56 protein-coding genes, 2 pseudogenes and 1 riboswitch (1 of these 59 running past the window's edge) are annotated in these 56,099 nt (G+C 56.2%); of the genes and pseudogenes, 36 read left to right on the plus strand and 22 right to left on the minus strand.

Annotated features, from left to right (window positions below; translation table 11 throughout):
- Positions 1-766 (minus strand): annotated as a pseudogene (locus tag AC3Y7R_RS01325) (chemotaxis protein CheA); the annotation flags it as partial.
- A 142-nt stretch (positions 767-908) separates the two neighbouring features.
- Here AC3Y7R_RS01325 and AC3Y7R_RS01330 point away from each other — a divergent pair.
- From AC3Y7R_RS01330 to AC3Y7R_RS01365, 8 genes are all read left to right on the plus strand, one after another.
- Positions 909-1,571: a thiamine diphosphokinase gene (locus AC3Y7R_RS01330; RefSeq protein ID WP_490040206.1), complete on the plus strand. Its 663-nt coding sequence runs from the start codon at positions 909-911 to the stop codon at positions 1,569-1,571.
- Positions 1,572-1,691: 120 nt separating this feature from the next.
- Positions 1,692-2,783 (plus strand): Hint domain-containing protein, encoded by a 1,092-nt coding sequence (locus AC3Y7R_RS01335; RefSeq protein WP_490040207.1) that lies wholly within the window; start codon positions 1,692-1,694, stop codon positions 2,781-2,783.
- 234 nt (positions 2,784-3,017) lie between these two features.
- Positions 3,018-3,806, plus strand: a complete 789-nt coding sequence (gene rpiA / locus AC3Y7R_RS01340; protein ID WP_490040208.1) for a ribose-5-phosphate isomerase RpiA — start codon at positions 3,018-3,020, stop codon at positions 3,804-3,806.
- 14 nt (positions 3,807-3,820) lie between these two features.
- Positions 3,821-5,182: a glutathione-disulfide reductase gene (gene gorA, locus AC3Y7R_RS01345; protein WP_490040209.1), complete on the plus strand. Its 1,362-nt coding sequence runs from the start codon at positions 3,821-3,823 to the stop codon at positions 5,180-5,182.
- A gap of 72 nt (positions 5,183-5,254) precedes the next feature.
- Positions 5,255-6,406: an FtsH protease activity modulator HflK gene (hflK, locus tag AC3Y7R_RS01350; protein ID WP_490040210.1), complete on the plus strand. Its 1,152-nt coding sequence runs from the start codon at positions 5,255-5,257 to the stop codon at positions 6,404-6,406.
- The gene (gene hflC / locus AC3Y7R_RS01355; protein ID WP_490040211.1) at positions 6,406-7,290 is read left to right on the plus strand and encodes a protease modulator HflC; all 885 of its coding nucleotides are present in this window, start codon (positions 6,406-6,408) and stop codon (positions 7,288-7,290) included. Before hflK ends, hflC begins: the two co-directional genes overlap by 1 nt.
- A complete protein-coding gene (locus AC3Y7R_RS01360; protein WP_490040960.1) occupies positions 7,290-7,487 on the plus strand; it encodes a DUF2065 family protein in 198 nt (65 codons plus the stop codon). The genes hflC and AC3Y7R_RS01360 overlap by 1 nt, the downstream gene beginning before the upstream one ends.
- 314 nt (positions 7,488-7,801) lie before the next feature.
- Positions 7,802-9,166 (plus strand): Do family serine endopeptidase, encoded by a 1,365-nt coding sequence (locus AC3Y7R_RS01365; RefSeq protein ID WP_490040961.1) that lies wholly within the window; start codon positions 7,802-7,804, stop codon positions 9,164-9,166.
- A 109-nt stretch (positions 9,167-9,275) separates the two neighbouring features.
- Here the strand turns inward: AC3Y7R_RS01365 and AC3Y7R_RS01370 are convergent, their stop codons facing one another.
- On the minus strand, positions 9,276-9,536 hold the full coding sequence (locus AC3Y7R_RS01370) for a hypothetical protein (RefSeq protein WP_490040212.1): 261 nt from the start codon (positions 9,534-9,536) through the stop codon (positions 9,276-9,278).
- A gap of 194 nt (positions 9,537-9,730) precedes the next feature.
- Here AC3Y7R_RS01370 and AC3Y7R_RS01375 point away from each other — a divergent pair, with 194 nt between their 5' ends.
- Positions 9,731-10,081 (plus strand): hypothetical protein, encoded by a 351-nt coding sequence (locus AC3Y7R_RS01375; RefSeq protein ID WP_490040213.1) that lies wholly within the window; start codon positions 9,731-9,733, stop codon positions 10,079-10,081.
- A 183-nt stretch (positions 10,082-10,264) separates the two neighbouring features.
- On the opposite strand, the gene AC3Y7R_RS01380 is transcribed toward AC3Y7R_RS01375, so the two are convergent.
- Both AC3Y7R_RS01380 and AC3Y7R_RS01385 read right to left on the minus strand, forming a co-directional pair.
- Positions 10,265-10,855 carry a hypothetical protein gene (locus AC3Y7R_RS01380; protein WP_490040214.1) on the minus strand — a complete coding sequence of 197 codons (591 nt, stop codon included), beginning with the start codon at positions 10,853-10,855 and terminating at the stop codon, positions 10,265-10,267.
- Between the two features lie 309 nt (positions 10,856-11,164).
- Entirely contained in the window at positions 11,165-11,722 is a 558-nt protein-coding gene (locus AC3Y7R_RS01385; protein ID WP_490040215.1) for a peptidoglycan-binding domain-containing protein, read from the minus strand.
- 207 nt (positions 11,723-11,929) lie between these two features.
- Here AC3Y7R_RS01385 and AC3Y7R_RS01390 point away from each other — a divergent pair, with 207 nt between their 5' ends.
- Positions 11,930-12,253, plus strand: a complete 324-nt coding sequence (locus tag AC3Y7R_RS01390) for a 2Fe-2S iron-sulfur cluster-binding protein (RefSeq protein WP_490040216.1) — start codon at positions 11,930-11,932, stop codon at positions 12,251-12,253.
- A 2-nt stretch (positions 12,254-12,255) separates the two neighbouring features.
- A complete protein-coding gene (locus AC3Y7R_RS01395; protein ID WP_490040217.1) occupies positions 12,256-12,999 on the plus strand; it encodes an FG-GAP repeat domain-containing protein in 744 nt (247 codons plus the stop codon).
- A gap of 35 nt (positions 13,000-13,034) precedes the next feature.
- On the opposite strand, the gene purD is transcribed toward AC3Y7R_RS01395, so the two are convergent.
- The gene (gene purD / locus AC3Y7R_RS01400) at positions 13,035-14,297 is read right to left on the minus strand and encodes a phosphoribosylamine--glycine ligase (RefSeq protein WP_490040218.1); all 1,263 of its coding nucleotides are present in this window, start codon (positions 14,295-14,297) and stop codon (positions 13,035-13,037) included.
- Positions 14,298-14,376: 79 nt separating this feature from the next.
- On the opposite strand from purD, the gene AC3Y7R_RS01405 reads away from it, so the two are divergent.
- Positions 14,377-15,036, plus strand: coding sequence for a glycine-rich domain-containing protein (locus tag AC3Y7R_RS01405; protein WP_490040219.1), 660 nt, complete (start codon positions 14,377-14,379; stop codon positions 15,034-15,036).
- 67 nt (positions 15,037-15,103) lie between these two features.
- On the plus strand, positions 15,104-16,666 hold the full coding sequence (xseA, locus tag AC3Y7R_RS01410) for an exodeoxyribonuclease VII large subunit (protein WP_490040220.1): 1,563 nt from the start codon (positions 15,104-15,106) through the stop codon (positions 16,664-16,666).
- A gap of 35 nt (positions 16,667-16,701) precedes the next feature.
- On the opposite strand, the gene AC3Y7R_RS01415 is transcribed toward xseA, so the two are convergent.
- Entirely contained in the window at positions 16,702-17,169 is a 468-nt protein-coding gene (locus AC3Y7R_RS01415) for a hypothetical protein (RefSeq protein WP_490040988.1), read from the minus strand.
- Positions 17,144-18,187, minus strand: a complete 1,044-nt coding sequence (locus AC3Y7R_RS01420; protein WP_490040221.1) for an alkane 1-monooxygenase — start codon at positions 18,185-18,187, stop codon at positions 17,144-17,146. The genes AC3Y7R_RS01415 and AC3Y7R_RS01420 overlap by 26 nt, the downstream gene beginning before the upstream one ends.
- A gap of 185 nt (positions 18,188-18,372) precedes the next feature.
- Here AC3Y7R_RS01420 and AC3Y7R_RS01425 point away from each other — a divergent pair, with 185 nt between their 5' ends.
- The gene (locus AC3Y7R_RS01425; RefSeq protein ID WP_490040222.1) at positions 18,373-20,058 is read left to right on the plus strand and encodes an NAD(P)H-dependent oxidoreductase subunit E; all 1,686 of its coding nucleotides are present in this window, start codon (positions 18,373-18,375) and stop codon (positions 20,056-20,058) included.
- 2 nt (positions 20,059-20,060) lie between these two features.
- Entirely contained in the window at positions 20,061-20,690 is a 630-nt protein-coding gene (locus AC3Y7R_RS01430; RefSeq protein ID WP_490040223.1) for a lysoplasmalogenase family protein, read from the plus strand.
- Here the strand turns inward: AC3Y7R_RS01430 and AC3Y7R_RS01435 are convergent.
- A complete protein-coding gene (locus tag AC3Y7R_RS01435) occupies positions 20,687-21,559 on the minus strand; it encodes a transglycosylase SLT domain-containing protein (protein ID WP_490040224.1) in 873 nt (290 codons plus the stop codon). The genes AC3Y7R_RS01430 and AC3Y7R_RS01435 overlap by 4 nt on opposite strands.
- A 105-nt stretch (positions 21,560-21,664) precedes the next feature.
- On the opposite strand from AC3Y7R_RS01435, the gene ftsY reads away from it, so the two are divergent.
- The 3 genes from ftsY to AC3Y7R_RS01450 all read left to right on the plus strand — a co-directional run bounded on the left by ftsY (position 21,665) and on the right by AC3Y7R_RS01450 (position 24,472).
- Complete coding sequence (ftsY, locus tag AC3Y7R_RS01440; RefSeq protein ID WP_490040225.1) at positions 21,665-22,861, plus strand: signal recognition particle-docking protein FtsY; 1,197 nt, start codon at positions 21,665-21,667, stop codon at positions 22,859-22,861.
- Positions 22,862-22,957: 96 nt separating this feature from the next.
- On the plus strand, positions 22,958-23,863 hold the full coding sequence (locus AC3Y7R_RS01445) for an EamA family transporter (RefSeq protein ID WP_490040226.1): 906 nt from the start codon (positions 22,958-22,960) through the stop codon (positions 23,861-23,863).
- A 3-nt stretch (positions 23,864-23,866) separates the two neighbouring features.
- Positions 23,867-24,472, plus strand: a complete 606-nt coding sequence (locus tag AC3Y7R_RS01450; RefSeq protein WP_490040227.1) for an inner membrane-spanning protein YciB — start codon at positions 23,867-23,869, stop codon at positions 24,470-24,472.
- A gap of 12 nt (positions 24,473-24,484) precedes the next feature.
- Here the strand turns inward: AC3Y7R_RS01450 and AC3Y7R_RS01455 are convergent, their stop codons facing one another.
- The 4 genes from AC3Y7R_RS01455 to metZ all read right to left on the minus strand — a co-directional run bounded on the left by AC3Y7R_RS01455 (position 24,485) and on the right by metZ (position 28,055).
- Positions 24,485-25,174, minus strand: a complete 690-nt coding sequence (locus tag AC3Y7R_RS01455; protein ID WP_490040228.1) for an HTTM domain-containing protein — start codon at positions 25,172-25,174, stop codon at positions 24,485-24,487.
- A complete protein-coding gene (locus AC3Y7R_RS01460; RefSeq protein ID WP_490040229.1) occupies positions 25,171-25,611 on the minus strand; it encodes a hypothetical protein in 441 nt (146 codons plus the stop codon). The genes AC3Y7R_RS01455 and AC3Y7R_RS01460 overlap by 4 nt, the downstream gene beginning before the upstream one ends.
- Positions 25,612-25,693: 82 nt before the next feature.
- Entirely contained in the window at positions 25,694-26,791 is a 1,098-nt protein-coding gene (folE2, locus tag AC3Y7R_RS01465) for a GTP cyclohydrolase FolE2 (protein ID WP_490040230.1), read from the minus strand.
- 82 nt (positions 26,792-26,873) lie between these two features.
- Positions 26,874-28,055, minus strand: coding sequence for an O-succinylhomoserine sulfhydrylase (gene metZ / locus AC3Y7R_RS01470; protein WP_490040231.1), 1,182 nt, complete (start codon positions 28,053-28,055; stop codon positions 26,874-26,876).
- A gap of 56 nt (positions 28,056-28,111) precedes the next feature.
- A riboswitch (SAM riboswitch) is annotated at positions 28,112-28,189 on the minus strand.
- A gap of 410 nt (positions 28,190-28,599) precedes the next feature.
- On the opposite strand from metZ, the gene AC3Y7R_RS01475 reads away from it, so the two are divergent.
- The 3 genes from AC3Y7R_RS01475 (at position 28,600) to AC3Y7R_RS01485 (ending at position 30,982) form a co-directional block, all read left to right on the plus strand.
- Positions 28,600-29,268 carry a cupin domain-containing protein gene (locus AC3Y7R_RS01475; RefSeq protein ID WP_490040232.1) on the plus strand — a complete coding sequence of 223 codons (669 nt, stop codon included), beginning with the start codon at positions 28,600-28,602 and terminating at the stop codon, positions 29,266-29,268.
- An 82-nt stretch (positions 29,269-29,350) separates the two neighbouring features.
- The gene (locus AC3Y7R_RS01480; protein ID WP_490040233.1) at positions 29,351-30,409 is read left to right on the plus strand and encodes a flavin monoamine oxidase family protein; all 1,059 of its coding nucleotides are present in this window, start codon (positions 29,351-29,353) and stop codon (positions 30,407-30,409) included.
- Between the two features lie 3 nt (positions 30,410-30,412).
- Entirely contained in the window at positions 30,413-30,982 is a 570-nt protein-coding gene (locus tag AC3Y7R_RS01485; RefSeq protein ID WP_490040234.1) for a TetR/AcrR family transcriptional regulator, read from the plus strand.
- 35 nt (positions 30,983-31,017) lie between these two features.
- On the opposite strand, the gene AC3Y7R_RS01490 is transcribed toward AC3Y7R_RS01485, so the two are convergent.
- From AC3Y7R_RS01490 to AC3Y7R_RS01515, 6 genes are read right to left on the minus strand one after another with little or no spacing between them, the layout of a single operon-like run.
- Complete coding sequence (locus AC3Y7R_RS01490; protein WP_490040235.1) at positions 31,018-31,449, minus strand: NIPSNAP family protein; 432 nt, start codon at positions 31,447-31,449, stop codon at positions 31,018-31,020.
- Positions 31,401-31,802, minus strand: coding sequence for a GFA family protein (locus AC3Y7R_RS01495; RefSeq protein WP_490040236.1), 402 nt, complete (start codon positions 31,800-31,802; stop codon positions 31,401-31,403). The genes AC3Y7R_RS01490 and AC3Y7R_RS01495 overlap by 49 nt, the downstream gene beginning before the upstream one ends.
- 5 nt (positions 31,803-31,807) lie before the next feature.
- The gene (locus AC3Y7R_RS01500) at positions 31,808-32,785 is read right to left on the minus strand and encodes an NAD(P)H-dependent flavin oxidoreductase (RefSeq protein ID WP_490040237.1); all 978 of its coding nucleotides are present in this window, start codon (positions 32,783-32,785) and stop codon (positions 31,808-31,810) included.
- A gap of 5 nt (positions 32,786-32,790) precedes the next feature.
- Positions 32,791-32,997 carry a tautomerase family protein gene (locus tag AC3Y7R_RS01505; RefSeq protein WP_490040238.1) on the minus strand — a complete coding sequence of 69 codons (207 nt, stop codon included), beginning with the start codon at positions 32,995-32,997 and terminating at the stop codon, positions 32,791-32,793.
- A gap of 11 nt (positions 32,998-33,008) precedes the next feature.
- Positions 33,009-33,383 carry a nuclear transport factor 2 family protein gene (locus tag AC3Y7R_RS01510; RefSeq protein ID WP_490040239.1) on the minus strand — a complete coding sequence of 125 codons (375 nt, stop codon included), beginning with the start codon at positions 33,381-33,383 and terminating at the stop codon, positions 33,009-33,011.
- A complete protein-coding gene (locus tag AC3Y7R_RS01515) occupies positions 33,380-34,003 on the minus strand; it encodes a glutathione binding-like protein (protein WP_490040240.1) in 624 nt (207 codons plus the stop codon). Before AC3Y7R_RS01515 ends, AC3Y7R_RS01510 begins: the two co-directional genes overlap by 4 nt.
- Before the next feature lie 132 nt (positions 34,004-34,135).
- On the opposite strand from AC3Y7R_RS01515, the gene AC3Y7R_RS01520 reads away from it, so the two are divergent.
- Positions 34,136-35,047 (plus strand): LysR family transcriptional regulator, encoded by a 912-nt coding sequence (locus AC3Y7R_RS01520; RefSeq protein WP_490040241.1) that lies wholly within the window; start codon positions 34,136-34,138, stop codon positions 35,045-35,047.
- 158 nt (positions 35,048-35,205) lie between these two features.
- On the opposite strand, the gene AC3Y7R_RS01525 is transcribed toward AC3Y7R_RS01520, so the two are convergent.
- Positions 35,206-36,234: a zinc-binding alcohol dehydrogenase family protein gene (locus AC3Y7R_RS01525; RefSeq protein WP_490040242.1), complete on the minus strand. Its 1,029-nt coding sequence runs from the start codon at positions 36,232-36,234 to the stop codon at positions 35,206-35,208.
- Between the two features lie 229 nt (positions 36,235-36,463).
- On the opposite strand from AC3Y7R_RS01525, the gene AC3Y7R_RS01530 reads away from it, so the two are divergent.
- Positions 36,464-37,399 (plus strand): LysR substrate-binding domain-containing protein, encoded by a 936-nt coding sequence (locus AC3Y7R_RS01530; RefSeq protein WP_490040243.1) that lies wholly within the window; start codon positions 36,464-36,466, stop codon positions 37,397-37,399.
- Positions 37,400-37,879: 480 nt separating this feature from the next.
- Complete coding sequence (locus AC3Y7R_RS01535) at positions 37,880-38,359, plus strand: hypothetical protein (protein ID WP_490040244.1); 480 nt, start codon at positions 37,880-37,882, stop codon at positions 38,357-38,359.
- Here AC3Y7R_RS01535 and AC3Y7R_RS01540 read toward each other — a convergent pair.
- Positions 38,269-38,532: pseudogene (locus AC3Y7R_RS01540) on the minus strand (transposase); the annotation flags it as partial. The gene AC3Y7R_RS01535 and the pseudogene AC3Y7R_RS01540 overlap by 91 nt on opposite strands.
- Positions 38,533-38,668: 136 nt before the next feature.
- On the opposite strand from AC3Y7R_RS01540, the gene AC3Y7R_RS01545 reads away from it, so the two are divergent.
- From AC3Y7R_RS01545 to AC3Y7R_RS01560, 4 genes are all read left to right on the plus strand, one after another.
- The gene (locus AC3Y7R_RS01545; RefSeq protein WP_490040245.1) at positions 38,669-38,923 is read left to right on the plus strand and encodes a DUF7684 family protein; all 255 of its coding nucleotides are present in this window, start codon (positions 38,669-38,671) and stop codon (positions 38,921-38,923) included.
- A gap of 145 nt (positions 38,924-39,068) precedes the next feature.
- Complete coding sequence (locus tag AC3Y7R_RS01550) at positions 39,069-40,517, plus strand: TrkH family potassium uptake protein (protein ID WP_490040246.1); 1,449 nt, start codon at positions 39,069-39,071, stop codon at positions 40,515-40,517.
- A 1-nt stretch (position 40,518) separates the two neighbouring features.
- Positions 40,519-42,102, plus strand: a complete 1,584-nt coding sequence (locus AC3Y7R_RS01555; protein WP_490040247.1) for a thiamine pyrophosphate-binding protein — start codon at positions 40,519-40,521, stop codon at positions 42,100-42,102.
- Between the two features lie 188 nt (positions 42,103-42,290).
- Entirely contained in the window at positions 42,291-42,620 is a 330-nt protein-coding gene (locus tag AC3Y7R_RS01560) for an arsenate reductase family protein (protein WP_490040248.1), read from the plus strand.
- Positions 42,621-42,683: 63 nt separating this feature from the next.
- Here AC3Y7R_RS01560 and AC3Y7R_RS01565 read toward each other — a convergent pair whose 3' ends face one another.
- A complete protein-coding gene (locus tag AC3Y7R_RS01565) occupies positions 42,684-44,429 on the minus strand; it encodes a serine protease (RefSeq protein WP_490040249.1) in 1,746 nt (581 codons plus the stop codon).
- 201 nt (positions 44,430-44,630) lie between these two features.
- On the opposite strand from AC3Y7R_RS01565, the gene AC3Y7R_RS01570 reads away from it, so the two are divergent.
- The 8 genes from AC3Y7R_RS01570 (at position 44,631) to glmM (ending at position 55,251) form a co-directional block, all read left to right on the plus strand.
- A complete protein-coding gene (locus AC3Y7R_RS01570) occupies positions 44,631-45,578 on the plus strand; it encodes a glycine--tRNA ligase subunit alpha (protein WP_490040250.1) in 948 nt (315 codons plus the stop codon).
- Positions 45,575-46,096: a DUF6446 family protein gene (locus tag AC3Y7R_RS01575; protein WP_490040251.1), complete on the plus strand. Its 522-nt coding sequence runs from the start codon at positions 45,575-45,577 to the stop codon at positions 46,094-46,096. The genes AC3Y7R_RS01570 and AC3Y7R_RS01575 overlap by 4 nt, the downstream gene beginning before the upstream one ends.
- Before the next feature lie 4 nt (positions 46,097-46,100).
- Complete coding sequence (glyS, locus tag AC3Y7R_RS01580) at positions 46,101-48,317, plus strand: glycine--tRNA ligase subunit beta (RefSeq protein ID WP_490040252.1); 2,217 nt, start codon at positions 46,101-46,103, stop codon at positions 48,315-48,317.
- A gap of 60 nt (positions 48,318-48,377) precedes the next feature.
- Positions 48,378-50,969 (plus strand): putative PEP-binding protein, encoded by a 2,592-nt coding sequence (locus AC3Y7R_RS01585; protein ID WP_490040253.1) that lies wholly within the window; start codon positions 48,378-48,380, stop codon positions 50,967-50,969.
- A 159-nt stretch (positions 50,970-51,128) separates the two neighbouring features.
- Positions 51,129-51,794 (plus strand): cell wall hydrolase, encoded by a 666-nt coding sequence (locus tag AC3Y7R_RS01590; RefSeq protein ID WP_490040254.1) that lies wholly within the window; start codon positions 51,129-51,131, stop codon positions 51,792-51,794.
- Between the two features lie 104 nt (positions 51,795-51,898).
- Positions 51,899-52,828, plus strand: coding sequence for a dihydroneopterin aldolase (locus tag AC3Y7R_RS01595; protein ID WP_490040255.1), 930 nt, complete (start codon positions 51,899-51,901; stop codon positions 52,826-52,828).
- Positions 52,829-52,852: 24 nt separating this feature from the next.
- Positions 52,853-53,857: a dihydropteroate synthase gene (gene folP / locus AC3Y7R_RS01600; protein ID WP_490040256.1), complete on the plus strand. Its 1,005-nt coding sequence runs from the start codon at positions 52,853-52,855 to the stop codon at positions 53,855-53,857.
- A gap of 50 nt (positions 53,858-53,907) precedes the next feature.
- Entirely contained in the window at positions 53,908-55,251 is a 1,344-nt protein-coding gene (gene glmM, locus AC3Y7R_RS01605; protein ID WP_490040257.1) for a phosphoglucosamine mutase, read from the plus strand.
- On the opposite strand, the gene AC3Y7R_RS01610 is transcribed toward glmM, so the two are convergent.
- Positions 55,241-56,099: the 3' portion of a DMT family transporter gene (locus tag AC3Y7R_RS01610; RefSeq protein WP_490040258.1), read on the minus strand. Its footprint extends 62 nt past the window's final position; only the last 859 of its 921 coding nucleotides appear in the window; its start codon lies beyond the right edge, outside the window — the gene reads right to left on this strand; its stop codon occupies positions 55,241-55,243. The two genes, glmM and AC3Y7R_RS01610, sit on opposite strands and share 11 nt — an antisense overlap.

The raw sequence follows: 56,099 nt of genomic DNA on the forward strand, positions 1-56,099 counted from the left end.
TGTCTTCAACGATGCTCTCGACTTCGACCTCGGTGTCATCCACCTCTGGTGCGTTGTCTTCAACGATGGTTTCGTGGTCGTCAGACAGGCCTGCTAGGACCGCACCTAAAGTCTCACTATCGTCTTCCGCCTCGAAATTGGTTTCAATAGGGGCATCAAACAACGCGGTTGCTTCGCCTTCATCTTCGAAGTCGGTAGAGCCTAAATCGTAGGCATGCTGATCTTCTAGATAGGGATCTGAGCTGGAGCCGGATTCGCGTGCCACGACCGCGCGGATGCGCTGCAATTTCTCGGCAACTGTGTCGCCTCCAACGCGTTGTTCAGGCGCAGCAGTGCTAACGGCTGCTGCGGGTGCAACGGCACGTACCGGAGTTTTTTGCGGTGCCACGGGAACATCTGCGACAGATGACATGACTTCAGCTTCGGGTGCCGGGCTCTGCTGTTCCCGGACGTCGGCTTTAGGCATCTCGACTGCAAGTGCAGGTGCTTCAACGGCGGCTTTCTCAGACGCTTCCGTTTGACGCAAGATCACGCCATTGTCCGCAATGTCTGCGGAAACGCGGCGCTGAATTGTGCGCTCTGCAATCTTGTGTAGCATTTCAGTATCCGGCGTCGGAGGTTCCGCGCCGAAGTAGCGGTCATCTGCCGCCAGATCGCGGAAATATTCCGCAATCGCTTTCATCGTCGAGAACGGCTCGTCAAAGCCCTCCAACGTACATGAAAAAGTCCCGTAAGAGACCGTTAAAATTTTACTTTCACCAACCACGGCATACTCGCTTTCTCCCCAACCCACATATGGAAACTACCACTCAGTATTTCCAAATCCCAAACAAAAACCTGCGATTCAGGGTGATTTACACGCAGAAAACTTGCTGTTGGTTTCCAGTGTGGTCAATAATACACGCACTATGGCACAAATTGTTCACACCCCCTTATTTCTGACACTTTTGGGTGGGGGCCCGACACATTTTTGCCATGTGAAACAATCGCTTAGCGTAGCCCCGATTCTCGTGTGTGCTGATGGCGGCGCGGATTTGGCGGTGGCAAATGATTTGCGCCCTGTGGCGGTGATCGGGGATATGGACAGCCTGAGCGCCGCCGGGTGGGCCGCATTGGACCCGGCTTGTATTCACCCGATCGCCGAGCAAGACAGCACCGACTTCGAGAAATGCCTGCGCTCGGTGACGGCACCGGCTATTTTGGCGCATGGCTTCATGGGGGGGCGGCTGGATCATGAATTGGCGGCTTGCACGGCATTGGTGCGTCACCCTGAACAGCGCTGCATTTTGATCGGCGAGGAAGACCTGTGTTTCCTTGCGCCGGCCCAGTTTGAGATTGATCTGCCGCTTGGCACTCGGTTCTCGCTCTATCCAATGGGCGAGGTGACAGGCCGCAGCCTTGGGCTGAAATACCCTATTGATGGTTTGGTGATGTCGCCAGCAACGCGGGTCGGGACATCGAATGAGGTGACAGGTCCCGTGCGGCTGGATTTTGAGACGCGGGCGATGTTGGTGATTTTGCCCGTGGCGCATGTCGCGGCAGTTTTGAAGCGGCTGAGCACGATAGAGTAGGCCTCGATTGCTCGCCTGATCCAGTTAGTTTGGCAGAAATTTTATACACTTTTTTGTTGTGAAGAGGGTTACTTTAATTTGTTGCCTGCACATTCCACCCGAGGGTTTTTGGGTGTGGTGATGACAAGTTATAGCTTTCATGCGTATGCGACGGATGTGCTGAGTTACGACGCGGCAAGTGGGACGTTCACTTTGTCGTCTAGTTTTGACACTCAGACAGACCGGAACCTTGTCGAATATACCGATGACGACAGTAGTTTTACCGGGGATGTGGATAACAACGCGCTTGGTGACGATGCGACCCAAGTTGGCACCGTTTACGATGACACGGGCGCTGTAATAGGTTCAGGTACTATCTATGCTCCGACTTTTGCCCGGATCATCGCACCGGATGGGACCGAGATTGACCTTGATAGGATTGAGGTGGATGGGGTTCACGTAGGCTATATTTCCAGTGCGCCTTTGGTTCCGGGGACTGTGTACACCTATGCGTGGAGCGACACCGTTGATGGCGAATATATACTGGGGCACGACTATTACGCGACGCATAGTGTGCCCTGTTTCGATGCCAATACGTTGATCAGCACGCCAGATGGGCTGCGGGCCGCGTCTGAGATATTGCCGGGGCAAAAGGTTCTGACCTTGGATCACGGGGCGCAACCCGTGCAATGGCGCTGCGAGCGCCGTGTCGATTTGCGCGATGCGCCTGATAGCGATTTCCCGATTTTGATTGCGCAAGACGCATTGGGCGGTGGCAGGCCCGCGCAAGACTTGATTGTGTCGCCTCAGCATCGCATTTTACTGGGCCATGCTTCGCAGGCTGCCGACTATGCTCCCGCGCAGGTTTTGGTGCCAGCAAAGGCCCTAGTGGGGACTGTGCCGGGTGTCAGGATCATGCGCGGCAGGTTGGTTGCGCGCTGGGTTCATTTTGCCTGCAAGACGCATCAAATCGTATGCGCTAACGGGGCCTATGCGGAGAGTCTGTTATTTGGCTCGGTGTGCTACACTGGCCTTCTTCCCGCTCAAAGGAAATGTTTGGATGTCTTGGCGCAGGTGCGTCTTGTGGATTTAGACACGCCCGCTGCACGCCCCTGTCTGGGTGTGAAGGCGACACAAAAAATGATCTCGCGCCAGAGGCGCCGCCTTAAGGGCTATCAAAGTGGGGCGGTGAAGCGGTATCGAAGTCTACTCCAAGAGCTGCTGGAGAGGTGATTTGGCTGGCATGCATGGGTGTCTTCTCCGCTTCGCCCTTGGTTTTGATGCGAAAATAACGGGTATAGTTGTGGGTGGCTTGGCACTCATGGAGAACAAGGAGGCGCGCGAGTGTCGGGGCATCAGGCGTGCAGGGGCTGAAATTGGAAAGCTGTGCGTGTTTTTGCCCCTTTATGTCTCGCGCGATGCGAATAATGACCGTATAAGCCAGTTGACCCATTTCGCGAGGACACCATGTCAGGCACTCTTTCTCCAATCGACAAAGCCAAGTTTGTCGCCGCTAAACGTGCGGTGGATTATGTAGAGGACGGCATGAAGGTCGGCCTTGGTACTGGTTCTACCGCGGCATGGATGGTCAAGTGCTTGGGCGAGATGGTGCGCCAAGACGGGCTGAAAATCACTGGCGTTGCAACCTCGACGCGCACGGCAAAACTGGCAGAGCAAGTCGGCGTTCCGATCATGACGCTGGACGAGGCCAAGTGGCTGGATCTGACAATTGATGGTGCGGATGAATATGACCACAATCTGAACTTGGTAAAAGGTGGCGGCGGCGCGTTGCTGATGGAAAAGATCGTGGCTACGGCCTCGGACCAGATGATCGTGATTGCTGATCTATCCAAACAGGTCGAGACATTGGGCGCGTTCCCGATGCCCGTCGAGGTGATCCCCTTTGGTTGGCAGACGACCAAGGCCTTGATCGAGGAAACGCTGGTGAACCTCGATGTGTTGGGGCGCACGACCTCTATGCGGATGAATGGCGATACGCCTTTTGTGACCGACGAGGGCAATTTCATCCTTGATTTGCACCTGCGCCGCATCGGCAACCCGCGCCAATTGTCCCTTGTGTTGAACCAAATTCCCGGCGTGGTTGAAAATGGCCTGTTCATCGACATCTGTGATGTGGTGGTGATTGGCAATGGCGACGGCTCTGTGGAGGTCCGCGACATTAATAATGGCACCGTGGAGCATGAGCAGATCGACGTCCTAGAGACCGATAACCTGTTTGTGGATATTGCAGACTAAATAGGACCGCGCAGATGGACTTCGACTTTGATCTTTTCGTTATTGGTGGTGGCTCTGGCGGGGTGCGCGCGGCGCGCGTTGCGGCGGGGGGCGGCGCAACGGTCGGTTTGGCCGAGGAAAGCCGTTTGGGCGGCACCTGTGTGATCCGGGGCTGCGTTCCCAAGAAGCTGATGGTGTTTGCATCCGGCTACCGCGACGCGATGGGCGAGGCTGCTGATTACGGCTGGGAGGTCTCCATGGGGGATTTCGACTGGCCTAAGTTTGCGACCCGCCTGAATGGCGAGCTGGACCGTTTGGAAAATGTCTACCAAGGGTTGCTGAGCAATTCTGGCGTGGAAACCTTCGCCTCGCGCGCCACGATTGTGGATGCACATACAGTCGCGCTGGATGATGGCACGACAAAGACGGCCAAGCATATTTTGATCGCGACAGGCGGGCGTCCCGTGCGCCCAACAGAGAATTTCGACACCAATCTTGCAATGGTCTCGGATGATATTTTCAACATGGAGAAGTTGCCGAAGTCGATCTTGATCGTCGGTGGCGGCTTTATTGCCTGCGAGTTCGCCTGCATCTTGCACGGGTTGGGGGTCGAGGTGACGATGTTTTACCGCGGCGCGCAAATTCTGCGTGGCTTTGATGGCGAGGCGCGCGGGCTGATTGCCGATATGATGGAGGCGCGCGGTATCGCGATCCACACCGGCACCAATATCCTACATATGCAAAAGCATGATGACGACACGCTCTTGGTGAAGGGTACTAATGGCACCGAAGCCGAATTTGACCGGGTGCTTTATGCCACGGGTCGCGCGCCGAATACGGATGGCTTGGGGCTAGAGAATGTCGACGTCGAAGTCGGGCGTCGCGGCGAAATTGTCGTGGATAAGTATAGTCAGACCGGCCAGCCCTCGATTTATGCGATTGGCGATGTGACCAATCGGGTGAACCTGACGCCGGTGGCAATCCGCGAAGGTATGGCCTTTGTCGAGACCGTATTTAATGGCAACCCGACGCCTGTGGATCACGAATTGATCCCGTCGGCGGTGTTCACTCAGCCAGAGTTGGGCACTGTGGGCCTGTCCGAGGAAGACGCGCGCGAAGCGGGTCCGGTTGATATCTATGCGACCTCGTTCAAACCCATGCAGCAAAGCTTTATCGGGCGCGAGGACCGCGTGTTGATGAAACTGGTCGTGTGCAAGAACACCGATAAGGTGCTGGGCTGTCATATCGTGGCCCCTGCGGCGGGCGAGATGATCCAACTGGCAGGCATCGCGGTGAAGATGGGCGCGACGAAGGCGCAGTTCGATCAGGTTTGCGCGGTGCATCCAACAATGTCGGAAGAGTTGGTAACCATGAAAACACCTGTTAGAAGTGCTTGATTTTTAGGGCTGGATGCCCACCTAGAACACAACAATACTACGTAAGAAATAGTCATAAGAGGAAGATGCTGCATGGCCGGTAACAATGGCGGACCTTGGGGCGGCGGTGGAAACCGCGGCGGAGGAGACGATCAAGGCGGATCTAACGGTTCGAATAATGGCGGCGGCGGAGGCCGCAGGCCCGGTGGGGATATCCCCGAGATTGACGAGCTGATGAAGAAGGGCCAAGAGCAGCTTCGCGTGCTGATGGGCGGTCGCGGTGGCGGCTCCAACAATGGCGGTGGCGGCAATGGTCCCAGCTTTGGTGGCGGTTTCTCCAAGGGGACGTTTGTCCTTGCCGCGCTGGGTGCTGTGGCACTTTGGGCGTTCACATCGTTCTATACGGTGAAGCCGGAGGAGCAATCTGTTGAGCTGTTCCTGGGCAAATACTATGCCACTGGCGAATCTGGTTTGAACTTCGCGCCTTGGCCCGTTGTGAAGGCTGAGGTATTTGCTGTGACACGCGAGCAAACCGAGGATATCGGTGTTGGCGGTCGGGGCGAAAGCGGCTTGATGCTGACCACGGATGAAAACATCGTGGATGTGGACTTCCAAGTTGTTTGGAACATCAACGACCCGGCTAAGTTCCTGTTCAACTTGGCTAAACCGCGCGAAACGATCCGTGCTGTGGCCGAGTCTGCGATGCGTGAAGTTATTGCGCGCTCCGAGTTGGCGCCAATCTTGAACCGCGATCGCCAAGCCATTGCCGATACCACGCTTGAGTTGATCCAAACGACGATGGACCAATACGATTCCGGTGTGAACATCGTGCGTCTCAACCTCGATAAGGCTGACCCGCCGCGTGAAGTGATCGACAGCTTCCGCGAAGTGCAAGCCGCCGAGCAGAAACGTGACACATTGCAACGCCAAGCCGATACCTATGCCAACCGCGTGTTGGCTGGTGCGCGTGGTGAGGCCGCTCAACTTCTAGAGCAGTCCGAGGCCTACCGCGCCCAACAGGTGAACCAAGCCGAGGGTGAGGCCGCGCGCTTTACCGCCGTTTTGGAAGAATACACAAAGGCACCTGAAGTGACGCGTAAACGCTTATGGTTAGAGACGGTCGAGCGCGTGTATGGCGGGGCTGACAAAATCATCCTCGACAGCTCCACCGGGGGCGGGCAGGGCGTTGTTCCCTATCTGCCGCTCAATGAGTTGCGCCGCACTACGACCGGAGGGTCCAACTGATGACCAAAGCAAATCTTATTCTGATCGCCGTCGTGGGCGTGTTGTTCGCGATCATGTCTTCGGTGTTCATCGTGGACGAGCGTCAAAAGGCGTTGGTGCTGCAATTTGGCCAGATCAAATCGGTTAAAGAAGACCCGGGTCTCTACTTTAAAATTCCGGGCCTGCAAGAAGTTGTTTTCTATGATGACCGCATTCTGGCGCTGGACACCCAAGCCATCGAAGTTACGCCATCTGATGATCGTCGCCTCGTGGTGGATGCGTTCGCGCGCTATCGCATCGCGGATGTGGAGCAATTCCGCCAAGCCGTTGGGACAGGGGGCGAGCGTGCCGGTGAGGCGCTTCTCGAGAAAATCCTTAACCCGGTCATTCGGAGCGTTCTTGGCTCTGATGGTGTGACGTCGAATACCATCCTGTCGGCTGATCGTGCATCCTTGATGACACGCATCACTGTGCAAGCCCGTGCCAAGGCACGCTCGCTTGGTCTGGAAGTTGTTGATGTGCGCTTAAAGCAGACCAACCTGCCAGAGCAAAACTTGGACGCGACATTCAACCGGATGCGTGCCGAGCGCGAACGTGAAGCCGCCGACGAGATTGCGCGCGGTGAAGAGGCCGCGTTGCGGGTTCGTGCGCAAGCAGATCGTACTGTGGTGGAGCTGGTCTCTGAGGCGCAGAAAACCGCGGATATTGTGCGTGGTGAAGCTGATGCCCGTCGGAACGCGATCTTTGCGCAAGCTTACGGTGCGGATCCGGAGTTCTTTGAGTTCCGCCGCTCGCTGGATGCCTATGAGAGCTCGATCAAAGGCAGCAACTCGACACTGGTGATCAACCCCGACAACGAGTTCTTTGACTACCTGAAATCGGCAAACGGTCCGGCTGCAAAGTGATAAGCCATATCGCACTGGCCATTGGTCTGGTGTTGGTTGTTGAGGGGCTGGTGCTTGCACTGGCCCCTTCGCGCATGGAGGATATCGTCAAGGCCCTGGCCGACATTCCGCCCGAAACACGGCGTATGCTGGGCTTAGTGGCGCTTGGCTTAGGTGTGTTTTGCGTGTGGTTGGCCAAAGGGGCTTTTGGGGCGTGAATATTACAGCCTTGGCGTGAAACCGCCCATCAGAACGGTGCAAATGTGTTATGGTGCCTTGTGCAAGACTGACACAACTCTCACAGTGAGTTGAATAAATGCGACAGAGGCAGTGCTTGATTACCTCTGTATGTGTGCACAGATTATGTGCATGGGCGCCAGTTTTGGCGCGACACCGGAAGAATTCGCAAAGGAGCGGAGACGTGAAAGCAGATACCCTTACACAAACATATAGCCAATCAGACAGGCAGGCAGGCCCCGTTCGGGCGTTTGCCGCATTGGTCTTTGGGCTGGCTTTGGTGCTGGCGCAAACTATGACTGCCAATGCACAAATGCCCGCAAGTTTCGCGGATTTGGCCGAAAAAGTCAGCCCCGCCGTGGTGAATATCACCACCTCTACAACTGTGGCTGGCGTGGACCAAGGCCCGCGCCCGATTGTGCCGGAAGGCTCGCCGCTGGAAGATTTTTTCAAGGATTTCCTTGATCGCCAACAAGATGGGAAAAAGCCGCGTCGCTCCTCCGCGCTTGGGTCGGGGTTTGTGATTTCCGAGGATGGCTACATCGTCACCAACAACCACGTGATCGACAAGGCTGACGAGATTGAGATCGAATTTTTCTCTGGTGAAAAGTTGGACGCCACGCTGATTGGCACAGACCCAAAAACCGACATTGCCTTACTGAAAGTCGAGAGCGACAAGCCATTGCCGTTTGTTACATTCGGGGACAGCGATGCGTCGCGTGTGGGCGATTGGGTCGTGGCCGTGGGCAATCCGTTGGGGCAGGGGTTCTCGGTGTCTGCCGGCATCGTGTCGCAGCGTGGCCGGGCGTTGTCCGGCACCTATGACGATTTCATCCAAACCGACGCCGCGATCAACAAGGGCAACTCTGGTGGTCCGCTGTTTAATGTTGAGGGTGATGTGATCGGGGTAAATACCGCGATCTTGTCGCCGTCAGGTGGCTCTATCGGCATCGGGTTCTCGATGGCGTCTAATGTGGTTTCAAAAGTGGTCGATCAGCTCAAAGAGTTCGGCGAGACCCGCCGTGGCTGGTTGGGCGTGCGCATTCAAGATGTGACCAAAGATGTGGCCGAAGCGCTGGAACTGGCCGACGCCAAGGGCGCGTTGGTCACGGATGTGCCTGATGGCCCCGGCAAGGACTCGGGTATCAAAGCTGGCGATGTGATTACGATGTTTGATGGCCATGAGGTGAAAGATACCCGTGAATTGGTGCGCCTTGTGGGGAATGCCGCCGTGGGCAAAGCGGTGCGCGTTCTGGTGATCCGAGATGGTAAATCCGAGACGCTGAAAGTCACCCTTGGCCGCCGCGAAGATGCTGAAGCCAAGACCGTGCCTGTTGCGTTGGACAAGCCCGAAGCTGAGGATAAAACCTTGCTTGGCATGACCGTGGCCGTGTTGGACGCTGACCTGCGCACGCAGCTTGGGCTGGACGATGGCATTGAGGGGCTGGTGGTCAAAGATGTGGCTGATGCCAGCGACGCCTTTGAGAAGGGCCTGCGTGCGGGCGACCTGATCGTGGAAGCTGGCCAACAGAAAATCGCAACGATTAAGGACCTCGAAGACCGTATCGAGGAAGCTAAGGACGCAGGGCGTAAGTCCTTCTTGATGCTGATCCGCCGCGAAGGCGACCCGCGGTTCGTGGCCCTAAGCCTCGACGAGTAAGCTTTATGTTGCAGAATTAGAGAAGGGCGCTCCTAGTCGGGGCGCCCTTTTTGTTTGGCGGTGGAGAATGTCTGCTTGGAGCCCAGAATGACCAATGCTGCAAAATGAACTAAGGCCTGCTTTCTTCAAACGTTGGGTGATTTCGATGCGCGACTTGCTGTGGGCACATCACCGGCGAGCGCGGTGCCGCATTCGGCTTTCTAAGAGGCCACCCGATCTCTTGTTTATTCGATACCGGCCCCGTGAGGGCAAACAACAGGCTGACCATTGCCAGCAGCATCTTTGAGATCAGCACGCCGAACGTGACAACTGCAAAGCCAAAATAGGGCAGCGCAGGCCGGTTTGTAAAATATAACTGATTGGCAAGCACGATGAACGACTAGCCGTTTTCAATTACAACTGATGTCACTCCCAAAACAAATGACAGCCCCACAATTAGGTCACTGCTGCGCCCATAGCTATCTGCCCGTGCCAGTCGAGCAATAGTCATTCATATGTCAAAGTTGTATTTTTTATTCTTTCGTGCAGACTAAAACTCAAAATAAATCCTAATAGGAAGAACTCATGGGCAATATTGAACAAGATTTTGAATCAGAAATTACAGGTGAAGTAGCTTTGACTGAAGAGGAATTGGCTGAAAACAAAAAAGAATCGAGTTTATACCCCAGCGCATCGTGCGCGTACTTTGGAACGAGTCCGCTACAGAGCTGTGGATTGAAAGGTTTTGTTATTTGGGTGAAAAATCGGTCAAGCTCTCGGTCTGTGGAGGTGGTAATCAGCCACAGGGCTAAAAACCAGCATGGCACGCCGATATGGTACAAAACACTAACACTGAGTCCTGCTTATAAGCGTGGATACGGCTGTACAGGTGGTAACGTTGAAACTAGATTAGTAAGCTGCAAATATGTTAGCTAAGGCTGATCGAACTAAGCTGTGGCTTTAGCTGATCAGTTTGTGGCTTTTTATTGTGTATGGGCCGACTGCCCATACACTTCAGCTACCATATATTGGTTTATGATATGAATACCCTAAGCCAATATATGCAACAAAATATGGGTTTTCCACAGAATAAAGAATGGTGAAGTTTGTCTCAACAACCTATCGAACGCAAATTTTTGTTTCGATAAAACCTTCAAAGCTGAGGGTTCCATTTTTTATTTGAGAGAGCGGAGCAAAAGCCTCGCGTCGGCCAGGCAGTACAAAAAGATCACTGAACCAAGGATGCCCCTGTTCTTGCCTATCATCGTAGCTAACCCGCACGACAATAGGCCAAGATTGCTTGTTTGCGACACCAGCAACCCTCCGATCCCCCTTTCCCCATTCGTAAATGGGGTGTTTTAGGTTAGGGCTGTCAGTGTTCTTTCGAACCCAACGGTCCTCAACTATATCAACACGGATTGTTTTAAGATAAGTCGCATCAATTGTTCTTTCCATGCCTCTACCGACATGAAAAACATGGTAACCCCAGCCAAAATCAGTTTCTATAGAAGTTACTAGCTCAGTTCTTCGTTTTGGCCCAAGAACGGTCAGTGTTCGTTCCCATCTCTGATGGTGATTATTGTATGTCTTGTTGCCAATATTTACTCCTGCGGAAGCAATCTTAAATTTAGGAGTGTTTTCTACAGCATCAAGACGAGTAACTTTACTAGTTTCGACATCTTCATCGTCGTATTTAAAGTCAGCTTCCACTCTGTTTACCTTTCAAAATTGATTTCCAAATTTTGTAATCTTGCAAGTAAAAATACCTGTTTCAAAAAATATATCAAAAGCCTCTCCCTTTGAGAAGAGGCGGATAGTTTTGAACGCAAACCGTGTAAGTTGACAGTATCGCCAAAAGCTGCTCGTCTTAGGAAAGCCTTGGGAAATAGCAAAAAAATTGGGAACGACTTACTGCAATTGATGTCTTGGCAGCGGACGCGAAGCGGCTAAAGCTACCGTTGGAGTGACCGCAGCGAAAGCTCACTTTGTCCCCCACAGCGACCACACGAACCCCGCGCCTCACCCCTCAGACGTGGGGTGTTCTACCTCTACCGCGATCAGGCCCAACTGTCGTGCGGCGGATTGGCTGAGGATGGCGCTGTTGAGGCCTTGGGGTTTTTGATAGGCGCGGATGGCGCGTAGGGTTTTGGTATCCATGAGGCCCGTTAGCTCGCCACGATAGATGCCGCGCGCGGTTAGGGCGCGTTGCAATGTCATCACAAACCCCGGGGTTAGGTCGGCATCGCAAGTGCGGGTGAACCAGCGCCCGTTGCCCTCGTTAAAGGTCTGGGGACGGGTAATTTCGCGGTAAATCGCAGGTGAAACGGTCGCGCCATTCGGACCGATTTGGGCGGGGGTGGCAAGGATAATATCAGAGACAATTTCGGTCACTTCCGGTCCCGGCTCATGGCCCCAGCAGACACCGGGGACATTGGTGGGGGGCTTCATATCTGTGGAGGTAATAATCGTCGGGTTGATCAGTTTGGTCACATCAGGGCCGGGCAGGGGGGCGCAACCTGTGAGCAGGGCAAGCGTGGCGGCAGCGCAAAGGCTGCTTGGAGTGATTTTGCGGGGCATAGCTGCTCGGCCCTATATTTGTATGTGCGGTCTGGCGCCGCGTTTGGAGGAGTTTAGCGCATTCATAGGGGGCTGGCCAAGCATGGCGGGCACGGGAGGCTGCGCAGTGCGGCTTTCTGGTCGCAGATTGAAAGGCGGGTCTGGCAAAATCGCGCGCGGTGCACTACATGCGTTTGAGAGCAATCAGCTAAGACAGGGGCGCATCAGATGGCCAAGATTACCTATATCGAGCATAGCGGCAAAGAGCATGTCGTGGACGTTGCCAATGGGCTGACCGTCATGGAAGGCGCACGCGACAACAACATTCCCGGCATCGAGGCCGATTGCGGCGGTGCGTGTGCGTGCTCGACCTGCCATGTTTATGTGGACGAGGCATGGGTGTCCAAAGTGCCTGCCAAAGAGGCGATGGAAGAGGACATGCTGGATTTCGCCTATGAGCCTAACGAGGCCACATCGCGCCTGACGTGCCAGATGAAAGTCACGGATGACATGGACGGGTTGATCGTCAAAATGCCAGAGAAACAGATTTAAACATGGCGCGGCGTCTACTGTCGCGCGTGTTGGACGGCTTCACGCGCCGCGCGGTTCTGGCGTTGAGTTTGATGCTGGGCGGGGCTGCCGCGGCAGATACGATAGTTGAGGCGCGCTATTCGGAGCCGACTGGGCGCTATGATCACGCCATATTAGGTGATGCTATTGAGTGGGGTGCGTTAGAGCTGGTTGTTGAGGACTGGGCGCATAAATCTACTTTACGCTTTAAATTACCACTGGAGCGCGTTTTCGAGGATATCTCACCTCGTTTGGTGGATGTGGATTTGGACGGCAAGCCGGAGGTGGTTGTGGTCGAGACCCATGCGGATTTAGGCGCGCAGCTGGCGGTTTACGATGAGACCGGAAAAATTGCATGGACGCCTTATATTGGGCGTACGCACCGTTGGCTCTCACCCGTTGGGGCTGCGGATTTTGACGGGGACGGCTTTGTGGAACTGGCTTATATTGACCGCCCGCATCTGGCAAAAACGCTGCGCATTTGGCGATTTATGGATGGCAAATTACAGCATGTGGCCGATCAGCCCGGTCTGACCAATCACCGTATTGGGGAGAGCGATATTGGCGGCGGGGTGCGGTCGTGCGATGGGGCTATTGAGATGATCACGGCGTCTGGCGATTGGACGCGGATCATTGCCACGCGGCTTGGGAATGGCGCGGTTTCCATGCGAGATATTGGGCCGCACCGGGGGCGGGCCTCGCTGGATGCGGCGCTTCAGTGCAAGTAATGTAGTCTAGAGCACGATGAAGTAGGCAGGACGTTTTACAGCGCGCGCCAGCCGATATCGGAGCGCGTAAACCCCTCGGGCCAGTCGATTTCATCCACCATTGCATAGGCGCGCTCGCGGGCCTCTGACAGGGACGCGCCACGCGCTGTAACGCCCAGTACGCGCCCGCCGACAGCGGTGATTTCCTCGCCTTGTGCCTTGGTGCCTGCGTGAAACACCATGTTGAAACTGCCCTCGGGCAAAGCGTCCAGCCCGTTGATAATGGAGCCTTTTTCATACGCACCGGGGTAACCTTTTGTGGCCATTACGACGGTGATTGCGTGATCATCGGCCCAGTTGACTTGGACCTCATCCAGCCGCCCTTCAGCGCAGGCGAGCAGCAAATCTAGTGCCTGAGCGCCAAGGCGCATCATCAAGGCTTGGCATTCTGGGTCGCCAAAGCGGCAGTTGTATTCAACCAAGCGAGGTTGCCCGTCCTTGATCATGAAGCCCGCGTAAAGCACGCCTTGGTAGGGTGTGCCGCGCCGTGCCATTTCGTCGATGGTGGGTTGCACGATTTCAGTGATGGCTTTTAGCGCGATCTCGTCTGACAGCACTGGCGCGGGTGAATAGGCTCCCATGCCGCCGGTGTTTGGGCCTTTATCGCCGTCATAGGCGCGTTTGTGGTCTTGCGCGGTGCCGATGGGCAGCACAGTTTTGCCATCTGATAGCACAAAGTAGGAGGCCTCTTCGCCCTCCATGAATTCCTCAATGACCACCTCTGCCCCAGCCGAGCCGAAGGCCCCGCCCAGCATATCGTCCAGCGCAGCCAATGCCGCGTCCAAGTCCATCGCCACGACCACGCCCTTGCCTGCTGCCAAGCCGTCGGCCTTGATCACAATCGGCGCGCCTTGCTGGGTCACATAGGCTTTGGCCGCGCTCAGGTCGGTGAAGTGAGCGTAGTCAGCCGTGGGGGCGCCACAGGCGTCGCAAATCTCTTTGGTGAAGTTTTTAGACGCCTCCAGTTGCGCTGCCGCTGCCGAGGGGCCGAAGCACAAGATCCCCGCGGCGCGCAGGGCATCGGCGACGCCAGCGGCCAGTGGGTCTTCGGGGCCGATGATCACGAAATCAATCGACTGGGCGGTGGCGAAATCCACAACCGCGTCGGGGCTCATGATATCCAGCGCCGCGCATTCCGCGACGCCAGCAATGCCCGCATTTCCCGGGGCCGCGATCAGGCGGTCACATTTGGGGTTTTGCGCGACGGCCCATGCCAAAGCGTGCTCGCGACCACCGCTTCCAAGGATCAATATGTTCATCACGCTTCCCCAGCCAAACCCATGTGTTAGATTGGCCTTCGAATACCCAAATCAGCCGAGGGGAACAAGGGTGAAGGACATGGACCTGTGGCGGCGTATTGCGGCGTTTGAACTGGATGCGCGAACCGGAAGTGCGCCGTTTTCGAAAAAACTGGCCCAATCGCAAAAATGGAGCGCGGCTTATACCGAGCGTGCAATCAAGGAATATCGGCGGTTTGTGTATCTGACGCAGGTTAGCGACATCCCGGTGACGCCTTCGAAAGTCGTGGATCAAGTCTGGCATATGCATCTGACATTCACGCAGAACTATTGGGACGGGCTGTGCGGCGAGATTCTGGGCAAGCCGCTGCACCATAATCCCTGCGAGGGTGAGGAGGACATGCCGCGCTACCGCACTCAATTCGCGCAGACTTTGCGCAGTTACCGGCGTGAATTTGGCGAGGCTGCTCCGGTTGACGTTTGGGGGGACCGACATGCAATGCGCAAATTTATGCTGGGCGTTGGGATTGCGGTCGCTGGTATCGTGTCGCTTGTTGTGGTGTCGCAGGTTCAGGACTGGGCGCGCAATGAGCCCTTGGCTTTATGCTGTTTCGGGCTTGTTGGCGTGGGGATTTCCTATGCGGTGTGGCAGCGCCCCGCAGGCCGTTTCGGCGCGAGAGGCGGTGGCCAAGCTTGCGCTGCGCTTGGTGGGCATGACAATGAGTGTGGCGGATGCGGTGGCGGCGGGTGCGGTGATTAGCGCGGCGCGTTGCATCCTGCCTCCAGAGGTGGGACAAGTTTCCTAACATCTGAAAACGGAGCCGCAGTTGGACCTTCTCGACGACGACCACCCCGAGGCTGAGCGGGGACGCAATGAGCCCGAATACACGGTGTCGGAAATTTCCGGCGCGGTGAAGCGCACGATCGAGGGCGAGTTTGGTCGCGTTCGCATCAAGGGCGAGTGTGGGCGGGTCATGGTTGCGCGTTCTGGGCATGTGTATCTGGACCTCAAGGATGACCGTGCGGTGCTGTCGTCGATCATCTGGAAAGGGCAGGCGGCCAAGCTGGCGGTGCAGCCCGAAGAGGGGATGGAGGTCATTGCCATTGGCAAGCTGACCACCTTCCCGGGGCAATCTCGCTACCAAATGGTGATCGAGGAAATTCGCCCCGCAGGTGTCGGCGCGCTGATGGCAATGCTGGAAAAGCGCAAGAAGATGCTGGAGGGCGAGGGCCTGTTCGCGCCCGCGCGCAAGAAACCCATCCCCTATCTGCCGGATGTTATCGGCGTGGTGACCAGCCTGCAAGGCGCTGTGATCCGTGATATTTTGCACAGGTTGCGGGACCGCTTTCCGCGCAAGGTGCTGATCTGGCCCGTGGTGGTGCAGGGCGAAAAATGTGCGCCGCAAGTGGCGGCGGCCATTGAGGGTTTTAACGCGATGACGCCCGGCGGTGCGCTGCCGCGACCAGATTTGATTATTGTGGCGCGCGGTGGCGGCTCGATCGAGGACCTGTGGGGCTTCAACGAGGAAATCGTGGCGCGCGCGGCGGCAGCCTCGGATATTGCGCTGATCTCGGCGGTGGGGCACGAGACCGACACGACATTGATCGACTACGTGTCCGATATACGCGCGCCCACGCCCACGGCGGCGGCGGAAATCGCGGTGCCAGTGCGCCTTGAATTGCTGGCCAGCGTTGAGGGCTATGGCACCCGCATGGCGCAGGCGATTACTGGCATGGTCGGTGCGCGCAAACAACGCCTCGCGGATATGTCACGCGCCTTGCCGCGTCGTGATGAGCTGACGCAAGTGGCACGGCAACGCTTTGACATCGCAGGCAGTCGGTTGGATGCGTCGCTATCAGCGGGGACGGCGGCCAAGCGGCTGGCTTTTGAGCGGGCTGCCTCGCCCCTACGCCCGTCAATTTTGGCCCGCCAAACCGAGCGGATGCAGGCACGCCTTGCCCAAATATCACAACGGCTCGATACCGCATTGGAGCGCCGCACCGAGCGGTCGCGCGCGCAGTTCGACCGCGTATCAAATCAGCTGACCCCCAAAGGGCTAAGCCGTGATTTGACCCTGCAACGCGAACGCCTGACCCGTGCCAGCCATGCGGTAGGGCAGGCAGGACAAGGACAGGTGCGTAATTGGCGGACAGGTTTGGACAAGCTGGACCGGCTTCTTGAAACCTTGGGCTATCAAGCCACGCTCGACCGCGGCTACGCAGTGGTGTGGGACGGCGACAAAATCGTCACCAACAGCAAACAGGCCAAAAAAGCCGCGTCGCTGGAAGTGCAATTCAAAGACGCGCGCATTCCGGTCGGTGCCACCGCCAAAACTGCCCCTAAACCCAAGCCGCCCAAGCAAAGCCAGCCCGGCCTGTTTGACGACTGACCTCAGGTTTCTTTTTGCCAAAAATACTCAAAACCCTACGGCTTGAAGCTCACACCGACCTCTGGGCCGGGGCACGACAGGGCCTTATGATCCTGCCCTGTTACCGTCAAATCATCCGCAGGGTCATCTCCAATGATACGAGCTGTCCGCCGGCCATTGTTATTCAAAAAATGCCAGCATAGGGCCTCGGATTGATTGTCGTAGATGAAGCAAATTTCGTCTTGCGCACCATACCATGTGCCGCGCTGGCATGTGCCGTCAAAGAAGGTCCAAATCACTCGTTTGTGGCTAAGATATTGCTCGGCCCCGTAGGGTTGACCATGGCGGTTGAAGTAAACGGTGGAGCCCTCGGTGAAGGTGCCAAATTGCTCGGGGGTCATTCTGGTCTCGGCCTGAGCGCAGGTGCCGCAAAACGCGAGCAAAGCATAAATGGAAAAGCATTTCATCACGCTAGGATGAAGCGCCAAGGCAGATAGGTCAAGCCGCGCGCCACGCTTCTGCATGCGGGTTCATTACCTTTTTCCACAGCTTTGGCCAAAGCGCGATACAGGCCATCACCGGCAGGGAATGAGGCAACATCGGCGCGTCGCCGCGCGCGGGAATTTGCAGTGCGGTATAGCGCTTTCCAGGGTGTGCATGGTGGTCGGAATGACGCGGCGCATTCAGCATCCAAAGCGACGACAACCAATGCGGCGCGTTCCATGAATGGCGCGCATCCACTGGCTCATAGGAACCATCCTCGCGTTGCGCGCGCTCCAACCCGTAATGCTGCACATAGTCCGACAACATCAACTGGGTTTGGGCAAACGCGGCCAGCAACAAATGCACAAGAACCCCGCGCCACCCGGCAATCACCAGCGAGACCAGCACTATCAGCACCGCACCACCGATATAGAGCGCATAGGGGTTGCGGTAATCCCAACGGGTCACGCCAATCTGGCTCAGGCGTTTCTCTTCCGCTGCAAGCCCCGCCAGAAAGCTGCCGAGCCACGCGCGGCGTGCAAAGCGGTAAAAAGTCTCGTTCATGCGCGAGGTATTGGGGTCGTTCGGGGTGCCGACATGGGTGTGATGCACTAAAGGGTGCGCCGAGGTATGGTGACCAAACAGCAAGGAAATATACACCCATTTGCCCATGCGCCGCAGCCCCCGCGCGCCGCGGTGGATCAACTCATGGGCATTTGAATTGCTCACTTGCCCCATAAACAAACCCGTAGCGGCGAAAATGGCCAAGCCGTTAAATGACAATAAAGCCGTGCCATTGCCCGACAACGCCCAAACCATGAAGAACAGCAAGCAGAAATGCACACCGACCAGAATGATCGAGAGCAGATCCGCCTCATCGTCATCGGCGGCCTCTCCGTCGCGGGTCAGGGCGGGGATGAATTCGTCAACGCCTGCCACAAATAAGGTGACATAGAGCAGGGCAATCCAGGCGGCCCAGCCGCCAAACAATGCGCCCGCCAGCAAGAACGGCAGCGGGAATAGTGTGGCCATGGTGAAGGCCAGAAGTGAACGTGGCATTGGCGTGAAGCCCCCGAGTAAAATAACTTATCTCCCCTATGATAATACGAATGTGCTCAAATGATGGAAGCATGTTGATGAAACTGCGGTGCCATGTGCGCAGGAAGACGCATAGAGGTCGTTTTTGCGTTGGCCTGCTGTGGGGCAAGGCGGTAGGATTTGCCCAACAAGATCGGGAGAACATCATGGCGTTAGATGAGCGCAAGGGCGTTTGGAAATCGGGTAAGGGCAAAGGCCGCCGGTTCACCAAGGGGCGCCAATACGATGACGCGGCGCTGGCCGAGGTGCAATCCTTGCTGGGCGCGCGGCCTCGTGATCGTGATTTGCTGATCGAGTTTTTGCACCTTATCCAAGACAAACATGGCAGCCTCTCTGCTGCGCATTTACGTGCGCTGGCAGAAGAGATGCGCCTGTCGATGGCCGAGATTTACGAGGTCGCCAGCTTTTACGCCCATTTCGATGTGGTAAAAGAGGGCGAGGTCGCGCCGCCCGCGTTGACCATTCGAGTGTGCGATTCCTTGTCCTGCGAGATGGCGGGTGCTCAGGCGTTAAAAACGGCGCTGGAAGGTGGCTTGGATGCCTCCAAGGTGAGGGTGCTGCGCGCGCCTTGCATGGGGCGCTGCGACACTGCGCCTGCGCTGGAAATTGGGCATAATCATATCGGTAATGCCACTGTGGAGAAGGTTGAGGTGGCAATCGCAGCCGATGATACTCATGCCCATATTCCCGACTATGAAACGCTTGAAAAGTACCAGTTATCAGGTGGCTACGGGGCAATTTTAACCTTACGAAATGATGGCGAGTGGCAGGATGTCCAAGCGCTTCTTAAAGAAAGCGGCCTGCGTGGCCTTGGTGGCGCGGGTTTTCCATCGGGCACCAAATGGGGCTTTGTGCGCGGCAATGCCGGGCCGCGGTATCTGGCGGTGAATGGCGATGAGGGTGAGCCGGGGACGTTCAAAGACCGCTACTACCTAGAACGTGTCCCGCATCTGTTTCTGGAGGGCATGTTGATCGCCGCTTGGGCTGTCGAGGCGGAGCGCTGCTACATCTATATGCGCGACGAATACCCTGCCGTTCTGGCCATTTTGGCGCGCGAGATTGCGGCGCTGGAGCAGGCCGGCTTGGTCGAGCCGGGCTATATCGAGCTGCGGCGCGGCGCGGGCGCATATATCTGCGGCGAAGAAAGCGCGATGATTGAAAGCCTTGAAGGCAAGCGCGGTTTGCCGCGTCACCGCCCGCCCTATGTGGCGCAGGTGGGCCTGTTCGGGCAGCCGACGCTGGTTCATAATGTCGAGACGCTGCACTGGATCGCGCGCATCTGCCGCGAAGGCCCCGAGGTGCTGAACGCGACCGAAAAAAATGGCCGAAAAGGCCTGCGCAGCTATTCGGTGTCGGGTCGTGTGGCCAATCCGGGCGTGCATCTGTTGCCTGCTGGCTCGACGATTTCGGACGTTATTGAAGCGGCGGGCGGCATGGCGCGTGGCCATGTGTTCAAGGCGTATCAGCCGGGCGGGCCGTCGTCAGGGCTGTTGCCTGCGTCGATCAATGACGTGCCGTTGGATTTTGACACATTGCAGCCCTTGGGCAGCTTTATTGGCTCTGCTGCCGTGGTGGTTTTATCCGAGCAAGACAGCGCCAAAGCGGCGGCTCTGAATATGTTGCGCTTTTTCGAGGACGAGTCCTGTGGTCAATGCACCCCGTGCCGCGTCGGCTGTGAAAAGGCGGTGAAATTGATGCAGGCCGACACATGGGATCAACCGCTTCTGGAGGAGCTGTGCGTGGCCATGGGCGACGCCTCGATCTGCGGGCTGGGGCAGGCGGCACCAAACCCGATCCGCATGGTGATCAAACACTTCCAAGACGAGGTCTAGCCTTGCAGTTAACCCTTGCCGCCTCAGTTCTGTGCGCAGGGCTTTATGCGGCCAGATACTGTTACCGCGATCAGCATTGGCTTGGCAGCCTGTCCAAGACAGCCTCGACGGGGCTGTTGGCGCTTCTGGCCTTGGCGCTTGGTGCCCCCGTTTTGGCCTTGGCGCTGGCCTTGTCTGCGATGGGCGACCTTGCGTTGTCGCGCGCGGGCGAGCGGATGTTTATGGCGGGGCTCGTGTCCTTTGCCTTGGCCCATGCGGTCTATATTTTCATGCTCATGGGGCTGGATTTCAGCCTTGCGACACTCCCGTTTTCAGTGGGAATAGCGTTCGCGGTTTTGGCGCTCTCAACGCTGTGGTGGCTGTTGCCCTATACAGGGGATTTACGCGTTCCCGTCGTGGTTTACGTGTTGTTGATCACAGCTATGGGCGTGACCGCATGGGGGCAGCCCATTGGTGCAGGGTGGGACGATAATGGCCGCTTGATCCGGCTTGGGGCCAGCTTGTTCATTGCGTCAGATGTGGTTTTATCATGGCATATTTTTCGCGCCAAAACGAAATCAATTTCGCGCTCTATCGTATTGTGGTTGCTGTATTATTTTGGACAGGTAGCGCTGTTTAATGGGCTAATCTAATTGTTCTTATAAACCGCACAGGCGCAGCCTTGTTTGCGTAACTTGTTGCACAGGTTTTGCGCCGATTTTCGGCTGTTTCGGCTGATACGCGCCATATACCAACCCTTCAACTTAGCCACGCGATGTTTTTTGTAAATCAGGTCCAGCTTCTCTTTCAACACTGTCGCGCGACAGCTTGCCGTGCGCTGCGTGAACTGCTTTTTGGCCGTTGATTTTGAGCGCCCGGCTGCCATTTGCACGCCCCATGGCTTGAACTTCGGTATCTTGCGCAATGGCGTCAAAACCCGCTTGCGCGCCAAAGCATGGCAGGCGGGGCGAAAATCTTGGGTCTTGGAGAGGCGCATGTCGTGCTGCTTGGGTTGCCCGTCGCGCCATGCTTCGGCGTCCAGCCCGGTGATGATCGGCACATAGTTTGTGGTCTCGCGCGCAAGCCCTTTGCCTTGTAAGAACCCCTCGGCGCGGGCCTCGCCGCCGTTGTAGCCGATGGCAGCCATGCCCTCATTGCCGAAACGTGCGGCCATTTCCGACAGGTATTGCGCCGAATGATCCAGTGCATCGGCGGGGTTATACGGGTCTTTTAGGCCGCGTTTGGTTGCAGTGGAGCGGATGAATTGCGCGATCCCCATGGCGTTGGCGGGTGACAGTGCATTTGGGTTGAAACGGCTTTCTTGCCAAATCAGGCGTGTAAAGAAATCAGGGTTCAGCCCGTGAGTTTTACTGGTCGCCTCAATTAGCTGGCACAAATCAAATACGAAATGCGCGGGCCTGATGCAGTGCACTTGTCCCCATTTTCCTGACGTGCACATCGGGTCTGGCGGGGCGGCCAGCGCGGGGGCAGTGAACAGCAAAAGGGCAAGCAAGTGTCTCATGATCACACGATTAGCGCGCCAAGCAAATGAGCGCCACATCTTCCATCTGGCACGGCTAAAGGTTAGGTGAGGGTGAAGTGCAACTTTAAGGCCGATAAAGACCACATGTCCTTTTTCAAAAAGCTCAAGAATAAGCTGTTTAAATCATCCTCTAAACTGGAAGAGGGCTTGGATGCCATTGTCGAGGATGGCGGGGTTGAGGAAGAAGGTGTTGAAGCCCAAGAGGTGAGCGCACCGCCTGAGCCGAAAGCCGAGGTTAGTCCAGAGCCAGAGCCAGAGATGGCAGCGGCCATTTCGACAGAGCCGACGCCGCTGGAGCCAGAAATCACAACAGCCATTTCAGATGAACTTGAGGCAGTGGGGCCTGTGCTAACAGAGCCAGAACCCGCCCCCGTTGCTCCTGTGCCAAAGAAATCGGGCCTTCTGGGGCGCCTTATCGGGCGCAAAGAGCAAACGGTCGTGGTTCGTCGAGAACTAGATGACGACATGCTTGAGGCACTTGAAGAGCTGTTGATTGCGTCGGATATGGGCGTCGATACGGCGCTGCGGGTGACGGCCAATATGGCGGAAGGGCGGTTTGGTAAAAAACTCTCGACCCAAGAAATCAAAGACCTGCTGGCCGCTGAGATCACTAAAATCATGGAACCTGTGGCCAAACCGATGCCGATCTACCCCAAACGCCCTCAGGTGGTGTTGGTGGTGGGCGTGAATGGCTCTGGCAAAACCACCACAATCGGCAAACTGGCGCTGCAATTTTCCCAGGCGGGCAAGAAAGTGGTAATCGCCGCCGGGGATACGTTTCGCGCCGCCGCGGTCGAGCAACTCCAGGTCTGGGGCGAGCGCGCAGGCGTTCCGGTTTTGACTGCCCCCGAGGGCTCGGACCCGGCCTCTCTAGCCTTTGATGCGATGGTAAAAGCCGAAGAAGACGGCGCTGATTTGCTGATGATAGATACGGCTGGACGGTTGCAAAACCGCGCAGACTTGATGGAGGAATTGGCCAAAATCGTCCGTGTGATCCGCAAGAAAGACGAAACCGCCCCTCATAACACTCTACTCGTGCTGGATGCGACAACGGGTCAAAATGCCCTGAACCAAGTCACTGTGTTTCGTGAAATCAGCGATGTTTCTGGCCTTGTGATGACCAAACTTGATGGCACCGCAAAGGGTGGCGTTTTGGTCGCCTTGGCCGACAAGTTTGGGCTTCCCATCCATGCCATTGGGGTGGGTGAGCAAATTGATGACCTTGCGCCCTTTGACCCCGAAGAATTCGCGCAAGCCCTTACCGGGGCGGCCGCAGAATAACGCTATGTTAAGGTTAATGCGCCCCGCCCCAGTTTCTTTTTGCCAAAAATATTCCCCCCGGAGGGCCTGCTTGCGTGGCGCTCGGTCCCCTCACTTATGAGCGCTTGGCTCACCTCGCTTGAGGGCACCGCACAGGGCCACCAACTGGCGCTGATTCTGGTGCTACTCGCGGCTTTCCTGCATGCCGTATTCGGGGCGCTGCAAAAGGGGCGTCACGACCCTTGGTTGTCACGCGGTGCGATTGATTTCAGCTACGGGATGATTGCCGCCCCGTTTGCGCTGTTCGTGGTCCCGTGGCCCGAGCCACATATGTGGCCGATTTTTGCGACGGTCTTTGTGATCCACGTTGGCTACAAGCTGATGCAGGGCTTCACCTACACCAAAGGGGCCTACATGGTGGTCTATCCGGTGGTGCGCGGCACGGGGCCGTTGTTTGCGGTCATTGGGTCATATTTCGTGTTTGGAGAGGTCTTTAACGCTGTCCAGTGGCTTGGGGTTTTGACGCTTTTGGCGGGCATCTACGGTTTGGCGGTTTACAATCTGCGCACGATTACGTTGAATCGGGACACCTTGGTGCCGGCGCTATGGCTGGCGGTGGGGACGGGGCTGTTCGTGGCGCTCTACACCACGTATGACGCCTATGGCATTCGCGCGACGGCTGACCCGTTCACGTTTCTTGCGTGGTTTTTCTTTATCGACGGGTTGATCTTCATGCCCCCCGTGGCAGCTGTTTTGTGGTGGCGTAACCCGGATCGCCCGACCTTAGGGCCGCTTATGGCGCGCGGTGTGTTGGGGGCAATCGTCGCGTTCTTCTCGTTCGGGGCGATTATGGTCGCAACACGGCTTGATAATGTGGGCGAGGCTGCGGTATTGCGCGAGACGTCAACGGTATTTGCGGCCTTGATTGGCTATGTGATTTTGGGTGAAAAGGTAGGCCCGCGCCGCCTTACGTTAATGGCGCTGATAGCTTTGGGCGCGGTAATTGTGGAAATGGGAGGCTAGAGCATGGCCGAGAAGAAAATATCGCAAGGGCTGAAAATGGCGCTGGAGTTGGGTCCGGTTTTGTTGTTTTTCGTTGCCTACATTAAGATGAAGGAAGAGGTTTATACCTTTGCTGGAACTGAATATTCCGGCTTTATTGTGGTCACTGCTCTGTTCGTGCCGCTGCTGCTTTTGTCGATGGCAATTCTGTGGAAATTGACCGGGAAACTCAGCCGTATGCAGCTTTTGACGTCATTCATGGTGATCTTTTTTGGTGGCCTGACCGTCTATTTCAACGATGAGAAGTTCTTTAAGATCAAGACCACGATCGTCTATGGCTTTTTTGCCACCATGCTTAGCATAGGCCTGCTGTTAAAGCGCTCTTGGTTGGAATATGTTATGGATGATTTTCTGCCCTTGAAGCCCGAGGGCTGGATGATCTTGACTAAACGCTTGGCGGCAATGTTTGCGGTATTGGCTGTGTCGAACGAGCTGGTCTGGCGTTTTATGTCCACCGACGCTTGGGTGAAGATTGAAACCTTCGGCTTCCCCATCGCCTTATTCGCATTTTTCATGTCGCAGGCAGGCATGTTGCAACGCTACTCCGATGAGCCGGAAGGCGAGGCTTAGAACTTCCATTTATTACATCAGATGCGTGAGGCGTGCTTGCAGCCATAAGATCGACGGGTAGGCCGCGACCCAGAACCAGACAAAGCGGTTCAACCCGAAAAAACAGGCATTGCTGAGGTGAAAACTCACAGTCAGGGCGAGCGCGCCGATCAAACCTGCGGTGCTCAGCAGGCTTAACGGGAAGAGTAATTCAAATAACATAACTGCCCAAGACATTAACCATAGCAGTCGTGGTTTGTCCGCCAACGCGCGAAGGTCTTCGCTGACCGGATAGGCGGAAAAGGCAAATACGTCTCGTAGGGCGCGCCCGCTGCGCCACTCCGGGTTGACGATTTTGACTTGGCCAGAAATGAAATACGACAGCACAACCTGCACCGCAAGATAGCCAAAAGCCGCCTCTTGAGGGAGGCCCGCGGGAAGCCAACGGGCCAGGCAGAGGCAATATAAAACCAGCAGGCCCATCCGGTCGCTACCACCGTTATATGGCCCTGCAAACCGGTGCAGAATGAACAGGCTATGCAGAGATAAAGCCAATAAAATCCATTGGTTAAGAAGGCCGATCAGGAGCAGAAAAGCGAAAGCTGCCCGGGGGAAGAACAAGAGCCGCTCATCTTTGGAATAGACGATATGCTCCGCGCTTTGCTGTAGGAAGGCCAGTGCCAAAAGGACTTCTGTGGCGCGCATTGCTAAGTCTATGCTCAAAGACCGCCTCCGCTTTTAAGGGGGAACTCTTTTGAGAGGAAGACGGTCTCACTCAGCAGTTTGTCAGCTTCGCGGCGCATGAAAACCAGCCGGAAGTGAAACGTCTCGCCCTTGACCTCGGTAGGCTGTTGCGTGATCTCGCGCGCGATGCGGTGCCGTATTTCGTTAATGCTATGGTCTGTGGGCTGGTCTTGTATCCGCTCGGCGCAGCTCACAAGGAAGAGAGTTTCGTTCCACGCGGGGTTCCAAAACAGGCGGCGCAGCATCTGCAAAATTGACACATGGGTTGGTCGAGGTCGAAACTCCTGCCACTGCGCTAGCGCATCATCGGAGCCTGTAACAAAGGCCCATTGCACCCTTGGGGAGGGCTCTATCGTCTTGAAGAAACGCCATGACGGAACCAGAACAGGAAGGATCAGAGCAAGCGTTTTCCACATGGGGTGAGTTAACGCACACAGGGTTAATGAAGCATGAATTCCAGTAAATCTCTACCTGCGCCACATGGCATTAAGGCGCGTTCTAGCCCACATGAAACAGCGTGTTAAACAGTTTGGGGTCGATGCTTTCGGAGGCAAATGTCGGCCCTTCGGTCAGGACGGACACGGCATCGTGGCTGTGCAGGCTTTCTTGGTGCGAGGCGATGATGCGGAAGTCTTTGATGCGTGTATCCGACTGTAATTGTTCGTAAAATGAGCGTGCGGCGTCCTCGACAAAAATCGGGTTGGCGGCGTTTAGCTCGGCGAAGGCCTGCTCGTCCTCGCGTTTGACCATGACTTGCGTCTCGGTCGGCACAGCGGCGCGGCATCGCTCGATCAGGTCCTCGAACCACAGGCACTCTTGGGCGCAGTCGACCTCGACCGAGATGCGCGCGACCGAGCGTTGACTGTGCGGCGTGGCAAGCTGGCCCCGGTATTGGCGGGCATGTTCGCTCAGCTCTAGCGAGCAGGGGCAGGTGGAGGAATAGACGTAATCCAGATGCAGGATTTTCTTGCGGGTGCCAGCCGTGTCCACCACCTCAAGCGCGATGTCGTAATACTGAAAACCCGACAGGCCGGACCGCAGGCTTTGCACCTTCATCGGGAAAGAGAACCGCATCTGAATGCGGGCGTCGAAACTTTCCAAATCGGTTTTATAGGCGTCGAGCGTCTCCTCGATCACCTCGAAGCTGAAGGTCTGTTCGGCGTGGCGGTAGAAGCTGCGCATGATGCGCGACATGTTGATGCCCTTCTTTTCGGCCTCCAAGCTGACGGTGCCAGTGACCGAGGTCTCCAGCGTCAGGTCGCCGCCGTCACGGGTGCGAACGCGGACAGGCAGGCGAAAGTTCGAGATGCCGACATGCTGGATTTGTTGCTTGGCACCGCGGATCAGCGAGGCGGGGCCGTTTTGCAGGTCAGGCATGGAGGCTTTGTAAGCCTCGTCCACCGCAAATTCTTCGGGGTAGGCGCGCGCGAGGGCAGGGTAGTTCGCAAGTTCTTGGCCGGGGATCAGGCGCGATACCAACGGGTCTAAATCGGTGACTTCGATCGGTGATACTGCACTTGCCCATTGACGCAGCAAGCTTAGTGCGGCCTCGGCCTCTGCGCGGCTGGGCTTGTCATCTGGATTATGGGCATTCATGGCATCCCTCCTTGGGCCGCGGTTTGCATCCTTTATATGGGATGCAAACCGCCAGGTTCCAAGGAAAAGCGACGAATTCGCGTTAAACTGCGTCCAGTGCCGTGCGGATATCATCCAGTAAATCGGCTTTATCTTCTAGTCCGATCGAGATGCGGACCAGCCCGTCAGTGATGCCTAACTCGGCGCGCAACTCAGTCGATAGACGTTGATGCGTGGTGGTTGCAGGATGGGTGACGATGCTTTTGCTGTCGCCCAGATTGTTCGAGATCAAGATGATATCCAGCGCATTGAGGAAGCGGAAAGCCGCGTCTTTGCCGCCTTGGATATCAAGGGAGATCACCGTCCCGCCAGCGCCCATTTGTGCCTTGGCAATAGCTTGTTGCGGGTGCGAGTCCAGATAGGGGTACAACGTGCGGTCCAGCTTGTTGTGACCTTCCAGCGCTTGCGCGATGAACAGCGCGGCTTCGGCTTGGGCGGTGCAGCGCAGGTGCATAGTTTCCAACCCCTTGAGCATCACCCAAGCGTTGAATGGCGAGAGCGAGCCGCCGGTGTGTTTCAGGTACGGCTCGGCTGTTTTGCGGATGAACTCTTTGGTGCCGCAAATGACGCCGCCCAAGCACCGCCCTTGGCCGTCTATATGCTTGGTGGCGGAATAGACGATGACATCGGCGCCAAGTTCTGCCGCGTTCGAGAAGGCGGGGGTGGCAAATACATTATCGACCACCACGGTGGCCCCTTTGGCATGTGCAATCTCGGCGACGCCCTTCAGGTCGATGACTTCTAGCGTCGGGTTGGACACAGTTTCCAAAAATACCGCCTTGGTGTCGTCGCGCATGGCGGCTTCCCATGCGGCCAGATCAGTGCCTTCCACAAAAGTCACCTCAACGCCAAAGCGTGTCAGGATGTCCTCGAGCACATAAAGGCACGAGCCAAACAGCGCCTTGGCAGACACCACATGGTCGCCCGCCTTTAGCATTGACGTTAGTGCACCACTGACGGCGGCCATGCCCGATGCGGTGGCAAATGCGTCCTCGGTGCCCTCAATTGCGGCGATACGTTCCTCGAACATACGCACGGTCGGGTTGCCATAGCGCGCATAGATGAACTCGTCCGGGCCACTCTCGATAAATCGCGCTTCGGCCTGCTCGGCACTGTCATAGACAAAGCCTTGGGTCAGGAAAATGGCCTCAGACATCTCGCCATATTGCGAGCGGCGGGTGCCTGAATGGACAGATTTCGTGCGGGGGGACCAGTCTTTTGTCATGTTTTCCTCTGTTGGGCATCGCCCAAATAAAAAGCCTCCACCGGGAAAAGGGGGAGGCTCATAGCATTCCGTCCTCTTTAGCAGCATATTTAACGTGGCCCGCAATCCGGTAACAAATCGCCACAAGCCTTGGATACGCCCGTGCGTTCGTGGGGTCAAGGCAATGGTCGTCTCTGGGGGGGGGTGGGCAAAGGTCGACTTGGAGGCCATAGTGTCGGATGCTGCAAACTGTGTGAATTTCCGCTACGCGGATTTCCGAACTTATGCAGCAACCGTTGGCGCAGAAAGCCTTCGCGTATACGGCGTAACTATCGCTGGAATTCTGCCGCGCTGTCAAAATCGCCATTCAAGTTCAAGGAAGTCTTGATAATTCGGATAACAAATATGTGATCCCAAACTGTTCAGTTTTTATTGCATAAATTATCTATCAACTAGTAGGGTGACCAGCGTCGGCAAGGGAGATACACCATGAAAATCTATGACCCTAAAGGTTTCCCAATCATTGCACAGGTCGGCATCGCACTCGCTGAGAAAGGACGACCAATTGGAACTTAACGCAGATTTTAAAACACGTGTGGTTGTTCACTCTGAACAGCTTGAGTGGAACGCCTCGCCCATGCCCGGCGTCGATCGTCGCATGCTGGACCGTATCGGCGGAGAGGTAGCGCGCGCCACGACAATTGTGCGCTTTGCGCCGGACAGCATATTTTCCGAACACACCCACACCGGTGGCGAAGAATTCATCGTGTTGGATGGCGTGTTTCAAGATGAACACGGCGACTTTCCCGAAGGGACTTATGTCCGCAATCCGCCCACGAGCGCACATACACCGGGGGCATCGTCGGGCTGTACCATCTTCGTCAAACTGTGGCAGTTCGACATGGATGACCGCAATCAGTTCCGCAAGAATATGGCGGATGAGCTTGGCGACCATTTGAACGGTGTGGCCACCGCAGAACTACACCGCGACGATCGTGAGGCGGTGACCTATAGCCATCTGGATGCTGGTGCGACACTTAATAATTCCGATGTCGGAGGAATAGAAATGCTCGTCATCGCCGGATCGGTTACGGAAGATGGTGATCGGCTTGAAAAAGGGGCGTGGCTGCGACTGCCCGAAGGAGAAGTCCTCACAGCAAAAGCGGGTTCGGATGGCGCAAAGCTCTGGATCAAAACGGGCCATCTACCGCATGCCAAACCACCAGCGGCCTGATCGGAATGCGTAAACCTTTAGTGCTTCTGGCCAGTGCAAAGGCTAGCATTGATCTAAACCCGATCTCAGAGGGTTTTGAAACATGAAGACGTTAATCGTGGGCGGTGGCCTGTCGGGAATGGCACTAGCAGAAACCTTAGAAACCCAAGGTCACGACTACCTACTGGTTGAAGCCCGCCCGCGCTTTGGCGGGAGAATTATGACGCACCATCACCGCGGAGGGTATTTTGATATGGGCCCCGCTTGGTTTTGGACGGGGCAGCCGCGTATCGCTGCTCTGATCGCGCGTTTGAACCTTCAAGAATTCGACCAGTTCGCCGATGGCGTGCTGACCTTTGAAGATGAACATGGGCAGGTGCAGTACGGCCAAAGCTTTTCATCAATGGAAGGGTCTCTGCGGCTTGCGGGTGGGTTGGGGGCCTTAATCAGTGCTCTGGCCGATCGTCTTTCTGGCAATAATCAGCGGCTAAATGCACCTGTCGCAAAGCTAGAGATGTTAGAAGATCACATCTGTGCCACGCTTTCAAATGGCGAGGTAATCAACGCGGATCAAATCGTGCTCGCCCTGCCGCCACGTGTCGCGGCACAGATAGGTTTTTCTCCAGCCTTGCCCGCCTCAGCAACGCACGCCATGCGAGGCATCCCGACTTGGATGGCAGGACAGGCCAAAGCCGTTGCCGTTTACGACACACCGTTCTGGCGCGATCAAGGACTGTCGGGCGACGCAACCAGCCGCAAAGGCCCAATGGTCGAAATTCACGATGCTTCACCTAACGGCGGAGGGCCATACGCCTTGTTTGGATTTATTGGCATCCCACCACAGGGCCGTACGGACGAACATCTGCTTCGCCAACATCTGCAAGCGCAACTGTCACGGCTTTTCGGACCTCTCGCAGCCGAGCCAAAGCAACTCTACATCAAAGATTGGGCCTTTGATCCCTACACCTCTACCGAGGCCGACAAAGCCCCCCTTTATGCCCATCCAACTTATGGGCTGCCGCATGCAATGACCAACCTTTGGCACAACAAACTGCATTTTGCGGGGACAGAAGTTGCACCCGTTTTCGGCGGCTACATCGAAGGCGCTTTGGAAGCGGCAGAAAATGTTCTAAACACCCTGAACTTACAAAGACCGAAATAGAGCATGGCCAAAGATACCAAGACAACTCTGCTAGATTCCGCTGAGCGGGTCGCGCGCACGCGTGGCTTCGACGGGTTCAGCTATGCTGATCTGGCCGCTGACGTAGGGATTTCAAAAGCCAGCATCCATCACCATTTTGTAAGCAAAGCTACCTTGGCGGTTGCCCTTATGAAGCGCTATTACACGGACTTCGAAGCCGCCTGCGCAGAAATCGAACAAGAGCACGCGACCGGTGCCGCGCGCCTATCCGCTCTTGTCGATAGGTATCGCGGTGCACTTGAAGGTGGTCAAAGCCTTTGCCTATGCGTGTCCTTCTCAACCAGCACCCAAAGCCTTTCCACAGAAACGATAGCTGAAATGAACCGCTTCAGGTCGATGATGCTCGACTGGCTTTCGAAGACATTTTCGCGCGGCAAAGATGATGGAACGATCCAAAACGTCGTCAATCCGGCCTCCGAAGCCGCGGCAACTCTCCCTTTGCTGGAAGGCGCGCAATTGGCAGCCCGCGTCACTCAAGATCCGCAAAAATTTGAGGCAGCAATCGAACTGCTATCGGCACGCTTACGTGCATAGATCACAGTGCCCCACTTAGCCTCGAAAGAGCTGCGCTACGCCTTCCCTTCAAGAACACCTGATATCTCACCATCCAGAACAGGTCGGAGGAAATGTCGGTCATATCGCAGGATGCACTTGGTTCTTACGGCGAAATCATATGCAGCAATACAGTCTGAATCGCTTGCGCTTTCAGTTCGGTAAACCTCGTAATCAGCCAGAGACGGGAATGAGAATGCAGCAAAGGCTAAATCATTTGGGCCCTCGTGTGGAAGGAAATATCCATGATGCGTGCCCCCAAATCGTTTTACCAAAGGTATCCATGCTTTAGCATAAATCTCAAAGTCTTCGATTTTGGCGGGGTCAATCTTGTAGGTCACGTGGCAGGTTATCATGATGTATCCGATCTGATTAGTGGGCTGCTGTTCGTCGTCAAAAACTAAGGGAACTTTGCGTGTGCGCAGGCTTGCTCCAAATCCGACGCCCATGATGGTTGCTCTGAGGTGAATATTCTAACTCGTTCGACAACATTAGCCGGTTCGCTCAGAGATCCGGCCGGAACGGTCATCTTTGTTCCATCGCCACTTTCCCATGGAACGCCGGACCCGCACACTCGGCAGAACGACTTGGAAATATCGCGCCCCGGCACTTGGTAATTGACAATATCGTCCGCGCCTCCGAGCCAATCGAACCCTTCAATGTTCACGAACAAGTTAGATGCAAAGGCCGACCCGGTGATTTGGCGGCATTGATCACAGCTACACAGAAACAGTTTGTCGAACGCGTTGGCGACCTCGAATGAGACGGCTCCACAAAGGCAGCCCCCTTTAATTTTCTTCATCTCCGCTATCCCTTGCCATTTGGCTCAATAAATTTGCTGATGCGTCGCAGGTGATCTTCAGCCTGCGAAATCATTGCGTGAAGCATGTCTTGCGCAGGCTCGATAGCTCGAATGAGATCAGCGGCTTCACCGACAATCACCGGGGTGATGTCAGTATCATCCACTGCCCGGGCAGCTTCAAAATGGGCTTGCTCCTCGGTAATATTTTGCCTGAGACCCCCAATATCCTCGCTCCATCGTTTGGTGAAGGAATTGCGCATAGTGCGAATGTTCCAGCTGGCGGGCCAATCTAGCCCGCGCGCCAAGTCGAATACGGAACTGCGTTCGGTATCGTCACCACTGCCATGAAGGGCGGCCTGTTTGGCATTGTCACTCGCAAGGGATTCGTCGCTGGCAAAGAAGCCAGTTCCGCACAACACACCCGAAGCCCCGAGCGCCAGGGCCGCAGCCAAACCACGCCCATCGGCGATGCCTCCTGCCGCTATTACCGGTATTCCCTTTGCGATATCGACCACCGCCGGAACGAAGGGGAATGTGGCTCTCGCACCGCCGTGCCCGCCCGCCTCGGTGCCTTGTGCCACGACGGCATCGACTCCAGCGTCCACTGCTTCGCGTGCTTGGCTCAGTGTCTGGACTTGAATGATCAGTTTGGTCTGCCTCTCCCTAATTTTGGGAAGGAACGGTTGGAAGTCACCAAACGAGAGCATCAGCGCAGCGGGTGCACGGTCGAGAACTAGGTCCAGCAAGTGCGGCTGACGCGCCAGAGACCACGTGATAAGGCCCACGCCAATCTGTGCATCCCCCGCCACGTCAAACTCGCGGGTGAGCCAATCGGCGTCGCCGTAGCCACCACCGATCATCCCCAAACCGCCAGCCCGGCTGACAGCAGCGGCAAGTGCGCCGCCGCTGACACCGGCCATCGGCGCTAGAAGAACAGGATGTTCGATACCAAACAGATCGCACAGTGGTGTTTGAATGGTCATTTTGGTCAACTCGCCACTTTGCGTCTATATTGTTCGACTGGCAGGCCGCCAATCCCCCAATCGTCAAGCTCAACTTCGTCGATGACGACGAAAGTCGTCGCAGGAGACTTGTCGAGAACTCGGGCCAGCAGTTCAGTAACGCCACTGATCAACTCGGATTTTTGATCTGTGGTGACCCCCTCGCGGGTCACCTTGATGTTTACATAGGGCACGTCAGTTCCTTTCAACTCTTGCGTTCAGTTATTTGGAAAATTTTGGCCATGATCCGCCATGCGCCATCGGTTCGCACAAGGGTCAGGAAGTCAATAAAATCCTTTGTGTCAATGGAGCAGCGCACACGGGCAAAGGCAGTGTTCTCGCCCGCGAACTCTATCGACTCGATTACATCACGGCGGGGTTCATCGCGTGATGCCGGTGAGACGCGCTTTGCCACCACCGGAAAATACTCATCCATCGTGCGATAGAGTAGTGGCGTTTCGTCCGCCGTCGCATAGATCGCTTTTGGGTGAAACACATCTTCCAGCCGTTTAATGTCGGCGTGATAGAGACCATCGAAATAGGTCTCTATCACGCCGGTTACTGCGGCAAACGCAGTCACGCAGCCTGCTCCATAAGACCCTCTGCGACCATCGCTTTGATAGAAGCAGGACGTGCAGCGATACGCGCCACATAACTTTGAGTTTTTGGATGTCCGGCAAGACTTATCCCGACAAAACCTGCCCAGTTGAGCACCACGAATGCATAGGCGTCCGCGACGGTGAAAGTGTCACCGAGAAGAAAGGCGCGACCGTCAGCGAGACGTTCCTCAATATGCGCGGCGCGGCGATCAACACCAGCCTCGGCCTTCAGTCTTGCCTTGCCTTCAAGTTCAGTACCCGAAAAAAACGGACTGAAGGATTTATGCAGCTCAGACGACACAAAATTAAGTATTTCCTGAAGTCGCGTGCGCGCCAGTGTGCCATTCGGCGGTGCAAGCCGTGCATCGGGTGATAGATCGGCCAAATACTGCAAAACAGCAGGATTTTCTGTAATGAATTCACCGTCGTCGGTGATCAGAACCGGAACATAGCCATTCGGGCTAATCTTGCTGAAATCCCCACCAGCTTCAGTCTTACCCGCATCGGTATCTGTCTTGTCCAGTTCAAAAGATGCGCCTAGTTCGTGCAGGATAATGTGCGATGCCATGGAGCACGCACCGGGTTTGTAATGAAGTTTCATAGAGGGTTCCCTTTCTTAGGTTTTGCTATGTGACTTGGGAAACCGTACCTGTAGCTATCCTTCATTAATAACATTGAACTTTCACCAAGATGATCTAAAATACTAATCATCAAGTGTGAAAGGTTGAGGTCCATGATAACACATGAGCAATTGGTCGTGCTGCACGCCATCGTCACAGAAGGGACCTTTCGAGGCGCGGCCGAGCGGCTGAACAAATCCCAATCTGCCATAAGCCATATGCTCAAGAAACTTGAAAACCAGATCGATATCATCTTGCTATCGCGTGAGAAGTACAGACCAACCCTAACTCCAGGAGGAGAGGTGTTTTATCGGCAAGCAACACGTGTCCTGCAACAGATGAAAGAGCTGAATATCGTTGCTAAAAATCTGAACGCCAAGCAGGAGCCAGAAGTGTTTTTGGCCGTGGCCGCCACGTTTCCATTGAAACCAGTTCTCGAAGTTATCGGAACCATTAAAGCTAAATTCCCAGCCACTCATATACGTTTATCACGGGAAAGCATGGGAGGACCGATCGAACGGCTGCTACGCAATGACGCCGATATCATCATTGCAACTATGGATGGCGTTCCCGTGGAACAGGTAGAAGCGTTGGCCTTTGCGCAGGTGACAATTGTGCCGGTGGCCCATCCAGATTTTGAACCCGCACAAAGTTCACACATGAAAACGATCAGTGAGATGCAAAGCTACACACAAGTGGTTGTTGCCGACAGTAGTAGCGGCGCATTTGTCCAAAGCAGGGATCTGCTTCCGGGTGGTCTTCGCTGGACCGTTTCGGACTTTGAAGCAAAAAAGGAGATTTTGTTGGCGAAGCTTGGGTGGGGCGGCATTCCGTTTCATATGATTGAGAGGGAATTGGCGCAGGGCAAATTGGTAGCTCTCAATGTTGAAGGTTATCAAAAACGTCAATCGCAATTGTTTCAAATGCGCAAGCGCGACAAAGACGTTGGCATTGTTGCGCATTCAATCTGGGAGGAACTATCAGAGATCGCTAAGCAGAAGCCCTATGGTAGCGCAAAGCTTTAGTAGGACATCTTAGGTAAAGCGCCCCTTTTGAACTTCAGTTTCATGTGTAAACGGCGGCAGCGGTGGGCGGCGCTCAGCACAAACGAACACTGGGCTTTCGTTGAACAAGGGTCGCAGAAAACTACAGTGACAGCCGTCCTGATCTTTTCCAAAGCCTATTACCCCGTTTGGGTGTTCATACCGGACAGTGTTACTTTCCCAATCATCCGTCCAGTCTCTACCCGAGCATGCGCCTTTCGGATGTTCGCAGCTGAAATTTTGCCCATATCTTCGGTTCTAGTGTGCCGGATCGTCCCGGAATCAATCATTTTAGCGACCCGCCGCAGGACATCACCTTGGATGGGCATTTTGTCTGTTGAATACAGTGATCGGGTGAACATCAGCTCATAGTTTATGCGCACGCTTTTCCCCATGAACAGGTCAAGATCCAGTTTAGCCTTGGTGCTGGCAACTAGACAAATTGCACCCTCTGGAGAGACGATATCAGCCTTGATTTCCCAATATGGAATGTTGTTGCTGAGATTCAAAATCAAAGGAACAGTATCATGACCCAAATCGACCAGTTGGCCCTTTAGATCTATTGAATGGTCGATGACGTGATGCGCGCCCATTTTGAGGCACCAGTCTTTGCTCTCTTTGCGGGATGCAGTCGCGATGATCTTGCACTTGGAGAGTTGGCGCGCAAATTGAATGGCCATTGACCCAAGGCCGCCAGCGCCGCCGATTATCAAAAGTTCGGTATTCTCGTCAGTTACGCGGTCAATCTCCAGACGATCAAACAGCGCCTCCCATGCCGCAAGCGTGGTGAGCGGAACGCAGGCGGCCTCCTCTGGTGTCAGGTTTGCAGGTTTTGGACCTACAATTCGTTCGTCCACAAGCTGCAGTTCTGCATAGCAACCGGGTCGATTGATCTCACCAGCATACATAACCATATCGCCGACTTTATGTGTTTTGACGTCATCACCGACGGCCAAAACCTCGCCGCAGGCATCCCAACCCAAGATGAGCGGTTCTGCCAATTTTCCGACAATATCGTGCCGCTCTTTGAAATCGACAGGGTTCAGGGAAATTCCGTCGATGCGCACAAGTAAATCTTTGCCTTTGGCCACAGGGGCCGCCAGTTCAAAATCAACGAAGCTAACCTCGTTGTTTGTGGGCAGGTTTTCTAGGACACCAACAGCTTTCATTTTTTGCTTTCCAATTTACGGCCGCAACTGGCGCGACGTTTAAGTCTATCTAGCGCAAGCACAAAAAATTTGTTCCCTTGAAAAACTAACTGAATCGTTAGAATTTCTAATGGTATGTGGTTGTAAAGGTATTGGGTGTATTTCGGTACGGTTTGCGCAATCGCCCCCACCCTGCTGTTATTGAAATCACGAATTCAGCGGTCATCTTGTGGTCTAGGAGGTTCACACAATGAGAAAACTACCACCTTTGAATGCACTGCGGGCATTTGATGCTGTAGCTCGGAATGGCGGCTTGGGAAAAGCCGCTTCAGAGCTCCGCGTAAGCCCATCTGCTGTCAGCCAGCAAATCTCTAACTTGGAGGGCTGGTTGGGTGTGAGATTGCTGGATCGATCGCCAAACAAGACCGAATTAACCCAGAATGGCTACCAATTTTCTAAACAGGTAAAACAAACATTTGATGGTCTTGAGAAAGATGTATCGCAGATACGTGAACTTGGAAATAATCAGGAAATTAGGCTAAGTGTTTTACCATCTTTGGCGTCCCGATGGCTGATACAGCGACTGCCTCAGTTTCGCGCCTTACATCCAAGCTACCGCGTGATGGTGGAGGCCTCTGTTGATCAGGCTGACTTCAATCAGCGCGACCTAACACTTGCAATAAGATCGGGAACGGGTTCGTATCGCGGATGCCATGCGACAAAGCTATTCGACGAGTATGTGGCTCCCGTTTGCAGCCCTGATTATTGGAACAAACACGCTGTTTCCTTGAAGGACATGGGGACCAGGGCACTTCTTGCAGATCATACTTTCGGAACAGAAAATACCAATCTGGATTGGCGCATTTGGTTGGGCCGGGAGAACGTACAGCCAACTAATAACCTAGAGCCAAGTCAAATGTTCACGGACAGCAACTTGACAATTGAAGCCGCGATCAATGGTGAAGGGTTCATGCTTGGAAGGAGCGTTCTGATCAGCGAGGCGATCGCGCGAGGTACGCTGATTGAACCCTTCTCAAACAGGCAGATTTCTGACTGGCCATATTTTTTGGTTTACCCTGATGTGTATCATCCACCTCGGGCTGCCCTGAAGTTGATTGTCAATTGGCTTTGTCAGCAAGCCGAGGAAACGCCAGGAAGTGTCAGGCGCAATGTCACGACGGCCTAGAATTTCGGATGCTCTATCAAATGACCGGCGCTGCAAAATCAATTACTTTTTGTGTCGGCAATAACTGTGCATGAATGGCGCTTTTGATGCGGCATGGCAGTGCATAAATTTGCGCTACTGAGGCAATTTTAGTGCAGCGCACAGCTGACTTTACCGTATCTCGAAACTTTCGAAGGGGCCCCAAAAGTTCGCGGCTCTTAGGGGAGCTTTGGCCAGTCTAATGCTGATCAAATGCGGCACTTAATTAAGTCTCAAACCGCACGTAATTTTGAAGCAACCGCATCAAAACTCCGATGAGTTTATGGTAACTATTTTCAAACAGAAGTTACTACTCGTCAAGATGAATCCTGTGCGGTGGAGGAACCTATGGCCCTCTATTAAACCGGAAAACATCGAACTAGCTTATAAATAGCGGCGCGTGAATCCATAATGGGCGCATGGGGCAATCAATCTAATCAAAAACGCGCAGAGATTGCTGGCTTGCACAAGGTTGCCGTAAAGGCCGCTGATATTATCCGCGATGATCTAGCCGCAATAGACCGCGCCTTGCTGCTGTGCGGCAATCAGGACGACCCCAAGGGCATTGCGCCACGCGGGAAGTATAAGCAGCTATTCGGGCGTAATGAGCTGAAACTGACAATCCGCGATATGTTGCGCTATGCACCTTCCGATGATGAAACGCTGGCCGCGCAGATTATTGCCGCGAAGGGGTGGGATGTTGACGACGCATTGAGAGCCGACGTGCTAAAGCGGGTGCGTGATGCGCTGCAAAGGTCGCAAAAGGACGGGCGCGTTGTGCAGGACTTTGGGCCGGATGGGTGTTTGTGGCGAGTGAGCCAATCAAGGGACACCCGCGAATGTTACTTTGTGGAAACGCCGTGGTGCTGGCCTTCGATCATGTTGCGCAAACGGCTAAAGAAGCATTCAACCATGTTGGTATGCTTGTCGTGGTCGCTGTAAATCTCGCTGTGGTTTACGCGATCAACCATCCAGCCATCGTGAAGCGTATCTCCGTGGGACGCTTCATCGGCTGACATTGTGGCCGTGCGGGATACGTTTTCGACGGCCAATGCAACGCCTTCACCCTCTGACATGGCTATAAATGGCAGCGTGCGGCTCGTGCGTTCGCGGGGGCAAGGCGGTGGTCGCCTCTTTGGGGGTGTTGGGCAAAGGTCGACTTGGAGGTCATGGTGAATGATTGTGTCATAAGAGAACTAGAGTTACACCAGTGCCATGCATGCACGCCCTAAATATATTCTCCATAGCCCATTGTCTGACAGAACGAGCTTGGAGGCATTCGTTGAACAATGCCTTTCAGAAAATGCATCTCTAATCGCAGTTTTTGGCTTAGGCAGTGCCGAACTCGAAGATATGATTGACGAAATCATCGTCGGAGACGGTAAGGAGAGCAATCGTTTTATTTGTACGACTTCGCATCCGAACGAGTCATATGATGAAGTGCTGTCCTTCGTAACGGTATGGAAATCCGATGAGGGCGGAACGGTAAATGAAGTTCGATTCTGATTTTATTGTATAGTCGAAGGAACGGCAGCTTTGTCTCCAAAGCAGACATTGCTTGCATGGCTCCCCTAGGTAACATCGCATTGAGTTTTGCCATTGATCACGCCGCCGCTTGACACTTTCGCTCCCTAGCCCCAACCCTTGCACCATGTTTGATGCCCGCCCCGTCGCCTATGTAATCGGCCTTTTGACTGCCTGTCTTGGCGGAGCGATGCTGTTGCCGATGGCGTTGGATTTGTGGATTGGGAATGGTCATTGGCCCGCGTTTGCCGAAAGTGCGATCATCACGGCAGCCACAGGAAGCTTGATTGCCTTGGCCAGCGCCAATGGTGTCGGCAACCGCCTGACGATCCAGCAAACCTTTCTTTTAACCACGGGGGTGTGGCTGGCTTTGCCGGTGTTCGGGGCGCTGCCGTTTTATCTGGGTGCCACCGAGGCGCGCTATGTGGATGCGTTCTTTGAGGCCATGTCGGGGCTGACCACCACAGGCTCGACGGTGTTCTCTGATCTGGACGGTTTGCCCTATGGGCTGAAGCTGTGGCGCGGGTTGTTGCAATGGTTTGGCGGTATCGGGATTATTGTTGTGGCGATGGTGTTTTTGCCAGAGCTAAAAATTGGCGGGATGCAAATTTTCCGCTCGGAAGGCTTTGATACATTTGGGAAAATATTGCCTCGGGCGGGTGAAATTGCGCGCAGTATTGCAGTGATTTACCTGAGCTTGACCCTGCTGTGTGGGCTGGCCTACGGGGCTGGGGGCATGGGGCGGCTGGACGCGACGGTGCACGCGATGACGACCATTGCCACGGGCGGGTTCGCCAATTCGGACGCCTCTTTTGGGGCCTTTGCGCCTGCGGTGGAGTACACGGCTTGCGTATTTATGATCCTCGCGGCGCTGCCTTTTGTGCGCTATGTGCAGTTTCTCGCAGGGACCGCTAAGCCCTTGTTTAAAGACACCCAAATCCGCGCGTTCTTGCTGACTGCGGTCCTCTTGGTGGCACTGATGGGGGCGTGGCAGATTGCCAATGTGACGGGGGATGTGGAGCTGGCCTTCCGCAAGTCGTTGTTTAACGTGATCTCGATCCTGACAGGCACGGGCTACGCCAGCGCTGACTATACAGTTTGGGGTCCGTTTGCGGTGGCGGCTTTCTTCTTTATGGGGCTGATCGGCGGCTGCGCTGGCTCGACGGCCTGCTCGATTAAAATATTTCGCTACCAGTTGTTGTTTGCCTCGATCAAAACGCAGATCCGGCGCATTCACTCACCGCATGGGCTGTTCGTGCCGCGCTATGATGGCAAGCCGGTGAGCGAGGATGTGTTATCCTCGGTGATGTCGTTTTTCGTGCTGTTCGTGGTGAGCATGGGGCTGCTTTCGGTGGCTTTGGGGATGACCGGCCTTGATTTCATTACCTCTGTGTCGGGCGCGGCCACGGCCTTGGGCAACATCGGCCCGGGCCTTGGGGATCAAATCGGACCTGCCGGTAACTTCGGTGGGCTGAACGACACGGCCAAGTGGCTGTTAGCGGCGGCCATGTTGATTGGCCGCCTAGAACTGCTGGCTGTCTACGCCATCTTTACCACTCGTTTTTGGAGAGCCTGATATGACCACCCGCCCGCTTGGTGCCCAAATTTCACATATGCTGAAGTCGCGCGAGGTCGAGGTAATTTTCGGCATCCCCGGTGTGCATAACCAAGAGATGTATCGCGGTATCGAGGAGGCGGGCCTGACCCATGTGTTGGCGCGCAACGAGCAGGGCGCGGGCTTTATGGCGGACGGCTATGCGCGTGCCACGGGCAAACCGGGCGTGGCCTATGTGATCACCGGGCCGGGGCTGTGCAATATCATGAACCCGATGGGGCAGGCCTATAGTGACAGCGTGCCGATGCTAGTGATTTCCAGCTGTCTGGATGATACCGTCGGCACGCAGGGGCAGTTGCACCAGATGCTTGACCAAGAGGCCGCTGCCGCGAGTGTTTGCGATTGGTCACATGAGGCGCGCGGGGCTGAGGCGGCCTATCAACTGGTCGATCGTGCCTTGCTTGAGTTTAAGCTCGCAAGGCCGCGCCCCAAGCATATTCAGGTGCCTATTCATGTGTTGGAAGGAACTGCCGAGGCCTGTCCGCCACGCCCAATTGAGGCAACACGCTTGCCTGAATATGGCGCCGAGGTTGGGGCGATCACCTCTCATCTGGCCACCGCGAAACGTCCGATTTTTGTTCTCGGTGGCGGCGCTAAATCGCGCGATCTGCGCGGGGTTTTGCAGCAATGCGGCGCGGCTTGTTTTACGACATATGCTGCGCGTGGCGTGGTTGGCGCAGACTACCCGCTAGATTTCGGGGCGAACCTTGCGCGCGGTGAAAGTGTCGATGTTATTGGGTCAGCGGATCTGGTGATCGTGATAGGGTCGACCCTATCCGAGGTGGATTTGTGGCGTGATACCCTTGGGGCAACCGCCACCGTGATCCGGATCGACATCGACCCTGAGGCGCTTTCGGATAGTCACCGGGCGCAGGTGAATATCTGTGCGGATTCCGGCCCAATTATCGAAGCTTTGTGTGATGAAACAAAGGGTTGGAGCGTCCAATCGGGCTGGACCATTGAGGAAGTCACATCGGCCAAGGCGCGGTGGCGCGCCCAAACAGATGCGGAGCGTCCGGGCATTGCGCCCTTGGTCGATGCGCTGCGCGAAGTCGCGCCGGATAATACGATGTTTTATTCCGACATGACGCAATTTGCCTATGTCGCCAAAGAGATTTACCCGATGAAATTCTCCGGCCATTGGCACCACCCCTATGGCTTTGGCACGCTGGGCTACGCCTTGCCTGCCGCGATTGGAGGCAAGGTCGGTGTGCCGGACCAGCCGGTGATTTCAATCAATGGCGATAGCGGGTTTCAGTACAATGTGCAGGAATTGGCCACGGCCGTGGAGTTGGGGCTGAACCTGCCGATAATTGTGTGGGACAACGGCAAGTTGAAAGAGATCGAGGATAGCATGACCCGGTCTCAGATCGCGCCCAATGCGGTGATCGCGCGCAACCCCGATTTTTGCAAACTGGCCGAGGCCTACGGCGCGCGCGCCACGGCTCCGCGCTCGATTGCAGCGTTCAAACAGGCGGTGCTTGATGCGCTGGCCGCTGATGGGCCAACGCTGATCCACATCACACCCGAGACCGCTTTGGCCTAAGCCCGTGACCTGACCAGTCATGGCCTCGATTTGGTGAATACCCGCCCATTGAAGGGCGCTGCGGGATCAAGCTGCAACGCGGGTTATCGCCAAATATTAGTGTGTCGGGGATTTTGTGCGGGTCGTGTGGTTGTATTGACGCAAGAGATGTAGAAAGTTGCAATATCATCGCCAAAGGAGATTGCGACATGATGATCTATGGATTGAACACCTGTGCGACCTGCCAAAAGGCACGCAAGGCGCTAGAGGCAGAGGGCAAGACCGTCAGCTTCCGCGATATCCGGGCAGACCCTCTGAGCGAGGCGGAGTTGGCAGAGCTGATTGCGGAGTTTGGGGACCGGCTGGTGGATCGAACGTCAAACGACTACCGGGCCCTTAACGACTGGCTTAAAAATTCGGAAGCCGAGGCGCAAATAGCCGCTCGCCCCAAGGTGATGGCCCGTCCGGTAATTCGCGATCAAGACATGCTTTACCTTGGTTGGGATGAGGCGGTTCAAAGCGCCTTGCTTGCGCAGTGAGGCAAGCTGCATTGAGCCTCATGGGACATGTATTTTAGCGGTAGGGTAAGACGGCGGCTCAACCTAGTCCCAGCAGCCGACGAGCACGGTCATATCCGTGCCAAGCACCACCAAGTCCTCGGTGGCGATGGCGGTGGTGTTTTCGCTGGCGGAGGCCACCACGCCGTTCTCGCTTAGAAATGTCGCCAATTCGGTTGATTTCAGCGCGAATTGAACCGAGGCAGGCAGGGATTTCCCCTCAACGTGGCCGTCGATCAGCATTCCGCTGACTGCGCCAGACATGTCGATGATCGGCCCGCCAATGTCGCCGGGCAGGGTGCCTATATCGAGGCGTTTCAACTGAGCCTCGCCGCCCAACCCTTGGAGGTCTTGCAATGTGCCATAGGTCACGGTCGGGGCGTCTAGGGCGCCTTCAAAGGAGTAGCCAGCCACGGCCACAGTAGAGCGCAATCGGCCAATGGCAGAGGTCAGGCGGGCGTAGTTCAACGGCACAAGGCTGGTTGTTGGCTCCAGCAGTGCCAGCCCCCCGGCGGCGGCCACAAGATTGGCTTCATAGGTGCCGTCGATGGTGATGCGCCCGCAGTTTTCTACGGCGCTGGCGGTGGTCAAAACCTTGCCGCGCCCGTCCACATAAAACCCCGAGCGTGACAGTTTCGGCGTGCGCAGGTCGAGGCCTGACAACAGGTCCAAGCCTTGGTTGGCATCATCCGAGAGGTCCGGCGTTAAGGTGCCGGAGTTGATCGTCATGGACTTTTGCATGATCTCGATCACGCGGGCCATATCGGCGGCCTTGGCGGGGGGGTAGACCAAGGTAAACCCTTTGACGTAGCCGCCCTCGGTCTTGGCAAAGGTGTGGGAGTGCAGCGTTTCGCTCTGGCCAGTCAGGGTAAAGGAGCGGCGGTTTTTCTTGCGTGCGCCCTCAAGCGGGACGATCTCCAGCGTTTGCATGATCTCATAGAGGCCAAACAACGTGTCCGCGTCGCCGGGTTGCGAGATCAGCATGGCTTGGATGCCCGAGCCGTCTTTCTCTTTGTATTGCACGAAGGGGTATTCGTATTTCTCGAACTCAACGAGGCCGATGGGCATGGTGATATCAATGCCGGCCTTGTCTTCCTTGACCTGCCCCAAGCCCAGTGCCGCGAGGGCGGTGGTGTAGTTGTCGAGCAGGGTAGCGCGTTGCTTGGTGGTCAGGATGCCGGTGGGCTTAAGCCCGTTTGCCTTTTGCCACTTGGCCATGGAATTGCGGGTGCCCTTGCCGAACGAGCCATCAATGGAGGACTTGTAGAAGCCGAACCATTGCATCGCCACTTGCAACTCTTTCTTGGCGTCGCGGTTGAGTTGGTTCTCGGCGGTGCGCGCCTCGCGCGGGGTCTCTTCGATCTCTACCGGTTCTGCGATCACTTCGGGGGCAGGGGTGGCGGGTTCTGGCGTGACTTCGGGCGTCGGGGTCACTTGCAGCGGCGTTTCTGGCGCGATGCCCGTGACGCCTGCACCGATGGGCCAGAATTGCTGGCGGTAAGGCGCATTGTCGGAGATGTAGCTGTCCCCCGGAATGATGCCAGAGCGACGCAATTCGCGCAGCTTGGCGATGGCTTCGGTCTCGGAATAGGGGCCAAGCGCTAATGCGTACCAGCCAGAGCGCAGGCGAAACCCGCTGACATTTGCCAACGCGGAGCTATAGGCGCGGGCGCGTTCCTGAGCGGCGCGAATGGTTGGCAGTGCCTCGACTTGCACCCATGACTGGGCGAATGCAGGGGTGGCAGCCCCTAAAGTAGCAAAAATCAAAGCGGCAAAAACATTGCGCGACATACTCAAATCCCCATTGTTCAGACGGGCGATCTAAGGGCCGCCCCGAATCTTGATGGCGCAAGTTACCTATTTGAGGCACTGGACGCACCCCTAAACGGGCTAAACCGGGCCAAAACGGAAAGGTCTTAGGTGGGTTCTGCCAATTGACCCCCCCACACGGGTTGCCTATTGAGAGGCCAAACCACCATCAAGGCGAGCATCATGACCGAAAAGCTGCAAAAACCGCGCTCCTTTCAGGAGATCATTATGCGTCTGCAAAACTACTGGGCGGCCAAGGGCTGCGCGGTGTTGCAGCCTTATGATATGGAGGTTGGGGCCGGTACGTTTCACCCGGCCACGACATTGCGCTCACTGGGAAGCACGCCTTGGGCAGCGGCCTATGTGCAGCCCTCGCGCAGGCCAACGGACGGCCGCTATGGCGATAGCCCGAACCGTTGGCAGCACTACTACCAGTTCCAAGTGATCATCAAACCATCCCCACCGGATTTGCAGGATTTGTACCTAGGCTCGCTAGAGGCCATCGGTATCGACATGTCGATGCATGATATCCGTTTTGTCGAGGATGATTGGGAAAGCCCGACACTGGGCGCATGGGGTTTGGGCTGGGAAGTCTGGTGCGACGGCATGGAAGTGTCGCAATTTACGTATTTTCAACAAGTTGGTGGGCATGATTGCCGCCCGGTTTCTGGCGAACTGACCTACGGGTTAGAGCGTTTGGCGATGTATGTGCTGGGCTTTGATGATGGCAACGAGATGCCGTTCAATGACCCGGATGCGCCGATCCCGTTGACCTATGGCGATGTGTTCCGCGAGGCCGAGGCGCAATATGCGCGCTGGAACTTTGACGTGGCCGACACCGAGACGCTGTTGCAGCACTTCAAGGACGCCGAGGCCGAGTGCGCCCGCATTTTGGAACAACCCGCAGATGATCCCAAAACCGGACGCCGCATCGTCATGGCGCAGCCTGCCTATGACCAATGCATCAAGGCGTCGCATGTGTTCAACCTGTTGGACGCGCGCGGGGTGATCTCGGTCACGGAGCGCCAAGCCTATATCGGCCGCGTACGTAATTTGGCCAAGGCCTGCGCTGATGCGTTCTTACTGACCGCCGCGGGGGGCTACACCCCTGATGCTGAGGACGCGGCATGAACGGCAAGATATTTGGGATTGCGATTATGATCAGCGCACTTATCGCGGGCGTAAGCCTCTATTATTTGCAGGTGTACCACTTCTACGAGCCGATAGAGACGCCCGACGCGGTAGAGCTGGTCTCGGTCGTCACGGGCGAGCCGGAGGAGATCATCGCCGATGAGATCGAGGCGATCGACGCCACATCGTCGCCCATTCGCTACCGCGCTTGTTTTACCACGCCAATGTCGCACTCCATGCTGACAGAAACCTACGTGTTGGCGGATAAGGCGATCCCGTTGACGGCGCCAAAGTGGTTTGACTGCTTCAATGCGGTGGAAATTGGCACAGCCCTAGAGGAGGGCAGGGCGTTGGCTTTTGTGGGTCAAGAAAACATCGAATACGGCGTGGACCGCATCGTGGCCATCTTTGAAGACGGGCGCGGCTACGTGTGGCAGCAGCTCAATAATTGCGGGCAAAAGGCCTATGACGGAACGGTCGTAGGCGATGAATGCCCCGCACGCGATACTGGGAATTAATGATATGCCTGATCTTCTGATTGAACTCTTCTCCGAGGAAATTCCCGCACGCATGCAGGGCCGCGCCGCCGAGGACCTCAAAAAACTGCTCACCAATGGCTTGGTCGAGGCGGGGCTGAGCTATGCCTCCGCGGGCGCGTTTTCCACGCCGCGCCGCCTGACCTTGTCGGTTGAGGGGCTGCTGGCCGCGTCACCCGCCGTCAAAGAAGAACGCAAAGGCCCGAAAGTCGGCGCGCCAGAACAGGCGATTGCAGGCTTTTTGCGCTCGACTGGCCTGAGCCAAGACCAGCTGGAAGCACGCGACGACAAAAAGGGCCAGGTTTGGTTCGCCGTGATCGACAAGCCGGGCCGCCCGGCAGCCGAAATCGTGGCAGAAGTGCTAGAGAAAACCATCCGTAACTTCCCGTGGCCGAAATCCATGCGCTGGGGCACAGGCAGCCTGCGCTGGGTGCGCCCGCTGCATTCAATCCTGTGCGTTTTGTCTGATGAGGCTGGCGTGGATATCGTGCCGCTGGACATCGACGGGATCAAATCCGGCAATACCACACGCGGCCACAGATTCTTGGCCCCAGACGCCTTTTCTGTAAACTCTTTCGAGGATTACACGACGAAGCTAAAGCGCGCTTATGTGGTGCTGGACCCAAAGGAGCGCGCCGATCACATCTGGGCTGACGCCACCAATCAGGCGTTCGCGCAGGGTATGGAAGTCGTCGAGGATCGCGGCCTTCTGGCCGAGGTTGCAGGGCTGGTGGAATGGCCCGTCGTGCTGATGGGCAAGATCGAGGAGCAGTTCTTAGACTTGCCCGTAGAGGTGTTAAAAACCTCGATGCGCGAGCACCAAAAGTTTTTCTCGGTGAAGAACCCCAAGACGGGCCGGATCGAGCAATATGTGACCGTCGCCAATATGGAAACCTCGGATCAGGGCGCGACTATTTTGGCAGGCAATGGCCGGGTTCTGTCGGCGCGTTTGGCGGATGCGAAGTTCTTCTGGGAGAACGATTTGCGCATTGCCAAGGCGGGGATGGAGCCGCCGATGAAGCCGTGGCTGGATGCGCTGGAAAATGTGACCTTCCACAATAAGCTGGGCAGCCAGAAAGAACGTATCGAGCGCATCGCCACTTTGGCGCGCGAGATTGCGCCCGCTGTGGGCGCTGACCCTGATCTGGCAGAGCAAGCGGCGCGTGTCGCCAAGGCCGATCTGTCCTCCGAGATGGTTTATGAATTCCCTGAACTTCAAGGGCTTATGGGGCGCTATTACTGCGAGGCGGCTGGCTTACCCACTGAGGTCGCGGCTGCGTGCGAAGAGCATTATTCGCCGCTGGGACCGTCAGACGACGTGCCAACCGCGCCGGTCTCTGTGGCCGTGGCTTTGGCCGATAAAATCGACACGCTGACAGGGTTCTGGGCGATTGATGAGAAGCCCACGGGGTCAAAAGACCCGTTCGCACTAAGGCGTGCTGCGTTGGGGGTGATCAGGTTGGTTGTGGAGAATGGGCTTAAAGTGCCTTTAACTGAGCAAATTGTTACTCACTATATGCGACAGCATAGCGTCATTGGCGATGGTTCCTCCGGATATGGTTTTGGAGGCAAAACCGACTTTTTAATTGAGTTTTGGCAATTGCTCTCAGGAGACGGTTTCGGTGGCGGTGAAGATGAGAAAGAATCTTTCTGGCAACAAGTTTCTGAAGAAATGACTCAAGACCTCCTCTCCTTCTTCCATGACCGCCTGAAAACTTTCCTCAAAGACAAAGGCGTGCGCCACGATATTATCGACGCTTGCATCGCCATGCCGGGCAATGATGATTTGTCGCTTTTGGTTAAGCGGGCAGGGGCGTTGTCGAAAGTGCTGCAATCTGATGATGGGGCGAACCTGATCCAAGGGTTCAAGCGCGCTAACAACATTCTCACCAAAGAAGAAGCCAAGGACGGCGTGTCTTACGAGTTGGATCCGGACCTCAAATTCGCGGAAAGCGATGCGGAGAAGGCGCTGTTTGCAGCGCTGGATATTGCAGACGCGGCGATTAAACCCGCGATGCAGGCCGAGGACTTCGCCACCGCTATGGCCGCTATGGCACAATTGCGCGGGCCGATTGATGCGTTCTTTGAGGCGGTGCAGGTGAATGCGGATAGCCAAATTGTGCGCCGTAACCGCTTGTGCCTGCTGCATAAAATTCGCACCATTTGCGGTGGCGTGGCTGATTTGGGCAAAATCGAGGGCTGAGGGGCGCAAGAATGTGCCGCGCAACGCTCGGTCAGGCTTGATTGAGACCACAACACCTCTATGCTGCGGCGCAGTATGTTGGATCATTTGAATTTTGAGCTTATCACCCCCACCGCCGCTATCCAGCGGCAGATGCATGGTGCGCGGGCAAAATGCCTGCAACGCCTGATCCGGTTGGATATGCCAGTGCCTGATACGGTCGCGGTGTCCAGCCAGACTGTGCGCGCCATTGCCGGTGGGCAGCAGCCCGATATGCAAGCCCTGCTGGAGCATTTTGGCAGCTGGCCGGTGCTATCTGTGCGCTCCTCTCCGGTGGAGCCTGATTGGGGCGGGCCGGGGACGATCCTCAACATCGGCATGAACCGCACCAATGAGGCCTTCTTTGCCTCCAAGCTGGGCGCGGCGACGGCGGCGGCGCTGCATTTGAAATTTATCCGCTCCTATGCCGTGGATGTGGCGCGTCTTGATGACGAAATTTTTGATGTCCCGAACCTGACTGTAGATACGGCGCTGACCGCCTATGAGGACGAGACGGACGAAGCCTTTCCGCAAGACGTGGACGCGCAATTGCTCAATGTTCTCAAGTCTATGTCACGCGCATGGGAGGGGACATCGGCCCGCCTGTTGCGTATGGCAAAGGGCGCGCCGGAAGAGGCCGGGTTAGGGTTGGTCGTGCAGCGCATGGCGTTTGGTATGGGCAAGGGCGAAAGCGGTGCCGGGGTGATCCAGTTCATTAACTCTGACAGCGGCGATACCCAAGAAGTGGGGCGCTACATGCGCCAAAGCCAAGGCCGTGATGCGCTAAGTGGCGGCGGCGGGGATGCCATGTTCCTGACGCGGGACAAGCGCGGGGCCTCGCTGGAAGAAAACCAGCCAGAGGTGTTTCAAGAGCTGTGCCGCTGGGGCAAAGCTGGCCGTGAGGGGCTGCGCGAAGAGATGCAAATCGAGTTCACGCTTGAGGGCGGGGCGCTGCATATTCTGGATGCGGTGAACACGCCACGCTCGTCGCGTGCCGAGGTTGCGGTGGTCACGGCGCTGGCGAATGACGAGATTATATCGCGCGAGGATGCGGTGCTGCGGATCGAGCCACGCGCGATTTCCGAGCTGTTGCACCAGCAAGTTGCGCCAGATGCGACCCGTGATGTGATCACGCTAGGGATTGCCGCCAGTCCGGGGGCAGCCACGGGCAAGTTGGTGTTCGATTCCTTTGCCGCTCAGACGGCTGCTGCACAGGGCGAGGCGTGTATTCTTGTGCGCCGCGAGACCAGTCCGGAAGACGTGCGCGGGATGCATGCGGCCAAGGGTATTCTGACCGAGCGCGGCGGGGCCAACGGTCACGCGGCGGTGATTGCACGCGGCCTTGGCTTGCCGTGCGTGGCCGGTGCGACTGAGATCGACATTGATGCAAAGGCGCGCAAAGTCACAGTGGCACAGGGGCGTGTATTTTCCGAGGGTGATATCGTAACTCTGGACGGGACAACGGGGCAGGTGATCGCCGGGGCCGTGCCATTGGTCGGGGCCGGAATTGGCGGCGCATTCCGCGAGTTGCTGTCCTGGGCCGACGATATGCGTGACATCGGGGTGCGCGCCAATGCCGACACCCCCGAGGATGCGGAAGTGGCGATGCGCTTCAACGCCGAGGGCATCGGGCTGTGCCGCACCGAGCACATGTTCTTTGGCGAGGACCGCCTGAACGTGCTGCGCGAGGCGATTTTTGCCGAGGATACCGAGGACCGTGCTGCGGCCCTGTCACGTCTGTTGCCAATGCAACGCGAAGACTTCCGCGACATGTTCCGCATTATGGCTCCGCGTGCGGTCTGTTTGCGTCTGTTCGACCCGCCCTTGCACGAGTTCCTCCCCTCCACGCGCGCGGGCATTGTAGAGCTGGCCGAGGCGCTGGATATGAGTGCGCGCGAGGTGCAGGCCCGGGTTGATGATCTGTCCGAAGTGAACCCGATGTTGGGGATGCGCGGTGTCCGGTTGGGCATTACCGTGCCGGAAATCTACGAGATGCAGGCGCGCGCTATCTTTGAGGCGGCAATCGAGGCCTCAAGTGAGGGCGCGGTGGTGGTGCCGGAAATTATGATCCCGCTGGTCTCGGCCAAACGCGAGGTGGAAATCGTCAAATCCAGCATCGACGCGGTTGCGGCGGATGTGATGAGCGAGACCGGAAAAACCTTGGAATACCGCCTTGGCGTCATGGTCGAGACCCCGCGCGCGGCGTTGCGTGCCGGGGATATTGCCACCCACGCCAGCTTCCTGAGTTTCGGGACGAATGACTTGACCCAAATGACCTATGGGCTATCGCGAGATGACGCAGGACGGTTCATGTCGGATTATGTGAACCAAGGTGTTTTCGCGGAAGATCCGTTTTTGGCACTGGATCAGGACGGGGTTGGCGAGTTGCTGGCCTTGGCGTCCGAGCGGGGCCGCAAAGTGCGCTCCAAACTGACCTTATCGGTCTGTGGCGAGCATGGTGGTGACCCAGAAAGCATCGCGTTTTGCAGGTCTTTAGGTATGGATTATGTGTCTTGCTCGCCTTACCGGGTGCCGATTGCCAAGCTTGCCGCGGCGCAGCTGGCGATTCGGAATCCGATCATAGAAGATGATACTTATGGGTTTGCGGAAGAGAGCGAAATAGTCTCGAGTTAACGCGCGACTACTACATCTTGAGACATCTCATCTAATTTTAGACGAATTGACGCGCTGAGCACTCAATGGGTGGATTCCTTAACCTGCGCGCTTTAAATACCTCCGCTGACGGCTAACCCGGAGCCGTTGTAGCGGGGCAAAGCCCCAAGGCAGTGCGAAATGAAGGCTCATCGAACCGCTTTGGCGATTGCTGCGGCTCTAGGTGTGATGTTGTGGGCTGGGCTTGCAACAGCGGAGGGCAGCGGGGCGTCGCAGGCGTCTTTGGCGTTCAACTCTGCGTTGCTGAAGGCTGAATCTGCGCAACAGGCTGGTTTGGCCTCTTTGCAGCCGGATCGCTTAGTTAAAATTTCGACACCTCTTGGTCGCTATGGCGTGGGTACGGGAAAATTGATCACGGATGCCGCGACGCTGAATGCGTTGCCCACGGCGTCGGGTGGCGCACAATGGAAATGCTTGTCACAGGCATTGTATTTTGAAGCGCGCGGCGAGACCATTAAAGGGCAAGTTGCCGTTGCCGAAGTGATTTTGAACCGAGTGTCCTCGTCGCGATTTCCCGACACTGTGTGTGGGGTGATTAACCAAGGCACAGGGCGTAAATTTGCCTGTCAGTTCACCTATACTTGCGATGGGCGGCCCGAGCATATCAACGAACCTGCGGCCTATGTTCGCGTTGGTAAAATTGCCCGCATGATGCTTAACGGCGCGCCGCGTGAGCTGGCGGGCGGGGCCACATTTTACCATACAACAGCGGTGAATCCGCGTTGGGCCTCCAAATTCCGCCGGACTGCACGCCACGGCGTGCATCTGTTCTACGCCCGCTCCTAGCGCGGACTTAAAGCACAGCTAAAAGGTCGCAAATGGGCTGTTCGGAGCAGGGTTGCACCTGTTAGAGAACGCTCAACCCTTGTTTGTGACCTGGAAGGCCCGCCATGAGTTCTGATATCCGACTGGCCTTTGCCCACCCCTCCGAGCGCTCCGAGGCGACGTCGGGCAGCGAGTTGCGCGACCGTATTTCCTTGCGTGACCACATTCGTGAGGTGGAGATCGGGGCGTTTCAGCAAGAGCGTGGCACATTGCAGCGGATTTGCTTTAACGTGGTGGTCGAGGTGCGTTTGCCTGAATTGACCGGCGTGGGTGGCGTTGACGACGACGTGGATAAAATCCTGTCCTACGACACAATCACGGATGCGATTGACCGCGAATTGCAGGCCGAGCGGTTGAACTTGCTGGAAACATTAGCGGCCAAAGTGGCCGAGGATATCCTTGCGGACCCAATGGCCGCGCGGGTTTTTGTGCGCATTGAAAAGCTGGATCGTGGTCCCGGTGCGCTTGGGGTCGAGATCGTGCGCGATCGAGATATGACCGCGGTCGTACCGGATGCTGAGGCGGATGTGGCTCCTTTGGTGGCCTATTTGGGCAATGATGTAATTGGCTCTGAAAAACTGCCGCTGGTGCTGGATGCCTTAGAGAAAAACGGCGCTCCGGTAGTTTTATGCGTGCCTTTGGGCGAGACACCAACTCCGCAAGCAAATCACCCTGCCGCACAGCATCGGGTGGAGCTTTTGGCGTTGGAGCAGAACGCGTGGGTTCTGGCCGCGCGGGATCGGCGCTGCGTGGTGGTTGCCACGCGGACCGAATTGGATTGGGCGATGAAGCAGGGCCAAATGAGCGTTTGGGCCCCCTCAAAGTTGGTGCTTGATGCGACGCACGGACCTGAGGCCGATAATTTTGATGCAGCAGCGTTGGCGGGCTGGCTGGCGCGCGAATTTGATGCCGTCCGTGTCGTCTCGATCGGGGATGTGGCGCAGGGCGTGGGGGATGGTGTGTCACTGGCCGCGCTACTTGCAGATGGCTTGTAATTCTGGCCTCCAAACGGTGCAGCTATGAGCGTGTATTTCCGCCCGATTTTGCAAACGGATCCAAAGCGGCCCGCGCAGGCGGTGGCCTTGCATGGTGGGCGCATTTGGTTTGATCAGGTCGAGCCGATGGAGCACGGCGTGGAGCATGATTTGATCCCTGCCGTGGAAATTCCCACCGGCATTTTGGACCGCTTGAGTGCACCGCATGTGGGCTTATGCGGGCTACCCGTGGGCCGGGCTGCTGTGATGGGAGTGCTAAATGTAACGCCGGACAGCTTTTCGGACGGGGGGCAGTTCAACACGCCGGAGGCCGCAGTTATTCGTGCGCAGGCCATGGTGGCGCAGGGGGCGGATATCCTTGATGTTGGCGGCGAAAGCACCCGGCCCGGCGCGGTATTTGTGTCCGAGGATGAAGAACTGGGCCGCGTTGTGCCAGTCGTGAAAGCGTTGCGTGATGCGGGTATTGAGGCGCCGATTTCAATCGACACGCGCAAGGCCGTCGTTGGGTGCGCGGCGCTAGAGGCGGGGGCGGATATGCTCAATGATGTCTCGGCGCTGAGTTATGATTTGGCGATGGCGGGTGTTGCTGTAAAGTCTGGTGCACCTATTTGTCTGATGCATGCGCAAGGTGACCCTGAGACGATGCAACAAGACCCACATTACGACAATGTTTTGCTGGATGTGTTTGAGTATTTGGCCGCGCGTATAGCCGTGGCCGAGGCTGCGGGAATTGCGCGTAACCGCATCATTGTGGATCCGGGTATTGGGTTCGGAAAAAGCCAAAATCACAACCTGCAACTGCTACGCGGGCTAAGTCTGTTTCATACGCTTGGGTGCCCGATTTTGCTTGGCGTATCACGAAAACGCTTCATCGGTAACATTGGCGGGGCGGATCGGGCGGAAGATCGCGCATCAGGCTCTGTTGCCGTGGCACTTGAGGGCGTCAGACAGGGTGTTCAGATCATACGTGCGCATGATATAGAGGCGCACCGGCAGGCATTTGCGCTTTGGCGCGCCATGTTGGGTTAATAATTTTGATCGTCTGACATAATGGGCGGCACATGATGGGGGCGTCTAATATGGCACGAAAATTCTTTGGCACCGATGGGGTGCGCGGGCGCGCGAACACTTATCCAATGACCGCCGAGATGGCGATGAAACTTGGGGCCGCTGCCGGGCGTTACTTTCGCAAAGATCAAAGTCGCCACCGCGTTGTGATTGGCAAAGATACACGTCTGTCCGGCTATATGTTCGAGAACGCGTTGACGGCTGGGTTCACCTCTACTGGTATGGATGTGCTGTTGCTGTCGCCCGTGCCGACACCAGCGGTGGGGATGCTAACCACGTCTATGCGCGCGGATGTGGGCGTGATGATTTCAGCCTCGCATAATCCGCATTATGACAATGGTATCAAGTTCTTCGGCCCAGATGGCTTCAAGCTGTCGGACGAGGATGAGATGGCGATTGAGGCATTACTAGAGAGTGATGTTCAACCCGCGCAGGCGCAAAACATTGGTCGGGCCAAGCACATTTATGATGGCCGGTTTCGCTATAATGAGCGGGTTAAATCGACCTTGCCTGCGGGCATGACCTTGAAAGGGCTGAAGGTTGTGATTGATTGCGCCAATGGTGCCGCGTACCGGACTGCGCCTGAGGTTTTGTGGGAGCTCGGCGCTGAGGTGATCCCGGTTGGGGTCTCGCCAAACGGGTATAACATCAACGAGGGGTGTGGCTCTACGGATGTGCGCACCGCCGCCGAGGCTGTGGTGGCACATGGCGCGGATATGGCGATTTGCCTTGATGGCGACGCCGACCGGGTGATGGTTTTGGACGAGACGGGCGCGGTTGCCGATGGCGATCAATTGATGGCCTTGATGGCGACGCGTTGGGCCACTGAGGGTCGCCTTAAGGGCGGCGCATTGGTTGCAACTGTGATGAGTAACTTGGGGCTAGAGCGCCATCTTGAGGGCCAAGGTCTACGCCTTGAGCGCACGAATGTTGGTGATCGTTATGTGGTCGAGCGGATGCGCCAAGGTGGCTATAATCTGGGCGGCGAGCAGTCGGGCCATATCGTGATGACGGACTATGCGACCACGGGTGATGGCTTGGTCGCGGGCTTGCAGTTCTTGGTGGCGATGAAGCAGCTAGATAAGCCTGCCAGCGCTTTGATCACGCAGTTTGAGCGCTGCCCGCAATTGCTAGAAAATGTGCGCTATGAGGCGGGGCAAATCCCGCTAGAAAACGCTACGGTGAAGGCGGCAATCGCGGATGCAAAGGCGCGCTTGGTTGGCAATGGTCGCTTGCTTATTCGCAAGTCAGGGACCGAGCCTTTGATCCGCGTCATGGCAGAATGCGAGGATGAAAGTTTACTGGCCGAGGTCGTCGGGCTGGTCGTCGCGGCAGTTCAAAGCGCTACTTCTTGAATGCCGCAATCAGGGCGCGTGATTGGCTGATTGCGATGCCTACAAGGATGATCCCAAGCGCTAGAAATAGCTGTGGGGGCAGGGCCTCGCCCATGAGGGCTACCCCAAAAACCACTGACCAGATAGGGACTTGGTAGCTGGTTAGGTTCATAAATAATGAGCCGGCAGTGGTGATGACGCGAACCCGGATTACGGCCGCAAGTGCGGTGGGGAATAAGGCCGCGTAGATCAATGCCAGTGTCGGGTTTATGGGGTAGCTGTTGGGCATTCCGTCCACGATTAAGGCAATGGGCGCAAGGATTATTGCGGCAACGAGCAAGCTTGCGGTGGCAAAGGCAATGGGCGGCATTTTGGGGGCACGGCGGGTGATCACCGATCCGCAGGCGTAACATCCGGCGGCCGCCAAACAGGCGAGGCGGCCTAACCATTCGCTCTTGTGGCCCGTTGACGCAGCGGCATCCGGGCCGACCAAAATATAGATGCCAATGAAGCCTAAGATCATGCCGATAACACGGCGCGGGCCGATGCCCTCTTCTGGTGAGAACAGATAAACCAATGGCAGCACGAGCAAAGGCACCGCCCCCATGGCGACACCGGCAAAGGCGGAGGGGATGAATTGTTGCCCCCAACACAGCAGTGCAAATGGCAACGCAATAGCCCCCGCGCCAACAGTGCTGGCAAAGGCCCATGCGCGCAGGGACGCAATTTTATGGATGCCTTGGCCCAAAGCTGCCCCGATAATGGTGAGGGTTATCGCGGCAAGGGTGGTTCGTGTGGCTGCAACAGTCCATGGTGGGTAGCCGTCAAGTGACAGGCGCACCGACATGAATGCACCACCCCAAACGACG

The sequence above is a fragment of the Litoreibacter sp. genome (assembly GCF_058136045.1).

Coding starts and splice junctions, on each gene's coding strand:
- AC3Y7R_RS01330 (WP_490040206.1), top strand. CDS start 909: ATGGCACAAATTGTTCACACCCCCTTATTTCTGACACTTTTGGGTGGG.
- AC3Y7R_RS01335 (WP_490040207.1), top strand. CDS start 1,692: ATGACAAGTTATAGCTTTCATGCGTATGCGACGGATGTGCTGAGTTAC.
- rpiA (WP_490040208.1), top strand. CDS start 3,018: ATGTCAGGCACTCTTTCTCCAATCGACAAAGCCAAGTTTGTCGCCGCT.
- gorA (WP_490040209.1), top strand. CDS start 3,821: ATGGACTTCGACTTTGATCTTTTCGTTATTGGTGGTGGCTCTGGCGGG.
- hflK (WP_490040210.1), top strand. CDS start 5,255: ATGGCCGGTAACAATGGCGGACCTTGGGGCGGCGGTGGAAACCGCGGC.
- hflC (WP_490040211.1), top strand. CDS start 6,406: ATGACCAAAGCAAATCTTATTCTGATCGCCGTCGTGGGCGTGTTGTTC.
- AC3Y7R_RS01365 (WP_490040961.1), top strand. CDS start 7,802: ATGACTGCCAATGCACAAATGCCCGCAAGTTTCGCGGATTTGGCCGAA.
- AC3Y7R_RS01375 (WP_490040213.1), top strand. CDS start 9,731: ATGGGCAATATTGAACAAGATTTTGAATCAGAAATTACAGGTGAAGTA.
- AC3Y7R_RS01385 (WP_490040215.1), bottom strand. CDS start 11,722: ATGCCCCGCAAAATCACTCCAAGCAGCCTTTGCGCTGCCGCCACGCTT.
- AC3Y7R_RS01390 (WP_490040216.1), top strand. CDS start 11,930: ATGGCCAAGATTACCTATATCGAGCATAGCGGCAAAGAGCATGTCGTG.
- AC3Y7R_RS01395 (WP_490040217.1), top strand. CDS start 12,256: ATGGCGCGGCGTCTACTGTCGCGCGTGTTGGACGGCTTCACGCGCCGC.
- purD (WP_490040218.1), bottom strand. CDS start 14,297: ATGAACATATTGATCCTTGGAAGCGGTGGTCGCGAGCACGCTTTGGCA.
- AC3Y7R_RS01405 (WP_490040219.1), top strand. CDS start 14,377: ATGGACCTGTGGCGGCGTATTGCGGCGTTTGAACTGGATGCGCGAACC.
- AC3Y7R_RS01415 (WP_490040988.1), bottom strand. CDS start 17,169: ATGCAGAAGCGTGGCGCGCGGCTTGACCTATCTGCCTTGGCGCTTCAT.
- AC3Y7R_RS01420 (WP_490040221.1), bottom strand. CDS start 18,187: ATGCCACGTTCACTTCTGGCCTTCACCATGGCCACACTATTCCCGCTG.
- AC3Y7R_RS01425 (WP_490040222.1), top strand. CDS start 18,373: ATGGCGTTAGATGAGCGCAAGGGCGTTTGGAAATCGGGTAAGGGCAAA.
- AC3Y7R_RS01435 (WP_490040224.1), bottom strand. CDS start 21,559: ATGAGACACTTGCTTGCCCTTTTGCTGTTCACTGCCCCCGCGCTGGCC.
- ftsY (WP_490040225.1), top strand. CDS start 21,665: ATGTCCTTTTTCAAAAAGCTCAAGAATAAGCTGTTTAAATCATCCTCT.
- AC3Y7R_RS01445 (WP_490040226.1), top strand. CDS start 22,958: ATGAGCGCTTGGCTCACCTCGCTTGAGGGCACCGCACAGGGCCACCAA.
- AC3Y7R_RS01450 (WP_490040227.1), top strand. CDS start 23,867: ATGGCCGAGAAGAAAATATCGCAAGGGCTGAAAATGGCGCTGGAGTTG.
- AC3Y7R_RS01460 (WP_490040229.1), bottom strand. CDS start 25,611: ATGTGGAAAACGCTTGCTCTGATCCTTCCTGTTCTGGTTCCGTCATGG.
- folE2 (WP_490040230.1), bottom strand. CDS start 26,791: ATGAATGCCCATAATCCAGATGACAAGCCCAGCCGCGCAGAGGCCGAG.
- metZ (WP_490040231.1), bottom strand. CDS start 28,055: ATGACAAAAGACTGGTCCCCCCGCACGAAATCTGTCCATTCAGGCACC.
- AC3Y7R_RS01480 (WP_490040233.1), top strand. CDS start 29,351: ATGAAGACGTTAATCGTGGGCGGTGGCCTGTCGGGAATGGCACTAGCA.
- AC3Y7R_RS01485 (WP_490040234.1), top strand. CDS start 30,413: ATGGCCAAAGATACCAAGACAACTCTGCTAGATTCCGCTGAGCGGGTC.
- AC3Y7R_RS01490 (WP_490040235.1), bottom strand. CDS start 31,449: ATGGGCGTCGGATTTGGAGCAAGCCTGCGCACACGCAAAGTTCCCTTA.
- AC3Y7R_RS01495 (WP_490040236.1), bottom strand. CDS start 31,802: ATGAAGAAAATTAAAGGGGGCTGCCTTTGTGGAGCCGTCTCATTCGAG.
- AC3Y7R_RS01500 (WP_490040237.1), bottom strand. CDS start 32,785: ATGACCATTCAAACACCACTGTGCGATCTGTTTGGTATCGAACATCCT.
- AC3Y7R_RS01515 (WP_490040240.1), bottom strand. CDS start 34,003: ATGAAACTTCATTACAAACCCGGTGCGTGCTCCATGGCATCGCACATT.
- AC3Y7R_RS01520 (WP_490040241.1), top strand. CDS start 34,136: ATGATAACACATGAGCAATTGGTCGTGCTGCACGCCATCGTCACAGAA.
- AC3Y7R_RS01525 (WP_490040242.1), bottom strand. CDS start 36,234: ATGAAAGCTGTTGGTGTCCTAGAAAACCTGCCCACAAACAACGAGGTT.
- AC3Y7R_RS01530 (WP_490040243.1), top strand. CDS start 36,464: ATGAGAAAACTACCACCTTTGAATGCACTGCGGGCATTTGATGCTGTA.
- AC3Y7R_RS01550 (WP_490040246.1), top strand. CDS start 39,069: ATGTTTGATGCCCGCCCCGTCGCCTATGTAATCGGCCTTTTGACTGCC.
- AC3Y7R_RS01555 (WP_490040247.1), top strand. CDS start 40,519: ATGACCACCCGCCCGCTTGGTGCCCAAATTTCACATATGCTGAAGTCG.
- AC3Y7R_RS01560 (WP_490040248.1), top strand. CDS start 42,291: ATGATGATCTATGGATTGAACACCTGTGCGACCTGCCAAAAGGCACGC.
- AC3Y7R_RS01565 (WP_490040249.1), bottom strand. CDS start 44,429: ATGTCGCGCAATGTTTTTGCCGCTTTGATTTTTGCTACTTTAGGGGCT.
- AC3Y7R_RS01570 (WP_490040250.1), top strand. CDS start 44,631: ATGACCGAAAAGCTGCAAAAACCGCGCTCCTTTCAGGAGATCATTATG.
- AC3Y7R_RS01575 (WP_490040251.1), top strand. CDS start 45,575: ATGAACGGCAAGATATTTGGGATTGCGATTATGATCAGCGCACTTATC.
- glyS (WP_490040252.1), top strand. CDS start 46,101: ATGCCTGATCTTCTGATTGAACTCTTCTCCGAGGAAATTCCCGCACGC.
- AC3Y7R_RS01585 (WP_490040253.1), top strand. CDS start 48,378: ATGCTGCGGCGCAGTATGTTGGATCATTTGAATTTTGAGCTTATCACC.
- AC3Y7R_RS01590 (WP_490040254.1), top strand. CDS start 51,129: ATGAAGGCTCATCGAACCGCTTTGGCGATTGCTGCGGCTCTAGGTGTG.
- AC3Y7R_RS01595 (WP_490040255.1), top strand. CDS start 51,899: ATGAGTTCTGATATCCGACTGGCCTTTGCCCACCCCTCCGAGCGCTCC.
- folP (WP_490040256.1), top strand. CDS start 52,853: ATGAGCGTGTATTTCCGCCCGATTTTGCAAACGGATCCAAAGCGGCCC.
- glmM (WP_490040257.1), top strand. CDS start 53,908: ATGGCACGAAAATTCTTTGGCACCGATGGGGTGCGCGGGCGCGCGAAC.